The sequence below is a fragment of the Nocardia sp. NPDC052001 genome (assembly GCF_040680615.1).
Taxonomy (GTDB): Bacteria; Actinomycetota; Actinomycetes; order Mycobacteriales; family Mycobacteriaceae; genus Nocardia.
On record NZ_JBFAXC010000004.1, the window covers coordinates 401,591 to 457,655 of the forward strand.

At 65.7% G+C, this 56,065-nt stretch carries 57 protein-coding genes, 1 tRNA gene, 1 other RNA gene and 2 pseudogenes (2 of these 61 cut by a window edge); 23 read left to right on the forward strand and 38 right to left on the reverse strand.

Features of this window, described 5'->3' with window-relative positions:
- The 4 genes from AB0L82_RS21945 to AB0L82_RS21960 all read right to left on the reverse strand — a co-directional run.
- Positions 1 to 91 carry the start of a MarR family winged helix-turn-helix transcriptional regulator gene (locus AB0L82_RS21945; protein ID WP_364639075.1) on the reverse strand. 401 nt of this gene lie to the left of the window's left edge, so 91 of the gene's 492 nt are visible here — the first part of the coding sequence; its start codon is at positions 89 to 91; its stop codon lies off the left edge, out of view.
- Positions 92 to 189: 98 nt separating this feature from the next.
- Positions 190 to 876: a response regulator transcription factor gene (locus AB0L82_RS21950; protein ID WP_364639078.1), complete on the reverse strand. Its 687-nt coding sequence runs from the start codon at positions 874 to 876 to the stop codon at positions 190 to 192.
- Complete coding sequence (locus AB0L82_RS21955) at positions 873 to 2,120, reverse strand: sensor histidine kinase (protein WP_364639081.1); 1,248 nt, start codon at positions 2,118 to 2,120, stop codon at positions 873 to 875. Before AB0L82_RS21955 ends, AB0L82_RS21950 begins: the two co-directional genes overlap by 4 nt.
- A gap of 92 nt (positions 2,121 to 2,212) precedes the next feature.
- The gene (locus AB0L82_RS21960; protein ID WP_364639084.1) at positions 2,213 to 4,438 is read right to left on the reverse strand and encodes an MMPL family transporter; all 2,226 of its coding nucleotides are present in this window, start codon (positions 4,436 to 4,438) and stop codon (positions 2,213 to 2,215) included.
- Between the two features lie 150 nt (positions 4,439 to 4,588).
- Here AB0L82_RS21960 and AB0L82_RS21965 point away from each other — a divergent pair, with 150 nt between their 5' ends.
- Positions 4,589 to 4,801, forward strand: coding sequence for a DUF5302 domain-containing protein (locus AB0L82_RS21965; RefSeq protein ID WP_364639087.1), 213 nt, complete (start codon positions 4,589 to 4,591; stop codon positions 4,799 to 4,801).
- Positions 4,802 to 4,968: 167 nt separating this feature from the next.
- The gene (locus tag AB0L82_RS21970) at positions 4,969 to 5,658 is read left to right on the forward strand and encodes a DUF899 family protein (protein ID WP_364639090.1); all 690 of its coding nucleotides are present in this window, start codon (positions 4,969 to 4,971) and stop codon (positions 5,656 to 5,658) included.
- Here AB0L82_RS21970 and AB0L82_RS21975 read toward each other — a convergent pair.
- Positions 5,637 to 6,920: a glycosyltransferase 87 family protein gene (locus AB0L82_RS21975; protein ID WP_364639093.1), complete on the reverse strand. Its 1,284-nt coding sequence runs from the start codon at positions 6,918 to 6,920 to the stop codon at positions 5,637 to 5,639. The genes AB0L82_RS21970 and AB0L82_RS21975 overlap by 22 nt on opposite strands.
- Positions 6,921 to 7,022: 102 nt before the next feature.
- Positions 7,023 to 8,480: an alpha/beta fold hydrolase gene (locus AB0L82_RS21980; RefSeq protein ID WP_364639096.1), complete on the reverse strand. Its 1,458-nt coding sequence runs from the start codon at positions 8,478 to 8,480 to the stop codon at positions 7,023 to 7,025.
- Between the two features lie 264 nt (positions 8,481 to 8,744).
- Between AB0L82_RS21980 and AB0L82_RS21985 the strand changes: the two genes are divergently transcribed.
- A complete protein-coding gene (locus AB0L82_RS21985) occupies positions 8,745 to 9,680 on the forward strand; it encodes an undecaprenyl-diphosphate phosphatase (protein WP_364640410.1) in 936 nt (311 codons plus the stop codon).
- Positions 9,681 to 9,738: 58 nt separating this feature from the next.
- Here the strand turns inward: AB0L82_RS21985 and AB0L82_RS21990 are convergent, their stop codons facing one another.
- The 11 genes and pseudogenes from AB0L82_RS21990 to AB0L82_RS22040 form a co-directional block, all read right to left on the reverse strand.
- Positions 9,739 to 11,253, reverse strand: coding sequence for a glycosyltransferase family 39 protein (locus AB0L82_RS21990; protein ID WP_364639099.1), 1,515 nt, complete (start codon positions 11,251 to 11,253; stop codon positions 9,739 to 9,741).
- 557 nt (positions 11,254 to 11,810) lie between these two features.
- Positions 11,811 to 12,182: a transfer-messenger RNA gene (ssrA, locus tag AB0L82_RS21995) on the reverse strand.
- A gap of 128 nt (positions 12,183 to 12,310) precedes the next feature.
- The gene (smpB, locus tag AB0L82_RS22000; RefSeq protein WP_364639102.1) at positions 12,311 to 12,784 is read right to left on the reverse strand and encodes an SsrA-binding protein SmpB; all 474 of its coding nucleotides are present in this window, start codon (positions 12,782 to 12,784) and stop codon (positions 12,311 to 12,313) included.
- A 183-nt stretch (positions 12,785 to 12,967) separates the two neighbouring features.
- Positions 12,968 to 13,657: a slipin family protein gene (locus AB0L82_RS22005; RefSeq protein ID WP_364639105.1), complete on the reverse strand. Its 690-nt coding sequence runs from the start codon at positions 13,655 to 13,657 to the stop codon at positions 12,968 to 12,970.
- Positions 13,658 to 14,006: 349 nt separating this feature from the next.
- Positions 14,007 to 14,079 (reverse strand) — tRNA-Glu (locus AB0L82_RS22010).
- A gap of 479 nt (positions 14,080 to 14,558) precedes the next feature.
- Positions 14,559 to 16,376 (reverse strand): annotated as a pseudogene (recQ, locus tag AB0L82_RS22015) (DNA helicase RecQ); the annotation flags it as partial.
- A gap of 164 nt (positions 16,377 to 16,540) precedes the next feature.
- Positions 16,541 to 17,446, reverse strand: coding sequence for a permease-like cell division protein FtsX (gene ftsX / locus AB0L82_RS22020; RefSeq protein WP_364639107.1), 906 nt, complete (start codon positions 17,444 to 17,446; stop codon positions 16,541 to 16,543).
- Entirely contained in the window at positions 17,446 to 18,135 is a 690-nt protein-coding gene (gene ftsE / locus AB0L82_RS22025) for a cell division ATP-binding protein FtsE (protein ID WP_364639110.1), read from the reverse strand. The genes ftsX and ftsE overlap by 1 nt, the downstream gene beginning before the upstream one ends.
- 211 nt (positions 18,136 to 18,346) lie before the next feature.
- Complete coding sequence (locus tag AB0L82_RS22030; RefSeq protein WP_364639113.1) at positions 18,347 to 19,210, reverse strand: mechanosensitive ion channel family protein; 864 nt, start codon at positions 19,208 to 19,210, stop codon at positions 18,347 to 18,349.
- A gap of 126 nt (positions 19,211 to 19,336) precedes the next feature.
- Positions 19,337 to 20,458: a peptide chain release factor 2 gene (gene prfB, locus AB0L82_RS22035; RefSeq protein WP_364640413.1), complete on the reverse strand. Its 1,122-nt coding sequence runs from the start codon at positions 20,456 to 20,458 to the stop codon at positions 19,337 to 19,339.
- A 200-nt stretch (positions 20,459 to 20,658) separates the two neighbouring features.
- Positions 20,659 to 21,516, reverse strand: a complete 858-nt coding sequence (locus tag AB0L82_RS22040; RefSeq protein WP_364639116.1) for a helix-turn-helix transcriptional regulator — start codon at positions 21,514 to 21,516, stop codon at positions 20,659 to 20,661.
- A 144-nt stretch (positions 21,517 to 21,660) separates the two neighbouring features.
- Here AB0L82_RS22040 and AB0L82_RS22045 point away from each other — a divergent pair, with 144 nt between their 5' ends.
- Both AB0L82_RS22045 and hisN read left to right on the forward strand, forming a co-directional pair.
- A complete protein-coding gene (locus AB0L82_RS22045) occupies positions 21,661 to 22,257 on the forward strand; it encodes an NAD(P)H-dependent oxidoreductase (RefSeq protein ID WP_364639119.1) in 597 nt (198 codons plus the stop codon).
- A gap of 113 nt (positions 22,258 to 22,370) precedes the next feature.
- Positions 22,371 to 23,156, forward strand: coding sequence for a histidinol-phosphatase (gene hisN / locus AB0L82_RS22050; protein WP_364639122.1), 786 nt, complete (start codon positions 22,371 to 22,373; stop codon positions 23,154 to 23,156).
- 505 nt (positions 23,157 to 23,661) lie between these two features.
- Here the strand turns inward: hisN and AB0L82_RS22055 are convergent.
- Both AB0L82_RS22055 and AB0L82_RS22060 read right to left on the reverse strand, forming a co-directional pair.
- Positions 23,662 to 23,901 carry a hypothetical protein gene (locus AB0L82_RS22055; RefSeq protein WP_364639125.1) on the reverse strand — a complete coding sequence of 80 codons (240 nt, stop codon included), beginning with the start codon at positions 23,899 to 23,901 and terminating at the stop codon, positions 23,662 to 23,664.
- A gap of 106 nt (positions 23,902 to 24,007) precedes the next feature.
- Positions 24,008 to 24,352, reverse strand: coding sequence for a hypothetical protein (locus AB0L82_RS22060; protein WP_364639128.1), 345 nt, complete (start codon positions 24,350 to 24,352; stop codon positions 24,008 to 24,010).
- Positions 24,353 to 24,591: 239 nt separating this feature from the next.
- Here AB0L82_RS22060 and AB0L82_RS22065 point away from each other — a divergent pair, with 239 nt between their 5' ends.
- Positions 24,592 to 25,980, forward strand: a complete 1,389-nt coding sequence (locus tag AB0L82_RS22065; protein WP_364639131.1) for an acyl-CoA dehydrogenase family protein — start codon at positions 24,592 to 24,594, stop codon at positions 25,978 to 25,980.
- A gap of 27 nt (positions 25,981 to 26,007) precedes the next feature.
- A complete protein-coding gene (locus AB0L82_RS22070) occupies positions 26,008 to 27,249 on the forward strand; it encodes an acyl-CoA dehydrogenase family protein (protein ID WP_364639134.1) in 1,242 nt (413 codons plus the stop codon).
- A gap of 92 nt (positions 27,250 to 27,341) precedes the next feature.
- Here AB0L82_RS22070 and AB0L82_RS22075 read toward each other — a convergent pair whose 3' ends face one another.
- The 14 genes from AB0L82_RS22075 to AB0L82_RS22140 are packed head-to-tail and all read right to left on the reverse strand — an operon-like array spanning position 27,342 to position 35,039.
- A complete protein-coding gene (locus AB0L82_RS22075) occupies positions 27,342 to 28,595 on the reverse strand; it encodes a tyrosine-type recombinase/integrase (RefSeq protein ID WP_364639137.1) in 1,254 nt (417 codons plus the stop codon).
- A gap of 1 nt (position 28,596) precedes the next feature.
- Positions 28,597 to 28,785 carry a helix-turn-helix domain-containing protein gene (locus tag AB0L82_RS22080; RefSeq protein WP_364639140.1) on the reverse strand — a complete coding sequence of 63 codons (189 nt, stop codon included), beginning with the start codon at positions 28,783 to 28,785 and terminating at the stop codon, positions 28,597 to 28,599.
- Positions 28,772 to 30,607 (reverse strand): replication initiator, encoded by a 1,836-nt coding sequence (locus tag AB0L82_RS22085; RefSeq protein ID WP_364639143.1) that lies wholly within the window; start codon positions 30,605 to 30,607, stop codon positions 28,772 to 28,774. Before AB0L82_RS22085 ends, AB0L82_RS22080 begins: the two co-directional genes overlap by 14 nt.
- On the reverse strand, positions 30,607 to 30,843 hold the full coding sequence (locus AB0L82_RS22090) for a hypothetical protein (protein WP_364639146.1): 237 nt from the start codon (positions 30,841 to 30,843) through the stop codon (positions 30,607 to 30,609). The genes AB0L82_RS22085 and AB0L82_RS22090 overlap by 1 nt, the downstream gene beginning before the upstream one ends.
- Positions 30,840 to 31,022, reverse strand: a complete 183-nt coding sequence (locus tag AB0L82_RS22095; protein WP_364639149.1) for a hypothetical protein — start codon at positions 31,020 to 31,022, stop codon at positions 30,840 to 30,842. Before AB0L82_RS22095 ends, AB0L82_RS22090 begins: the two co-directional genes overlap by 4 nt.
- Positions 31,019 to 31,237, reverse strand: coding sequence for a hypothetical protein (locus AB0L82_RS22100; RefSeq protein WP_364639152.1), 219 nt, complete (start codon positions 31,235 to 31,237; stop codon positions 31,019 to 31,021). Before AB0L82_RS22100 ends, AB0L82_RS22095 begins: the two co-directional genes overlap by 4 nt.
- Positions 31,234 to 32,577, reverse strand: coding sequence for an FtsK/SpoIIIE domain-containing protein (locus AB0L82_RS22105; RefSeq protein ID WP_364639155.1), 1,344 nt, complete (start codon positions 32,575 to 32,577; stop codon positions 31,234 to 31,236). The genes AB0L82_RS22100 and AB0L82_RS22105 overlap by 4 nt, the downstream gene beginning before the upstream one ends.
- A gap of 34 nt (positions 32,578 to 32,611) precedes the next feature.
- Complete coding sequence (locus AB0L82_RS22110; RefSeq protein ID WP_364639158.1) at positions 32,612 to 33,232, reverse strand: DUF2637 domain-containing protein; 621 nt, start codon at positions 33,230 to 33,232, stop codon at positions 32,612 to 32,614.
- A 5-nt stretch (positions 33,233 to 33,237) separates the two neighbouring features.
- Positions 33,238 to 33,516: a hypothetical protein gene (locus tag AB0L82_RS22115; protein WP_364639161.1), complete on the reverse strand. Its 279-nt coding sequence runs from the start codon at positions 33,514 to 33,516 to the stop codon at positions 33,238 to 33,240.
- Between the two features lie 6 nt (positions 33,517 to 33,522).
- Positions 33,523 to 33,804, reverse strand: coding sequence for a hypothetical protein (locus AB0L82_RS22120; RefSeq protein WP_364639164.1), 282 nt, complete (start codon positions 33,802 to 33,804; stop codon positions 33,523 to 33,525).
- The gene (locus AB0L82_RS22125; protein WP_364639167.1) at positions 33,804 to 34,127 is read right to left on the reverse strand and encodes a WhiB family transcriptional regulator; all 324 of its coding nucleotides are present in this window, start codon (positions 34,125 to 34,127) and stop codon (positions 33,804 to 33,806) included. The genes AB0L82_RS22120 and AB0L82_RS22125 overlap by 1 nt, the downstream gene beginning before the upstream one ends.
- On the reverse strand, positions 34,124 to 34,309 hold the full coding sequence (locus tag AB0L82_RS22130) for a hypothetical protein (protein WP_364639170.1): 186 nt from the start codon (positions 34,307 to 34,309) through the stop codon (positions 34,124 to 34,126). Before AB0L82_RS22130 ends, AB0L82_RS22125 begins: the two co-directional genes overlap by 4 nt.
- A complete protein-coding gene (locus AB0L82_RS22135; protein ID WP_364639173.1) occupies positions 34,309 to 34,566 on the reverse strand; it encodes a hypothetical protein in 258 nt (85 codons plus the stop codon). The genes AB0L82_RS22130 and AB0L82_RS22135 overlap by 1 nt, the downstream gene beginning before the upstream one ends.
- A gap of 5 nt (positions 34,567 to 34,571) precedes the next feature.
- Positions 34,572 to 35,039 carry a hypothetical protein gene (locus AB0L82_RS22140; RefSeq protein WP_364639176.1) on the reverse strand — a complete coding sequence of 156 codons (468 nt, stop codon included), beginning with the start codon at positions 35,037 to 35,039 and terminating at the stop codon, positions 34,572 to 34,574.
- A 122-nt stretch (positions 35,040 to 35,161) separates the two neighbouring features.
- Here AB0L82_RS22140 and AB0L82_RS22145 point away from each other — a divergent pair.
- The 5 genes and pseudogenes from AB0L82_RS22145 to AB0L82_RS22165 all read left to right on the forward strand — a co-directional run.
- Positions 35,162 to 35,338 (forward strand): annotated as a pseudogene (locus AB0L82_RS22145) (GntR family transcriptional regulator); the annotation flags it as partial.
- 114 nt (positions 35,339 to 35,452) lie between these two features.
- Positions 35,453 to 35,947, forward strand: a complete 495-nt coding sequence (locus AB0L82_RS22150) for a UTRA domain-containing protein (protein WP_364640415.1) — start codon at positions 35,453 to 35,455, stop codon at positions 35,945 to 35,947.
- Positions 35,944 to 36,984 (forward strand): asparagine synthase-related protein, encoded by a 1,041-nt coding sequence (locus tag AB0L82_RS22155; RefSeq protein WP_364639179.1) that lies wholly within the window; start codon positions 35,944 to 35,946, stop codon positions 36,982 to 36,984. The genes AB0L82_RS22150 and AB0L82_RS22155 overlap by 4 nt, the downstream gene beginning before the upstream one ends.
- On the forward strand, positions 36,981 to 37,241 hold the full coding sequence (locus AB0L82_RS22160) for a hypothetical protein (RefSeq protein ID WP_364639182.1): 261 nt from the start codon (positions 36,981 to 36,983) through the stop codon (positions 37,239 to 37,241). The genes AB0L82_RS22155 and AB0L82_RS22160 overlap by 4 nt, the downstream gene beginning before the upstream one ends.
- Positions 37,238 to 38,005, forward strand: a complete 768-nt coding sequence (locus tag AB0L82_RS22165; protein ID WP_364639185.1) for a pyrimidine reductase family protein — start codon at positions 37,238 to 37,240, stop codon at positions 38,003 to 38,005. Before AB0L82_RS22160 ends, AB0L82_RS22165 begins: the two co-directional genes overlap by 4 nt.
- A gap of 55 nt (positions 38,006 to 38,060) precedes the next feature.
- Here AB0L82_RS22165 and AB0L82_RS22170 read toward each other — a convergent pair whose 3' ends face one another.
- Positions 38,061 to 38,564 (reverse strand): hypothetical protein, encoded by a 504-nt coding sequence (locus AB0L82_RS22170; protein ID WP_364639188.1) that lies wholly within the window; start codon positions 38,562 to 38,564, stop codon positions 38,061 to 38,063.
- A 260-nt stretch (positions 38,565 to 38,824) separates the two neighbouring features.
- Positions 38,825 to 39,088 carry a hypothetical protein gene (locus AB0L82_RS22175; RefSeq protein ID WP_364639191.1) on the reverse strand — a complete coding sequence of 88 codons (264 nt, stop codon included), beginning with the start codon at positions 39,086 to 39,088 and terminating at the stop codon, positions 38,825 to 38,827.
- Between the two features lie 490 nt (positions 39,089 to 39,578).
- Here AB0L82_RS22175 and ssb point away from each other — a divergent pair, with 490 nt between their 5' ends.
- Both ssb and AB0L82_RS22185 read left to right on the forward strand, forming a co-directional pair.
- Positions 39,579 to 39,989, forward strand: coding sequence for a single-stranded DNA-binding protein (ssb, locus tag AB0L82_RS22180; protein ID WP_364639194.1), 411 nt, complete (start codon positions 39,579 to 39,581; stop codon positions 39,987 to 39,989).
- Positions 39,990 to 40,327: 338 nt separating this feature from the next.
- Positions 40,328 to 40,696: a hypothetical protein gene (locus AB0L82_RS22185; RefSeq protein WP_364639197.1), complete on the forward strand. Its 369-nt coding sequence runs from the start codon at positions 40,328 to 40,330 to the stop codon at positions 40,694 to 40,696.
- 240 nt (positions 40,697 to 40,936) lie between these two features.
- On the opposite strand, the gene AB0L82_RS22190 is transcribed toward AB0L82_RS22185, so the two are convergent.
- Positions 40,937 to 42,175, reverse strand: a complete 1,239-nt coding sequence (locus AB0L82_RS22190) for a TMEM143 family protein (protein WP_364639200.1) — start codon at positions 42,173 to 42,175, stop codon at positions 40,937 to 40,939.
- A gap of 159 nt (positions 42,176 to 42,334) precedes the next feature.
- Positions 42,335 to 43,264, reverse strand: a complete 930-nt coding sequence (locus AB0L82_RS22195; protein ID WP_364639203.1) for a hypothetical protein — start codon at positions 43,262 to 43,264, stop codon at positions 42,335 to 42,337.
- Positions 43,265 to 43,518: 254 nt separating this feature from the next.
- On the opposite strand from AB0L82_RS22195, the gene AB0L82_RS22200 reads away from it, so the two are divergent.
- From AB0L82_RS22200 to AB0L82_RS22220, 5 genes are all read left to right on the forward strand, one after another.
- A complete protein-coding gene (locus tag AB0L82_RS22200) occupies positions 43,519 to 44,907 on the forward strand; it encodes an allophanate hydrolase (protein WP_364639206.1) in 1,389 nt (462 codons plus the stop codon).
- On the forward strand, positions 44,904 to 45,644 hold the full coding sequence (locus AB0L82_RS22205; protein ID WP_364639209.1) for a cysteine hydrolase: 741 nt from the start codon (positions 44,904 to 44,906) through the stop codon (positions 45,642 to 45,644). The genes AB0L82_RS22200 and AB0L82_RS22205 overlap by 4 nt, the downstream gene beginning before the upstream one ends.
- A gap of 12 nt (positions 45,645 to 45,656) precedes the next feature.
- On the forward strand, positions 45,657 to 47,252 hold the full coding sequence (locus tag AB0L82_RS22210) for a regulator (RefSeq protein ID WP_364639212.1): 1,596 nt from the start codon (positions 45,657 to 45,659) through the stop codon (positions 47,250 to 47,252).
- A 66-nt stretch (positions 47,253 to 47,318) separates the two neighbouring features.
- The gene (locus AB0L82_RS22215; RefSeq protein WP_364639215.1) at positions 47,319 to 48,863 is read left to right on the forward strand and encodes an AIM24 family protein; all 1,545 of its coding nucleotides are present in this window, start codon (positions 47,319 to 47,321) and stop codon (positions 48,861 to 48,863) included.
- A gap of 32 nt (positions 48,864 to 48,895) precedes the next feature.
- Positions 48,896 to 50,899: a molybdopterin oxidoreductase family protein gene (locus tag AB0L82_RS22220; protein WP_364639218.1), complete on the forward strand. Its 2,004-nt coding sequence runs from the start codon at positions 48,896 to 48,898 to the stop codon at positions 50,897 to 50,899.
- Here the strand turns inward: AB0L82_RS22220 and AB0L82_RS22225 are convergent.
- Entirely contained in the window at positions 50,896 to 51,351 is a 456-nt protein-coding gene (locus AB0L82_RS22225) for a T6SS immunity protein Tdi1 domain-containing protein (RefSeq protein ID WP_364639221.1), read from the reverse strand. The two genes, AB0L82_RS22220 and AB0L82_RS22225, sit on opposite strands and share 4 nt — an antisense overlap.
- A gap of 401 nt (positions 51,352 to 51,752) precedes the next feature.
- Between AB0L82_RS22225 and AB0L82_RS22230 the strand changes: the two genes are divergently transcribed.
- The 4 genes from AB0L82_RS22230 to AB0L82_RS22245 all read left to right on the forward strand — a co-directional run.
- The gene (locus AB0L82_RS22230) at positions 51,753 to 53,414 is read left to right on the forward strand and encodes an acyl-CoA synthetase (RefSeq protein WP_364639224.1); all 1,662 of its coding nucleotides are present in this window, start codon (positions 51,753 to 51,755) and stop codon (positions 53,412 to 53,414) included.
- Positions 53,415 to 53,601: 187 nt separating this feature from the next.
- Positions 53,602 to 55,263 carry an acyl-CoA synthetase gene (locus AB0L82_RS22235; protein WP_364639227.1) on the forward strand — a complete coding sequence of 554 codons (1,662 nt, stop codon included), beginning with the start codon at positions 53,602 to 53,604 and terminating at the stop codon, positions 55,261 to 55,263.
- 65 nt (positions 55,264 to 55,328) lie between these two features.
- Entirely contained in the window at positions 55,329 to 55,904 is a 576-nt protein-coding gene (locus AB0L82_RS22240; RefSeq protein ID WP_364639230.1) for a hypothetical protein, read from the forward strand.
- Between the two features lie 93 nt (positions 55,905 to 55,997).
- On the forward strand, positions 55,998 to 56,065 hold the beginning of the coding sequence (locus AB0L82_RS22245; protein WP_364639233.1) for a PepSY-associated TM helix domain-containing protein. Its footprint extends 1,405 nt past the window's final position; the window shows 68 of its 1,473 coding nt (coding positions 1-68); it begins with the start codon at positions 55,998 to 56,000; its stop codon lies beyond the right edge, outside the window.

The following is a 56,065-nucleotide window of genomic DNA, read 5'->3' on the forward strand; positions in this document are numbered from 1 at the left end:
TCGCCCGCATGAGGCGAACCAGCACGGAGCCGAGCTGATCGGCCGCATCGGGTTCGGTTGTGGCGCTTGGATCACGGGCGACGATCGCCATGATCGATCCTTCACGATTACGCTTATTACTTAGCTACTACAACTACTTGCAGTTGCCAACTATACACACGGCGAGCATCGGATTGAAGGCCCGGAAATTCAGCGATGACCGTCCGCGCGCGGCGGTTCGACGCGCACCAGCCCCGACTGGAACGCGATCACCACCAGCTGCGCGCGATTCTGCACACCGACCTTCGACATGGCGCGCTGCACATGGGTGCGCACGGTCAGCGGGCTGACGTACATCTTCTCGGCGATCTCCTCATTGGACAGCCCCTCCGCCACCATGGCCACCACCTCACGCTCGCGAGCGGTGAGCACTTCCAGGGATTCGGCGGCGCTGACCCGGCTTTCGGGCCGGGCCAGATAGCGCGCGATCAGCGAACGGGTCGCGGTGGGCGAGAGCAGGGCATCACCGGCCGCGACCGCGCGAATGGACCGCAGTAGTTCCTCCGGGCCCACATCCTTGCCGAGAAAGCCGCTGGCCCCGGCCCGCAGTGCCTGCGCCACATACTCATCCAGTTCGAATGTGGTCAGGATGAGCACCTTGGTCTCACGCAATTCCGGATCGGCGCAGATCTCCTGGGTCGCGGTCAAACCGTCGACACCGGGCATGCGAATATCCATCACCACCACGTCCGGGCGCACCGCCCGCGCCGAATCGACCGCCTCGCGGCCGTTTCCGGCGATGCCGACGACCTCCATGTCCTCGGCCGAATCGATCAGCAGCCGGAAGGTTCCGGCCAGCAGCGCTTGATCATCGGCCAGCAGTACCCGGATGGTCATGAATTGTCCTCGTGGTCAGGGGTTCTCGGAGGTTCGAGCGGAAGTTCGGTGGTGACTTCGAAACCGCCGTCCGGTCTGCGCCCGGCCCGCAGATGACCGCCGACCGAGACCGCCCGTTCGTTCATGCCGATCAGACCGTAACCCTGGCTATCCGAGTCCTGCTCCGAATCCCCTTCACCGCGAACGAGTTCGGTGCTCTCACCGCCACCGTCATCGGTGACGCTGATGGTCAGCAGGATCCGGGAGTAGACCAGCCGCACCGTCGCCGCCGCGGTGCCCGCGTGCTTGGTGACATTGGTGAGCGCCTCCTGAATGATCCGATACGCGGTCAGATCCGCGCCCGGGGACAGCGGACGCGGCACCCCGGTGATCGACAGCGACAGCGTCAGCCCGGTGCGCTCGAAAGAGGTGAGCAGCTCGGACAATTGGGCCAGGCCCGGTGTCGGCTCCAGCGGCGCGTCCGAATCATCCTCGCGCAGTAGGCCGACCGTGGCCTTCAGCTCGCGCAATGCCGCCGAGGTGGTGCCCGCCAGCTGATCCAGCATCTCCTGCGCCTGATCCGGCTGACTGCGCAAAAGGTATGCGGCCGTGGAGGCTTGGGCATGCGCCAGCGCCATATGGTGCGCGACGATATCGTGCAGCTCCCGCGCGATGCGCAAACGCTCCTCTCCGACGCGCTGGCGCGCTTCCTCCTCGCGGGTGCGCTCGGCCAGTTCCGCGCGCGCGTGCAGCGCCGCCAGATAGTTGCGGCGGCTGCGCGCGGCCTCGGCGAACGCGCCCGACACCAGCACCCCGGCGATCAGCGTGATGCGGCCCCCGGTCAGCACCGGATTGAACTGCTGGAACAGCGAGGCGATCAGCAGCGCACAGCCCGCCAGCACCGGTGCGAGCTTGGCTGTGCGCAGATCCTGCGACCAGTACCCGATCGAATACATCGCCACGAATGACGCGCTCGTAGTCAGCAGCGAGATCTCGAAGCCCAGCGCGCCGATGGCGATACCGCACGCGGTGGTGATCACCAGCACCGCGCGCGGGAACTCCCGGCGCAGCAGCAGCGCCAGCGAGGCCGCCGCGGAAATGCCGAATACCGCCAGCGATGCCGGGCGCACCACCACCGGTCCGTCGCCGGTGCCGTGATCGGCCAACCGGCTCGCATAGGTGGCCAGCGCGCACAGCAGGATCGCGGTGACCACATCCACGGCGCGGCTGTGCCGGCGCGGCCACTGCGACCATTCGGCGGTCATAGGTGTTCCTCCTCGTTGAGAACCCTAATCGGACAACCCCGAAGCGACCGATAGGCCGCCCACCCGGGACGGCCCATCGATGCGTTCGGCTATCAGGCGCGAGCGGATTCCAGCTCCCGCTCCGGTTCCGCGATCTCCTCGCGGTTCAGGCTCTCGCCCTCCACATCCACGTTCGGCAGGATCTTCGCCAGCCAATCCGGCAGCCACCAGGCCTTATCGCCGAGCAGCGCGAGCACGGCCGGGACCAGGGTCATGCGGACGATGAAGGCGTCGAAGAAGACCGCCGCGGCCAGGCCCAGACCCATCATCTTGATCATCGCCTCACCGCCGCCGATGAAGCCGGAGAACACCGCGATCATGATCGCCGCCGCGGCCACCACCACCCGGCCGCTGTGCCGGAAACCGGTGACGATGGCGTCCTTGGCGCTCTCACCGTGCGCGTACGCCTCCCGCATGCGGGTGACCAGGAAGACCTCGTAATCCATCGCGAGCCCGAACACCACGCCGATCAGGAAGATCGGCATCATGCTCATCACCGGCCCGGTCTGGTGCACGCCGATCAGTCCGGCCAGCCAGCCCCACTGGAATACCGCCACGATCACACCGAACGCCGCGCCCACCGAGAGCAGGAAGCCCAGCGCCGCCTTGATCGGCACCGCGATGGACCGGAACACCAGCATCAGCAGCAGGATGGCCAGGCCGACCACCACCGCCAGATACGGCAGCAGCGCGTCCGACATCTTCTGCGAGACATCGATATTCATCGCCGTCGCACCCGTGACCAGCACGGTCGCACCGGTCGCCGCCTTCAGCGCCGTCGCCTCACCGCGCAGCTGGTTCACCAGATCCTTGGTTTCGGTGGAGGACGGGCCACTGGCCGGAATCACATTGAGCATGGCCGCGTCACCGGCCTGGTTGAACATCGCGGGCGACACCTCGACCACGCCCTTGGTGGCGGTGAGGGTCTTGACCGCCTGATCCACCGCGCCCTTCGGATCGGCGACACCCTTGACATCGATCGCGATCATCAGCGGACCGTTGAAACCGGGACCGAATCCGGCGGCGAGCGCATCGTAGGCGCGGCGCTGCGTCGTCGAGGTCGGCTGCGCCTCATCACCCGGCATACCGAGCTCCAGACTCGTCATCGGCAGCGCCAGCACGCCCATGCCGACCAGGCCGATCAACAGCACCGCCACCGGGCGGCGCACCACGAATCGCGCCCAGCGCGTGGCCACTCCGGGCTTCTCATCCGGAATCTCCGTGGCGTTCAAGCCATTTCCGCTGGCCTGCCCCGCGATGGGCAGCACCCGCCGGAAAGCCTTGGGCATGACCGCGTTCTGGAAGAAGCCGAGCAGCGCCGGCAGCAGGGTCAGCGCGATGGTGACGGCGACGGCGACCGTGCCCGCCGCGGCCAGACCCATCTTGGTCAGCATCGGAATACCGACCACGGACAGTCCGGCCAGCGCGATGACGACCGTCAGGCCCGCGAAAACCACTGCGGAACCGGCGGTTCCGACCGCACGCCCCGCGGCTTCCTCGGCGCTGTAGCCCTCCGCGCGTTCGGTCCGGTACCGCGACACGATGAACAGCGCGTAGTCGATGCCGACCGCGAGTCCCAGCATCATCGCCAGTGTCGTTGTGGTGGTGGACATTCCGATGGTCACGATGGCGGCGATGCCGACACCGATGCCGATCAGCGCGGTCACCAGCGGCAACCCGGCGGCGGCGAACGCGCCGAAGGTGATCATCAGAACAATGGCGGCGATGGCGATACCGATGGCCTCGGTGGCCCCGCCCATCTCGGGTTTGGGTTGCAGCGCCGATCCGCCGATTTCGACGGTGACACCGGACGCCTTGCCCGCGTCGATCGCGCCGGTGAGCGCGTCATGACTGGCATCGGTGAGCTGATCGCTGGTCACGCCGTAGCTCACGGTCGCGTAGGCGGTGGTCCCGTTCTTGCTGACCGCACCGGTCTGGAACGGATCGAGCACGCCCTTCACCTGCGTGCCGCCCGCGACCTCGGACACGATCTTCTCGACCGCGGCCTTGTTCGCGTCCGAACCGATCTGCTGTCCGTCCGGTGCGACGAAGACGATCCGGGCTTCCGCCCCATCGGATTTCGTACCCGGGAAACGTTCCGCGAGCAGATCGAACGCCTGCTGCGACTCCGTCCCCGGAATAGAGAAGGTATCCGGCGGCGGAGTGGGCGCGCTGGCGGCCCCGGCCACCAGCGCCGCCATGATCCCCAGCCAGAGCACAACGACAAGCTTCCGCTTCTCGAACGCGAAGCGGCCCACCCGGTACAGGAATTTCGCCATGTGACAATGCTCTTGGTCGGCGTCTGTAGTCGGCATCGTGCACGTGAAGGCCGTTGCGCGTACTGCATCCGCAGTACGTCCGCCCCCGCCGTACGCGTTCCGCAGGTGCTGGAATGCCATCGAATGCCTCCGAGGTGGCAGGCTGTCCCCATGGCCGATGAACAAGAAGTACCGAACGGGAATCTCGAGGCCCCGGCCGACGAGACGCCCGCAGAGGCGACCAAGCGCAAGTTCCGGGAAGCGCTCGCACGCAAGAATGGCCACCATACGGAGGCCGGAGCCGCCCAGAGCAATGCCAAAGTCCGCGGCACCCACGCCCAGGCGGGCGGTAAGCGCACCTTCCGCCGCCGGGCGGGCGGCTAACCCCGGGGTGTCCGCATGAGCGGGACGGGCCCCGCATCGGTGATACCGGTGCGGGGCTCTTCTTCGCTTGGCACCGATTCTCTTCCCGCCGCACCGATGAATTCGATGCGCGAGCGCGGTCTACACCTACAGTCCGCACTCTGTGTACCGGTCAGGGAGGAAACCTGATGACCACTTCCGCACTGCCGCCCATCGTCGACGCCGCATCCTGGCGACGCGAACTCGACGCCCTGCGCGTCCGCGAGAAGGCCGCCACGCGTGAGCTCGACGCCATCGCCGCCCAGCGCAGGCGGCTACCGATGGTTGAAATGCCCGACTACACCCTCGAGGGTGAGGAGGGTCCGGTTCGGCTGGCCGAAATCTTCGGCGACGCACCGCAGTTGATCGTCTACAGCCATATGTGGTTCGAGGGCGAGGAGTGGCAATGCCCCGGCTGCACCGGATTCACCTCGCAGTACACCCGATTGGAGTTCCTGGAGAACTACGACGCGCGCTTCGTCATCGTCACCCAGGGACCCATCGACGAGGCACTGGCCTACAAGCGGCGCGTCGGCAACAAGATGACCTGGTACTCCACCGCGAACAGCTCCTTCGGCGCGGATGTGGGCGCGCCGCCCGGAGCCGGATTCGCGGTGAATGTGTTCCTGCGCGACGGGGATACGGTCTATCGCACCTGGCATACCGACGGGCGCGGCACCGAACAGCTCAGCCACACCTTCCCGCTCATCGACCTGCTCCCCTACGGGCGGCAGGAGGAATGGCAGGACTCGCCCGCGGGCTGGCCGCAATCCCCCACCTACAGCCGCTGGGGCAGCTCGAAGGATATCGCCGCCGCCTACGGCGAACCGGGAGCCTGAACCAATCCGTCCACCCGCGCCGGCGCGACCTGTGCGGCGGCGCGGCGGGCGGTGACCAGGTACAGGGCCACCAGCAGCACGCTCAACCAGACATAGGAATCACCGACGAAGTGCTGCCACGGGGTCCAATGGGTCTCCTTGCCGTCCCCGCCCGGCAGCCAATTCTGCGGACCGTAGACGTACACCGCGACCGTGAGCGCGGTGACCACGTACCAGCCCGCCGCCGCGCGCCAGGGCAGCCGAGTCGCGTATCCGATCATCGCGAGCACGGCGGGCGCGATCCACACCCAGTGGTGCGACCACGAGATCGGCGATACCAGCAGCGTGAAGACGGCATTGATGGCCAGCGCCAGCGGCGGCCGGTCCGCGGCCTGCCGCATGGCGGCCACCACCAGGGCCAGCACCAGCGCGCCCAGCACCAGCCACAGCAGGGTGAACAGCGGCTTGTGAATTCCGAAGCGCGCCAGCACCGCCTGAATCGACTGATTGGTGTGGAACGCGGATCCGCTCAGTCCGGACACATTGCCCATGCCGCCGAACCAGTACTCCGTCGACGACTTGGGCATGATCGGAAAGGTCAGCACGGTCGCGGCCGCACCCGTGATGGCGGCGGTCGCGGCGGCCTTGTAATCGCGGCGAATCAGGAAGTACAGCACGAAGGCCGCCGGAGTCAGCTTCACCGCGGCCGCGATGCCGACCAGCATGCCGCGCTTCCACTTCGGCTTCTCGGTCAGGCAGTCCGCCACCACCAGCGCCATCAGCAGCAGATTGACCTGCCCGAAATCGAGCGTCGAACGCACCGGCTCCAGCAGCAGCGCCAGCGGCGTGGCACAGGCGGTCGCGAACAGCGCCAGCTCCCGGCGGCCCTGCTCCGGCCACACCCGGCGCGCGACCAGATACAGCGATAGCGCCAGCGCGACCACCGAGGTCACGAAGAACGCGAACCGGGCCGCGTCCCACGGCAGCAGCGCGAAGGGCGACAGGATCACCGCCGCGAACGGCGGATAGATGAACGGCAGCCCGATCCCGATGGTGGTCTGCGGTAACTGCCCGTACAGATCACCGCCGTGCCGCAGCGTCTCGATCCCGATCCGGTACACCTGTAGATCGATGAACCCACCGGTGATCTTGGAGAACGGCCAGATCGGCCGGGTCAGGCACAGGTACGTGAAACCCGACAGCAACGCCGGAAGCAGCCACAGCACCCGCCCGAAACGGCGGTCCAGCGACTTCGGCACATCTACAGCGGTGGAACTACTCATCCGTACGAAGAATACCGAGGTCGACTGCGGCAATCGACCGGAGGCCGACCGGCACCGGAAAACTGTCCGGGAATGCCGGACGGCCCGGTGCCGGAATCGGGCTCAGTACGCGACCGTGAAGCGGAGGCCGATGAACGAATCCCGCTCGACCGCGTCCACGATGGCGGCCGCGTAATCGCCTACGCTGACGCGACTTTCACCATCGGCGTCCACGATCGGGGTATCGCGCGCCTCGGCCCGATAGCCCCCGGTGGCCTCGCCCGGGACCAGGTGCACCGGCGGCGGGCTGACATAGGACCAGCGCACCCCGGTCTCGGAACTCCGGAAGATCTCCAGCGCCTCGGACTGATCTCGCGCCGTCTCCAGATACTGGGCCGGGAAATCCGGGGAGTCCACGAACCGCTGCCCCGGCGCGTATTCCAGGCTGCCGCCGCCACCGAGGAACACCAGGCGATCGACACCGGCGAGCGGCAGCGCCGCCAGCAGCGCCGCCGCACCGCGCGGCACCAGGTGATCATCACCCTTGATGGCGACCACCACGGCATCGTGACCGGCGACGGCCTCCTTGATCGAGGCCGGATCGGTCACCTCCACCGCGCCCCGATCCAGCGCGGTGACCGCGATGCCGCGAGCGGTCGCCGCCCGGACGACCGCACTGCCCAGATTGCCGCGCGCGCCGATGACGGCGATCTTCAAGGGCTCCCGGCGCAGACCGTCGACGAAGTCCGCGATGAGCGGCGCGATCTCGGGCAGATTCTCCTCCAGCGCGAAATGCCCGGTGTCGAACAGGTGCACCGCGGCCTCGGGAAGATCGCGCAGGTACGCGGCCGCGCCCGCCTCCGGGAAGAAGGCGTCGTTGCGACCCCAGAGGATGAGCGCGGGCGGGCGATGCTCCCGCAGCCACCGCTGCCAGACCGGATAGAGGTCGAGATTGCTGTGATAGTTCAGCGCCAGCTCGATCTGCGCGTCCTTGCGGCCCGGGAGATCCAGGAAGTGCTGATCCAGGGTCCAGCCTTCCGGTGCGATGAGTTCGGTATCGGTGGTGCCGCCCTCGTACTGACTCCGCGTGACCGGCAGTTCCAGAATCTGCCGGACGTTCTCCTCCGCGCCCGCGACGCCGGGCATATTGGCGCTCATGCCCCGAGCCATATCGGACAGCCCGTCGTCATAGGCGTTCGCGTTCTGAATGATCAGTCCCGCAATCCATTCCGGATGCCGGGTGGCCAGCCGGAACCCCACCGGACCGCCGAAATCGAAGGCGTACAGCACGAATCGATTCAGCTCGAGCGCATCCACGAAGCCCTCGACGATATCGGCCAGCCGATCGAAGGAGTAGCCGAAACCCGCCGGAACCTCGGTATGCCCGGACCCCGGATAGTCCGGCGCGACCAGCCGGTATCGCCCGCCGAGCGCGTCCATCAACCGCCGGAATTGATGCGACGCCGACGGAAACCCGTGCAGCAGTAGCAATACCGGCGCATCCGCCGGACCCGCGTCCCGATAGAAGACCCGCACCCCGTCGACCTCGACGAACCTGTGCCTGATGTGCGGAATATTCACTGCCGACCTCTCTGAAACACCTTCACCTATCCGGTCTACGATCAACCGTTCGCCGGACATGATCAAGGACGGATCACCCAATGGTCGTTAACCGGTGGTTGACGATGACAAGGGTCTTGGTCGCGTAACCGCCCGCGCCGAGCCGATCAAGATCGGACATCTCGTACCAATCGGGCGAAAGCTGTTGATTCACAGCATATTCGGAGCTTCGACGGGGCGAACCGACTGCGGGATTTCGAGCGGCCCGTGCGAAACTCGTTCGCGATGCTCACCTACTTCGAAGCGGTTGTCATCGGCGCGGTGCAGGGAGTCACCGAACTCTTCCCGATCTCCAGCCTGGGGCACTCGGTCCTGTTGGCGGACTGGCTCGGCGGCGCCTGGCGCGAACTACCGCAGGACGACGAAAGCCCCTCGGACACACCGTATCTGGCGTTCGTGGTGGCATTGCATGTGGCGACGGCGGTGGTGCTGCTGTGGCACTACCGGCGCGACTGGCGCTCCATCACAACGGGTTTCGCCGTATCGCTGCGCACCGGGCGAATCGATACCGTGCCACAGCGGCTGGCCTGGCTCATCGTCGTCGGCAGCGTGCCGGTGGCCGTCCTCGGCCCGCTGCTACAGCACCCGCTGCATGAGCTGTTCTCCAGCCCCTTCGCGGCCGCGCTCTTCCTCACGCTCAACGGCGTGGCGCTGATCGTCGGCGAGGCACTGCGCAGGCGCAATGAACCCACGCTCGCGGAGTACGGGCGGCGCTTCGCCCGCCGGGAAACCCGCCGCTCGATGTTCACCACCGCCGAACTGCCACGCCTGCAAGCGGATCGGCCGCTGGCCGCCCTCACCACCGTCGACGCCCTCGGCATCGGAATGGTGCAGGCCGGGGCCCTGCTCACCGGATTCAGCCGCGCCGGGCTGGCCATGGTCGGCGGCCTGTGGCGCGGCCTGGAGCATGAGCACGCCGCCAAATTCGCCTTCATGCTCGCCACCCCCGCCATCCTGGGCGCGGGCCTGTACGACCTGCACGACCTGTCGGGCGCCTCCAGCTCCGATATCGGCCCGATCCTGCTGGGCGCCTTGGCCTCCGGCATCTCCTCCTGGCTCGCGGTGCGCTACCTCGAGCACCACTTCCGCACCCGGACCCTGCTCGTCTTCGCCCTCTACTGCCTGATCGCGGGCACCGTCTCGCTACTGCACTTCGGCTGACGCCGACGGTCGGACGACGAAGGCCCGGTCCTGATGAACCGGGCCTCGATGGGAGTCGTCAGTGCGTGGGGCGCGTGGTCCATCTCGGATCACGCCACTGGCCGAGATCGAAGTAGAGGGTGGTCATGGAGTCCCACATGGTCGACCAGGACTGCTTGGGGTCCTGGCATTTCCACACCGAGACCATGCGATCGATGCCGGGGATGCCCATCGGGTCGTCGAGCCGGGCCACGCGTTCGACCTTGCCGAAGCGGGAACGCAGGTCGGGTTCGGCGGTGTCCAGGCCGACATAGACCACCGTGGTGGCACTGTCCGGGGGCGGGCCGAAGAAGCCGAAACCGCGGCTGGGGCTGTAGGTGGCGGGCAGGTCGTACCGGCCGCCCAGCTCCTCGATGGCGCCCGCCTGCCAATAGCCTTGGGCCACAATGGCGGAGTTCGATTTCTGTTCCGGCGTCAGGGTGTCGTACCCGGTGTCGACGGCGGAAACGAGCTTGTCCCAATTGGTGGTACCCCATAGGCCCGAGCGGAAGCCCAGGTCGATGGCGTCGTAGGTCTGGGTGCGCCAGCTGGACGGCAGCGGCATCAGGGTCAGCGTGCCGATATAGGTCACCACCGTGACCGCGATGAGCGGGATCATCGCGAGGTTCATCCAGCGCTTGCGGTCGAATTCCCAGAAGGTGACCGCACCGAGGGCGAACATGGCGGGGAAGAAACCGGTCGGATAGTAGGGCCGCCCGTGCGTGATGATGACGAATACGGTCATGATCACCAGCGCGGCCGCGATGAAGCGATAGGGCCGCAGCGACTCCAGCTTCCACACGCCCCAGAATCCGGCCGCGATCATCAGGGTGCCCAGGAATCCGGCCAGGCCGAGCCACTGCGGCAGGAATCCGATGGGACCGTAGCCGGTGGCGTCCTGCTCCGCGCCGATGATCTTGCCCATGGCCAGCTGCGGCCAATTGTGCTGGGACTGCCAGTAGAGAATCGGAACCAGGGACAGCGCGAGAATGCCGGTCGCGATCCATAGCGCGGGGCGGCGCAGCGCCTCCCGCGGACCACACAGCAGCACCGCCAGGCCCAGGCACGCCCAGACGATCGGGATCATCCACTTCACCTGCATGTCCACCGCGGCGACCAGTCCCGCGATGACGATCAGCCGATCCTGCCGGGTCCGAACCCAGCGAATGAACAGCCAGGTGATCACGGCGGTGAGCGTGGCGTCGAAGGAGAAGGTACTCAGGGCGACCTGGGTCACCACCAGGTAGGACGTCGCATAGGTGCCCGCGGCGAGCATCTGGACCCGGCGATTGCCGCGGAGTTCGTAGGCGATCAATGCCGCCGCCACGATCGCGCCGACGCACATCAGCACGGCCGGGAATCGCAATGCGATCAGCGAACCGGGTGCCAGCACATCCGCTATCCGGGCGAAGAGCGGTACCACCACGCCCTGATCGGCGTAGGTGTAGTCGAGTCGCCGGCCGGAGGAAAGGAAATAGAGTTCGTCGCCGAAGAAGTCATAGCGGCCGGCCGTCACGGTCAGCGCTATCCCGGAGATCAATGCGATCAGGGCCACACCGCGGAAAGCGAACTGTGGATGAGGTGGATGAGTATGCCTATCCGAAATAACCTGTGGCTCGGCGCGAAGCGCAAAGACCGATGCCATGAACTGCCCCCAAGAGCTTTCCGACAGACGCGTTCGACGCCGCTACACGGTGGTGTCGCGCGCGATCTGTTCGCTGGTGAAACGATTCCTCCCCGGCAGCGAACTTGATGAGCGCGCACGCTCGGACCTGCTCGGATTGTGCAATTTTGTGAAATATTAGTTTGTATCACTGGAACCCGCAAATGGACCACAGGGGCTCGTGATAGCCGTTCGCTTTGACTTGATGTGACCCAGGTTACGAATTCCGGCATTTCCCGCCGAGGGCCGGGGATTCGGTCCGGAGAAACGGAAATACCTGTTACTCGCCGGTTTCCATTCACCCACAGTTCCTGAACAGTGACAATGCGTGCCACATGCCCCCGAAACTATTGGCATGCCAATTGTTTGAAAATATGTTATTTCACTAAGTGGCCGCCAAGTGGATTCCAACGACGAAGGCCCGGTCCGTGTGGACCGGGCCTTCGTGTCAGTGGAGCTGCCGGGAATCGAACCCGGGTCCTCCGCCGCATTTTCAGGGCTTCTCCGTGTGCAGTTCGCAACGTCTCTACTCGGATCTCTCAGTCATGCGAACAAGCCGAGATGACGATCCCAGTCGCTGTTGGATGTTCCGTTCGACTCCGCGACCGAGCCGAACGGTAAGCCCTCTAGCTGATGCCAGGGACCGGGTCGAGGGCGAACCCGGGCTGACAGACACGCTCTACTGCTTAGGCAGCGAGAGCGTAGTCGCGCTGATTGGAATCGGCGCTTATAGGGTTGCAGCGACGCTTATACAGTGGTCTCCTGCCTGCACTGACACGCTTCCCCTGAATCAACGTACGCAGTCGAAACCGTTCAGCCCCGTCTGTGTTCACCGATTCGAGTGAACTGCCCGGCTCACACCGGGCGATTCATATTAACACCACCCAAACAGCGGATCATCCCATTATCCGCGCGTCACGCGGGGTGTTCGCCGATGGCGAACCCGCGCTCAGCGCATGCCCTTGATCCGGCGGCCGATCTCACGGGTGACCTCGCGCTCGGCATCGCGCTTGGCCAGGTCCTGCCGCTTGTCGTAGTCCTGCTTACCGCGAGCCAGGGCCAGCTCGACCTTCACCTTGCCGTCCGAGAAGTACATGGACAGCGGCACCAGCGTGAGACTGGACTCCTTGGTCTTGCCGACCAGCTTGTCGATCTCGCGGCGGTGCAGCAGCAGCTTGCGCGTGCGCCGCGGCGCGTGATTGGTCCAGCTGCCGTGCGAGAACTCCGGCACGTGCAGACCGCGCAGCCAGACCTCACCGTCATCGATCGTCGCGTAGGCGTCCACCAAAGACGCCTTCCCCTCGCGCAGACTCTTCACCTCGGTGCCCACCAGCGCGATCCCGGCCTCATAGGTGTCGATGATCGCGTAGTTGTGCCGCGCCTTGCGGTTGCTGGCGATTACCTTGCGCCCCTTCTCCTTCATGCTCCCTCTATCGTCGCGTCGCCCGGCACGGAATATCTTCCGCACCGAGCTGTGTCCCGGGCGCCGATCCCGGCCCCGGTCGAACCGCTGTTGTCTATATCGCGACCCAGAGTAATGGCCGCGGCCGACCGATTATTCCGGAGCGCGTCCCCCACTCCGTGCCGGGACCGCGACCCGCGACCCCTACTCCGGGAGCCGCGACCCGATGCCCGCGTCGAGCACGATCTTCGCGCCCGGTGCGGTGGCGACCTGCAGGGTGCGCAGGCGCAACAGCGCCGGGTGCTCGTCGAGCAACTTGGCGGTATTGGCCAGCGAACGCAGGGCGGCCGCCTCGGCGCGGGCCCGCTCCAACTCGGCACGACCGCGTTCACGGGCCAGCACCGTCTCCAGTGCTGCCTTGCGTAGCTCGCCCGGCAGCATCAGATCCTTGGCCCGAAGTCCGGAGACCTTGATACCGAGATGCTCGACCGCCGCGGCCACGCGCTGCACGTCACCGTTGAGGAGCGCGCGATCGGCGACCAGTTCATCGAGCGTGTGCGCGGCGATCAGATCACGAACGGCTTCCTGGATCGCGCCGTAGAGCACGGGTTCGGCGTACTGCGCACCGGTGGTGAAGGCCACCGGATCGGTGACCACCCAGTCGGCGGCGTAGCTCACCCGCACCGAGAGGCCATCGCGAGTGAGCAGCTCCTGCCCGCCCACCTGCAGCAGGCGCGGGCGCATATCGACGCTGACCAATGAGCAGCGCTCGGCGTCGTACCGGTGCCGTCCCGGCTCCAGCACCCGCTCCAGCGTGCCGTCCCGGTACAGCAGCGTGCGCTGCCAATCCATCACGGTCGCATAGTTTTTCGTGAACAGCTTCAGCTTCGTCAAATCAATCTCCCTGCCGCGCCTGATGATTCGGTGACGACCGGATACGCCCTGCCCGGCGCGGCAGGCGGCGGGAGCCTCCCCCGTCCGAAGACGGAGAGCTCGCAAAGCCGCGTGACCGCGGAATCCAGGCAGGGCGCATCACACTAAGGAGTTGAACCTCGACAGGTCGAAGACCTGTGTCACCAGAAAGTTGACCGCAACCGATATGGGGAACGCGCTCCGGAGATTCCGGTGCGCCCCTGACTCGCGGCCGGATTCCAAGGTAGCCAGAACAGCCCGTTCCGCGCGACCGATTTATCGCGGGCTCCAGGAAATGCGAAAACCCCAGCCGATGGCTGGGGTTTCGTTGTAGTCCCGACGGGATTTGAACCCGCGCTACCGCCTTGAGAGGGCGGCGTCCTAGGCCGCTAGACGACGGGACCAAGGTCGCTCACGATCAACACCGGAAGAATCCGACGCCCACCGTGGCAGCTCCGAAAGCTTATCGTGCTCCCGCCCAGCAACCAAATCCGCTGCCAGCGGCCTCGGACACGGGTCCTCGGCCGTCGGCGAAATGATCGAGCTAGCCGAAGTCGGGCGGGAGTTCGTCGAAGTCGGGGGGCATATCGTCGGGCCAGGGGACGTCGTCGTAGGGCGAGGCGGGGCTTGCCGCGGTGGCGGCGCCGGGGCGGGACGAGGGCGGCGGGCTGGACCGAGGGGCGCTTCGCTGCGGTTTCGATCCGGGAGCGGGGTCGCGCGGTGCGTCCGGGGGTGACGCAGGGCGGGTGGTGGATCGGGTTGCGGGAGCGGCGGATTCGCGGGCTGGGGTGGTAGCCGGCGCGGGGAAGCGGCTCGCGGGGCGGGCCGGATTCGCGGGCGCGGGGGCGGCAGGAATGGAAGGCGCTTCGGCGGAGGCGCTTCCAGCTATTACCTCCAGCACGCCTTCGCCGTACTTAGCGCGCTTGTTCTCGCCGATGCCGGAGATGGTGCCGAGGTCGGCCAGGGTTGCCGGTTTGCGGGCTGCGATTTCGCGCAGGGTGGCGTCGTGGAAGACGACGTAGGCGGGCACGCCCTGTTCCTTGGCGGTCGCCCCGCGCCAGGTGCGGAGGCGTTCGAAGAGGTCGGCATCGCCGGGGGCGAGGTCGGCGGTGGCGCGGGAAGCCTTGGCGGACTTGGCGGTTCGCGTCGATTTGGTGCGTTCGGGTTCGCGGCGGAGTTTGACCTGGCGGCCCTCGAAGAGCACCTCGTTGGAGGATTCGGTGAGGGTCAGCACGCCGTAGTCGCCGTGCACCGCGAGCAGGCCCTGGGCCAGCAGCTGGCGGACCACACCGCGCCATTCGATATCGCGCAGATCCGCGCCGATGCCGAACACCTTGAGCTCATGGTGGGCGTGCTGCTCCACCTTGGGGTTTCGCTTGCCGATCAGGATGTCGACGATATGGCCCGCGCCGAAGCTCTGTCCGCGTTCGCGTTTGAGCCGCAGGATGGTGGAGAGCACCTTCTGCGCGGGCACCGTGCCATCCCATGATTCGGGGGCATTGAGGCAGGTATCGCAATTGCCGCACGGCTCCCCCGGCTGACCGAAGTAGGCGAGCAGCTGGGTGCGGCGGCATTCAACGGTCTCGCAGAGCGCCAGCATGGCGTCCAGATGCAGTTGCAGCTGCCGGCGATGCATGGCGTCGCCCTCGGAGGAGTCGATCATCTTGCGCTGCTGCACAACGTCACTGAGGCCGTAGACCATCCACGCGGTGGAGGCTTGGCCGTCGCGCCCGGCGCGGCCGGTCTCCTGGTAGTAGCCCTCCACCGATTTGGGCAGATCCAGGTGCGCGACGAAACGCACATCGGGTTTGTCGATGCCCATGCCGAAGGCGATGGTGGCGACCACGACCAGCCCGTCCTCGCGCAGGAACCGCGCCTGGTTGGTCGCGCGGGTGCGGTTGTCCAGACCGGCGTGGTACGGCACCGCCGTGACGCCATTGGCGGACAGGAACGCGGCCGTCTTCTCCACCGAATTGCGCGAGAGGCAGTAGACGATCCCCGCATCACCGGCGTGCTCGCCCTGAATGAACGCCAGCAGTTGCTGTTCCGGCCGGTTCTTACCTTCGATCCGATACTGGATATTGGGCCGGTCGAAGCTGGCCACGAAATGTTTCGCCTCGGTGAGATCGAGCCGTTCGGCGATCTCCTTGCGCGTGGCCGCGGTCGCCGTGGCGGTCAGCGCGATGCGCGGCACATCCGGCCAGCGCTGATGCAGCATGGACAGCGCCAGATAGTCGGGCCGGAAATCGTGGCCCCACTGCGAGACACAGTGCGCCTCGTCGATGGCGAACAGCGCGATCTTGCCGCGATCGAGCAGTTGCGCGGTGGATTCCAGCCGCAACCGCTCGGGCGCGAGGTAGAGCAGATCCAGCTCCCCCGCCACGAATGCCGCCTCGACCGCGCGCCGTTCATCCGGGAACTGGGTGGAATTGAGGAAGCCCGCGCGCACGCCGACGGCGTTCAGGGCGTCGACCTGATCCTGCATGAGCGCGATGAGCGGTGACACCACCACGCCCACGCCCGGCCGCACCAGCGCGGGAATCTGATAGCACAGCGATTTACCGCCGCCGGTGGGCATGAGCACCAGCGCATCCCCGCCGGAGATGACCTGCTCGACGATCGCGCGCTGCGGCCCGCGGAAACTGTCGTAGCCGAACGTCTTCTGCAGAACCTGGTGCGCCGCAGCGCTTCCCGCGTCCATGGGGGCTGCGTTGGCTGCGACGGTCTCGACCTCCGGTGCACTCACCCGCGCAATCCTACGGATCCGGCCCGACACCCGTTTCGCCTTCCGCACACGATGCGCAACTTCGCACCCCCACCCGCCCGGTTCACGAGGTATGCGAATTCGGGCGGGCGTGAGCGATCTCACTCCCGGACGTAGTATCGCAGTGCCGCGTAGGCCGCGAGGGCCGCGAATCCGATGCCGATCGGGGTGACGATCAGCGCGACGGTCGCGATGTCGTCACCGGTGATGCGCGGCAGCACTTGATCATTGAACAGACTGCCGAGCGCCCGGTTGATCACCAGCGGTTGTGCGATGAACAAGCCGCCGATGGCCAGCGCCGAGCCGATGGCCGCCGCGAAGACCGCTTCCAGCAGGAAGGGCAGCTGCGTGTACCAGCGCGTCGCGCCGACCAATCGCATGATGCCGACTTCGGTTTTCCGGGCCAGCGCCGCGACCTGCACCATATTGGCGATCAGCAGCAGCGCCGCCAGCGCCTGCAACGCCGCGAGCCCGAAGGCCGCATTGCGAAGTCCGACAAAGAAACTCACCAGCCGGTCGACGATGTCCATATCGTTGAGCACCGTCATGACACCGGGCCGTTTGGCGAAATCGTCATAGATGGACCGGTATTTGGTCACATCGTCGAGCTTCACCCGGAACGAGGCGGGCAGTCCGTCCTTGCTCACCTCATCGGCGAGTCCGGGCTGATCCTTGAAGGTGGTCTCCTTGACCTCCTTCACCGCGTCGGCGCTGTTGACGAACTGCACGCTCGCCACATCCGAATGCTTCTTCAGATCGGACATCAGCGTTTTGCACGGTTCCTGCGTGCAGTCCAGGTCGGTGCGGGAGACGTCATCGTCCAAATACAGCCGGATCTCGACCCTTTGGACGTAGTAGTCCTGAATCTTGTCCGCCATGCGCACCGCGAGCAGGCCGCCGCCCAGCATGGTGAGCGAGACAGCCGTGGTCAGGATCATGGCGATGGTCATGGTGATATTGCGGCGCAGGCCGGTGAAAACCTCACCGAAAAGGAATCCGAGGCGCATTACCGGCCCACCCCGTAGACGCCCATCTCCTCATCGCGGACCAATCGGCCGCGATCCAGCTCGACCACCCGCCGTCGCATGGCGTCGACGATGGTGTTGTCGTGGGTGGCCATCACCACCGTGGTGCCGGTGCGATTGATGCGCTCGAGCAAAGTCATGATGTCGGCGCTGGTTTCGGGATCGAGGTTGCCGGTGGGTTCGTCGGCGAGCAGTACCAGGGGCCGGTTCACGAAGGCGCGGGCCAGGGCCACGCGCTGCTGTTCACCGCCGGACAGCTCACTGGGCAGTCGATCGGCCTTGCCGGAAAGTCCGACCATATCGAGTGCTTCGGGGACCGCACGGTGGATGAAGGTGCGCGATTTGCCTATCACCTCCAGCGCGAAGGCGACATTCTGCTCGACGGATTTCTGTTGCAGCAGCCGGAAATCCTGGAACACACAGCCGATGCGCTGTCGCAGTTTGGGCACTTTGCGGGCCGGTAGCTTATCGACCCGGAAATCGGCGACCCAGACTTCTCCGGCGGTCGGCTTCTCATCTTTGAGCAGCAATCGCATGAAGGTCGACTTACCGGATCCCGATGGTCCGATCACGAAGACGAACTCACCTTTTCCGATGTCGACCGAGACGTTGTCCAGGGCGGGCCGCGTCGAGGTCTTATAGGACTTGGTGACGTTCGCCAGGGTTATCACGGGAGCCCAGTCTAGCGAGACGTGACCGTTACCCGGCCACGCCGCGCAGACACGCCGTTAGCGGGCGGATGGCTCAGTTGGGCCAGACATCGGGTTGCTGAGTACCGAGTTCACGAAGGCCGGATAGTCCGGCCCCGTGGTGGTTTCGGGTTTCACGAACAGGTAGAGAACGAACGTGGCGACCCAGACCGTGATGAGGATCGCCGTGGACTTACGTGTTTTCACTCAAACCCTCCCGGCGGAGCGCCGCGGCCACCCGCACCCGCAGCTCACGACCGACTTCGAACTGTTTGCCCGGCAGTGTCCGGGCCACCATCTTGATATTGACCTGATTGACCGTGAGATCTTCGACACCCATGACGCTGGGCTCGTCCAGCAGCAGGGTCTTCAATTTGCGATCGGCGAACGCTTTCGCACCCACCTCCCGCAGGATTTCATTGACCTTGTTGATATCGGAGGTAGCGGGTACGGGCACGTCGATGGCGGCACGCGCCCAATCCTTCGACAGGTTGGTCACTTTCACGATCTGGCCGTTCGGCACGATGATCACTTCACCGTCGACGCTGCGCAACGTCGTGACGCGCAACGTGACGTCCTCGACCGTACCCTCGGCCTCCACGCTCGAGCCAGTGACGGCGATGCGCACGACATCGCCGAAGCCGTACTGCCTTTCGGTGATCAGGAAGAATCCGGCGAGCAGATCCTGCACCACGCGCTGTGCGCCGAAACCCAGCGCGGCGCCGAGCACCGCGGCCGGGGCCACCAGACCGCCGAGTTGGAATCCCATGCGGCGCAAGACTTCCAGCGCCACCAGGAAATACACGATGGACAGTACGACCCAGGTGATGACCTGTGCCAGCGCGTGCCGGTGCTTGGCCGCCTCCGACCGCACCAGCGAATCGCTGCTGCGGAAGGAGGTGTCGATCTTGCGGGTGATCCGGTCGCGCACGTAGGTCGCCGCGCGCGAGAACAACATCGCACCGACGATGAGCAGCACGATCTCAAGACCGCTGGACCGGAGCCAATTACCTAGGTCGGCACCGGTATTCGCGGCGAGTATCGAACCTGTGCTCATTTTGCCTCCGCTTCGCTCCGGCGGTTCGCGGCCCTCGTGACCCCGCCCTTCCCTCCTACGCTCCTCCGCTTCGCTCCCCCGCTCCGTCAGTCCAGGGCGGGGCGGGCCGCGAATTTCAGGTGAGCTTTATGAGGAGGTCTGCTGCTCCCGCATGCGCCAGCGAATCCCACTTTCGATGAAACCGTCGATGTCACCGTCGAGTACGGCCGAGGGATTGTTGACCTCGTAGCTGGTCCGGAGATCCTTGACCATCTGATACGGGTGCAGAACGTAGGAGCGCATCTGGTTGCCCCAGGACGCGCCCTCATTGGTCTTGAGCGCGTCCATCTGGGCGCGCTCCTCCTGCCGCTTGCGCTCCAGCAGTTTGGCCTGCAGCACGCGCATGGCCGAAATCTTGTTCTGGAGTTGGGATTTCTCGTTCTGGCAGGTGACGACGATGCCGGTCGGAATGTGCGTCAGGCGCACCGCCGAGTCGGTGGTGTTGACCGACTGACCGCCGGGTCCGGAGGACCGGTACACATCGACGCGCACCTCGCCGTCCGGGATCTCGATGTGGTCGGTGGTCTCCACCACGGGCAGCACCTCGACCTCGGCGAACGAGGTCTGGCGACGGCCCTGGTTGTCGAAGGGACTGATGCGCACAAGACGGTGCGTACCCATTTCCACCGAAAGTGTGCCGTAGGCGTAGGGCGATTTCACGGCGAAGGTCGCCGACTTGATGCCCGCTTCTTCGGCATAGGAGGTGTCGTAGATCTCGACGCTGTACTTGTGCCGTTCGGCCCAGCGCACGTACATGCGCATGAGCATCTGCGCCCAGTCGGCGGCGTCCACGCCACCCGCGCCGGAGCGGATATTGACCAGCGCCTCGCGCTTGTCGTACTGGCCGGACAGCAGGGTGCGGACCTCGAGGGCCTCCACATCGCCGTGCAGGGTCGCCCGCTCGGCGTCGGCGTCGGCGAGGGCGGAGGCGCGCGCGTCGCCCTCCTCGTCCTCGGCGAGCTCGTACAGCACCGGCAGGTCCTCGAGCCGCTGACGCAGCTCCTGGACCCGGCGCAGTTCGCTCTGGGCGTGGGAGAGTTCGCTGGTCACGGCCTGCGCGTGGTCCTGGTCGTTCCAGAGTTCGGGATCCGCGGCCTGCTGTTCCAGTTCGTCGATCCGCCGAACCAGTTCTTCGATGTCGAGCACCGACTCGATGGTCTTCAGAGTCGAGTCGAGTTCGGCCAGGTCAGCGGAGACGTCAGGATGCACGGTGTTCAAGGCTACCGCCCCTTTCAAGGTCGATAAACAAAGGGAGACCCGCCGCGTGCGGCGCGGCCGGGTGGGGCGGTCGATACCGCCGGAGAAGTTCGGGCGCGCGGCGGTGCGCGGACACGCGTACGCCCACCGCGCCACGGTCAAGTGGGTGCGGCGGATTCAGCGATCCGCGAAGGCGTTCCGGGTGCGGCTCTTCAACCGGCGACGGCGCGCAGGCTGCCGGGCTTGCGGCCGATGAGGGTGTCCAGCGCGGTGGCGGTGGATTCGTCCGCGGGGAGGTAGATCATGACGTACTGATCGTCATCGGCCGACAGGTGCAGGGTTTCGTAGGCCAGGCGGAGCATTCCGGCTTCGGGGTGCAGCAGGCGGCCGACGCCGTTGTGGTCGGGCAAACCGGGGATGGTGTCCATGCGCCGGGTGAAATCCTCACCGGCGGTAACGGTGAGTTCGTCCATGAGGACGGCCAATTGCGGATCGGCGCGCCCCGGACCCTGTTTGAGGGAGGCGACGCATTTGTCGGCCTTGTGTTCCCAATCCGGATAGGCGGTGCGGGCGCGCGGATCGGTGAGGACGAACCGGGCGTAGCTGTCGAGGTCGCCGCCGTCCAGCAGGCCGAGCGGGGCCATCAGACTGCGATAGCCCTCGGTGTAGGCGAGTATTTCGCTGAGGCGGTTCATCACGACGGCGGGCGCGGGCTCGAGTTGATCGAGGATGGCCCGAATGGCCGGGCGCACCTGCCGATTGGGTCCGGCTCCGCCGCTGCAGCTGAAGCCGGGATCGGCTCCTTTGCCCAGTTGATGCAGGTGCACGCGCTGGGTCCGGGTCATGCGCAGCGCGTCGGCGAAGGCGGAGAGCACCGCGGCGGACGGATGCCGATCGCGGCCCTGTTCCAGTCTGGTCAGATATTCGACGCTGACTCCGGCGAGGGTGGCGAGTTCGGAGCGGCGCAGCCCGGGCGTGCGGCGGCGCGGCCCGGCGGGCAGGCCCACGTCGGTGGGCGTGACCGCCTCCCTGCGCGTGCGCAGGAACAGCCCGAGCTCGTTGTCACTCACTCTTCGAACGTACCAACTCGGGCGGTGCCGAGAGTAGCCCCGGCACTACCACTCTCGGCACGGTCTCCCTGTCCGGCCGCCCGAATCGGAGAGTTGTCCGCAGCGGCCGATCGGGCCGCCCGGGACATATCGAAGGAGTCCGACATGAGCAGCACAGCTCCCCGCCTCGCGGTGATCATCGGCAGCACCCGCGAGGGGCGGTTCGGGCCGGTGCCGGCGGCCTGGTTCGCGAAACAGGCTCGGCGGCACGGGGCTTTCGAGGTCGATGTCATCGATCTGGCGGATTATCCACTGCCGCATGAGCTTCCGGCGGTGTCGCCGATGATCGAGCCGAATCCGCCGCGTCCGGCGGGCACCGCGGAGTTGACCGAGCGCCTCGATGCCGCCGATGCGGTGGTGATCGTGACGCCCGATATCAACGCCAGCTATCCGGCCTCGCTGAAGACGGCCATCGACTGGCATTTCACGCAGTGGCAGCGCAAGGCGATCGGCTTCGTCGGCTACGGCGGCAGCAGCGGCGGGTTGATGGCGATCAACCATCTGCGGCATGTGTTCACCGAACTCAACGCGCACACGGTGCGGGAGTACCTGATCTTCCCGAGGTTCTTCCTGCTCTTCGGCCCGGACGGGGAGCTGCTCGATCCGGCGGCCCCGGAGGCGGCAGCGGCGGTCATGCTCGACCAATTGCGCTGGTGGTCAAGCGCTTTGGCCAATGCCCGCGAACTCAGCGCTTCGGCCTGAGCCGGGGGAATCATGGTGCGGCGCGGGTGGCGGCCGCTCTACCGCAGCGCGGTGAATGCGAGAAGTTTGCGGCCGACGCGCGACGGTAACCCGGGGGCGCTAGCGTGTTGTGAGTGACCACCTACTCCAGTGATCTCGAACTCGCCCTGCGGCTGGCCGACGCGGCCGACGCCATTACCCGTGACCGGTTCGGCGCCCTCGATCTGAAGATCGATTCCAAGCCGGATCTGACCCCGGTATCGGATGCGGACCTGGCCGTGGAGCGCATGGTGCGCGAGGCGCTGGGGTCCGAGCGGCCCGCTGACCTGGTGCTCGGCGAGGAATTCGGTGGGAATGCCGAGTTCTCCGGTCGCCAGTGGGTGATCGATCCGATCGACGGCACCAAGAATTTCGTGCGCGGCGTGCCGGTGTGGGCCTCGCTCATCTCACTGCTCGAGGACGGCGTGCCGGTGGTGGGCGTGGTGAGCGCTCCGGCGCTGTCGCGGCGCTGGTGGGCGGCGGCGGGTGCGGGCGCGTGGACGAGTTTCGAGAAGTCCGAGCCCAAGGCCATCTCGGTCTCGGCGGTGGCCGAACTGGGCGCGGCCAGCCTGGCGATCTCCTCGCTGTCGGGTTGGCGGGCGATCGGGCGGCGGGCCAAGTTGATCGCGCTCACCGATGAGGTGTGGCGGACCCGCGGCTACGGCGATTTCTACGGTTACACGCTGCTGGCGGAGGGTGCGGTGGATATCGTCACCGAACCCGAACTGTCGCTGTGGGATATGGCAGCTCTCGACATTCTGATTCGTGAGGCGGGTGGCACGTTCACCTCGCTCGACGGTAATCCCGGACCGCACGGCGGCAGTGCCGTGGCGACGAATTCCCATCTGCAGGACCAGGTCCTGGCCGCGCTCGCCGCCTGATACCCCCGAACACACGAACGCCCCCGCCTGCAGTGCGGGGGCGTTCACGTTCGTTCGGTCGAGATCTAGGCGGAACCGCCGCCGCCACCGCCGGGTGTGCCGATGAGCACCCCCACGAGGCCGCTGAGCAGACTGGTAACCACAGAGACGAGTCCTGACAACATAACCAATCCTCCTTTCGTCTCGTCGAAAAACGTAGTGAGGCTTGACAGTTGGCGTGATGGAAACGAAATAACCGCATCGAGTTCCCGCTTATACAATACTCGCCACGCAGCGAATCATGCTGCACGCAAGCAGTTTTGACGGGTTTATCGCGAAATACCTTGGGTAAACCTATTATCCACGCTTATCGATGCGGATCACGTGTCGTATCAACAAATTCGGAGCCGCAGCCCACACGGATAGGTTCCGACCTCAGGCGTTGGGCGCGCCGCCGCCCGGCGATTGCGCCGCGGCGGACGGCAGTGAAACGCACACGGCCTTCGGCGGGTGGACCCCACCACCACTACGCGCTGAGCACCACCGACACCGCGGCGAGTATCGCCGGAATGCGCAGCAGTATCGGTGAATTGGAGTCGATCGAGGAGATCCCCCGCGCGATCAGCGGCACCAGTGGTGGTTGATCGGCGTATCCCCAGTCCGGCCGCCGTCCCGCGGCCAGGTAGGACATCTCGTCGCGGTGATATCCGTACCGATCCGCGAAGCCGAGCAGAATCGCCGCGAAAATGCCCGCCACCCAGTACATTCGGCCAGCGTGTCAAACGGCGATGAACTCCGGATGGATTTCGCGCACCCGTTTCCCATGCGAACCCGACGCGGGGCTGCGGTCCCGACGCCGGGAGGTGGTGCGGTCAGGCCGCGGAGGAAGTGCCGCCGGTGGGGGCGGCCGAACCGGTGGTGGACGGACCCGCGACGGGGCTGTAGCCCGAGCCGGAATTGCCGGAGCCGGTGTTGATCTGGCCCGAGCCGGTGCCCGCGGCGCTGGAGCCGCCGTTTCCGATCTGGACCGAACCGAATCCGGCGGCGGAGCCGCTGCCGCCGTTCCCGCCATTGCCATTGCCGGAGCCGGTATCGATGCCGCCTTCGGTGACGGTGCCGATGTCCTGCAGCGGAATGCCCTCGGCGGATGCGTTCGGGGCGGCGGCGATGAACAGTGCGATGGCTATCGCGCCGGTGGTACCTACCAGCGTTTTCATTTAGGGAGACCTCCATATGGGGTGCAAGGGTGCGCCGACACCGTAGCCCACTCGTAGACCTTTTGAATGACGTTTGTTTCACTATTCGCCATGGCGCATTGGAGACTTCGGAAACCACCGCGCTGACCAGCCGATTCGACAACGCTCGACGTCAGTTCTTACTCTGAAGTAAGATAGTCTTACTCTGGAGTAAGATTGCTGGGCAGGATCACCCTCCACACTCAAGAAAACTGGTGATTATGAGCACTCGAGACACCGCAAAGACGCGACGTCCGGATACTTCCGCCGTAGGCCTCAACCCGGTCAAGCGCGACTGGATGGGCGCTGCGATGCGGGTCATGACGACCATCACGGGGTCCGAACTCGCGGAGAAGTACAACCTGCGCAAGCCCATCGAACGGCTGACGTACGAGGGCACCAAGACCGGTTTCCGCAGCCTCGGCGCCGCGACCCGCGTCTTCGAGAAGGTTTCCGGTGGCGGCGCTCCGAAGCGGCTGCCCGCCAACGAGTCCAAGAAGAAGGACTACTTCGACCTGACCCCGACCGACGATCAGCAGATGATCGTCGAGACGGTCCGTGAGTTCGCCGCCGAGATCCTGCGCCCGGCCGCCTATGACGCCGACAATGCCGCCAAGGCCCCGCGCGATCTGCTCGAGCGCGCGTCCGAGCTCGGCATCACGCTGATCAATGTGCCCGAGGAGTTCGAGGGCGCTGCCGCCGAGCGTGGCGCGGTCACCAACGCCCTGGTCGCCGAGGCGCTCGCGCACGGTGATATGGGTCTGGCGCTGCCGCTGCTCGCGCCGAGCGGTGTGGCCGTCGCGCTGTCCCAGTGGGGCACCGACGCACAGCAGAAGACCTACCTGGGTTCGTTCGCCGGTGAGAATGTGCCGCAGGCGTCGGTCGTCATCTCCGAGCCGCAGGCGCTGTTCGATCCGTTCGCGCTGAAGACCAAGGCCACCCGCTCGCCCAGCGGTTACCGTCTGAACGGTGTGAAGAGCCTGGTTCCGGCCGCGGGTGATGCCGAATTGTTCATCGTGGCAGCCGAACTCGACGGTCGTCCGGCTTTCTTCATCGTGGAGTCGGACACGCAGGGTGTGGTCGTGGAGGCCGATCCCTCGATGGGTCTGCGCGCCGCGGGCCTGGGTCGCCTGATTCTCGACAATGTCGCCGTGTCCACCAGCGCGCTGCTGGGTGATGCCGAAACCGCCCAGCGCTCCGAGGATTACGCGGATGCCGTGCGCCTGTCCCGCCTCGGCTGGGCATCGCTGGCGGTCGGTACCGGTCAGGCCGTGCTGGACTACGTGATTCCGTATGTGAAGGAGCGCGAGGCGTTCGGTGAGCCGATCGCGCATCGCCAGGCGGTGGCCTTCATGGTCGCCAATATGGCCATCGAGCTGGACGGCCTGCGCCTCGTGACCCTGCGGGGTGCGTCACGCGCGGAGCAGGGCCTGTCGTTCGCTCGCGAGGCCGCGCTGGCCAAGAAGCTGGCGACCGAGAAGGGCATGCAGATCGGCCTGGACGGCGTGCAGTTGCTCGGCGGTCACGGTTTCACCAAGGAGCATCCGGTGGAGCGCTGGTACCGCGATCTTCGTGCCATCGGCGTTGCCGAGGGCGTCGTCCTTCTCTGACCCGACTTCTCAACGGAGAGACAACTCATGATCAATCTCGAACTCCCCAAGAAGCTGCGGGCCAGCGCCAACCAGGCCCACCAGGTTGCCGCCGAGATCTTCCGCCCGGCTTCGCGCAAGTACGACCTCGCCGAGCACGATTACCCGACCGAGCTCGACACCATGGCCGCCATGATCGAGGGCCTGTCCGATTCGGGCACGCAGGACATCTCCGGTGCCACCGGCGGCCGTAAGGCCAAGGGTGAGGGTGCGGCCGAGCCGGATGTGCACGCCACCGAGCTGCTCGGAAACACCAACGGCGGCAATATGTCCGCGCTGTTGAACGCCCTGGAGACCTGCTGGGGCGATGCGGGCCTGATGCTGTCCATCCCCTACCAGGGTCTGGGCAATGCCGCGATCGCCGCGGTCGCGACCGATGAGCAGCTGCAGCGTTTCGGCAAGGTGTGGGCCGCCATGGCCATCACCGAACCGTCCTTCGGCTCGGACTCGGCCGCGGTCTCGACCACCGCCACCCTCGACGGTGACGAGTGGGTCCTGAACGGCACCAAGATCTTCGTCACCGCCGGTTCGCGCGCCACCCACATCGTGGTGTGGGCCTCGGTCGACAAGTCGCTGGGCCGCGCCGCCATCAAGTCCTTCGTGGTTCCGCGTGATGCCAAGGGCCTCACCGTGTCCCGCCTCGAGCACAAGCTCGGCATCAAGGCCTCGGATACCGCGGAGATCCGTTTCGAGGATTGCCGCATCCCGAAGGACAACATCCTCGGCAGCCCGGAAGTCAACGTGGAGAAGGGTTTCGCGGGCGTCATGCAGACGTTCGACAACACCCGCCCCCTCGTGGCCGCCATGGCCGTAGGCGTGGGCCGCGCCGCCCTCGAAGAGCTCCGCAAGGTCCTCTCCGACGCCGGCATCGAAATCGACTACGACAAGCCCGCCAACAACCAGCACGCCGCCGCCGCCGAATTCCTCCGCATGGAAGCCGATTGGGAGTCCGCCTACCTCCTGTCGCTGCGCGCCGCCTGGATGGCCGACAACAAGAAGCCGAACTCCTTGGAAGCCTCCATGTCCAAGGCCAAGGCCGGCCGCATGGGCACCGATGTAACCCTCAAGGCCGTCGAACTCGCGGGCGCGACGGGCTACTCCCAGCGCACCCTCCTGGAAAAGTGGGGCCGCGACTCGAAGATCCTCGACATCTTCGAAGGCACCCAGCAGATCCAGCAGCTCATCGTCGCCCGCCGCATCCTGAACCTGGGTAGCGACAAGCTGAAGTAAGTTCTGGCACAACGAAAAACCGGCGCAAGCAGACCACCCTGCTTGCGCCGGTTTTTTCCTTCCCCAGCTCGCATCTCGATCGTTTCCATCGCTCAGGCCGTCTCCAGGCCGTCACCGGGCATCCGCCATGCCGAGGCCGCCGCTTCCACAGCCAGCCGTGCCCGCTCGTGGCTGTCATCGAGCAGATGGACATAGGTCCTCAAAGTGAAGCCCGGGTCCGCGTGACCGAGGTAGTCCGCTAGCTCCTTGATCGAGACCCCGCGCGCCAGCAACGTCGAGGCGTACAGATGCCGGAGTGCGTGCATACCGTCGATCCGCTTGCGGTATTCAAGGCCGCCTTTGGCGAACGCCGGGAACCACGCGACCTTGCCGAACAAGTCGCCACTCATCGCACCGCCCTTCGGATTGGTGATCAGCAGCGGTACCGTCACCGGCTCACCATCCGCACTCCCCCACGGCAGCGTCACCGGTATGGACGGGAACTCCTCGACATAGCAGTCGATATCGGCCAGAGTCGCCCGGGACAGCGGCACGAATCGCGTCTTGCGCCCCTTGGGAAGCGCGAACATCAACACGCCATCGACCACCCGAACCTGCCGCTGAACGTGCACCACCATGCCGTCGCGATCGATGTCCAACGACGGGGAGAAGCCGAGGATCTCGCTCTGCCGATACCCCAGCCCGGCACCGATCGGCGCACAGATCCGGAACCGAGCGTTCAACGCGCCGCGGATCTGGCTGACCCGCTCGTCCTTCCAGATCACGATCTTCGGACTCTTCTTCACCGGCCGCCGCACCGACTTCGCCTTGCACGGGTTCTCCCGAATCAGCTTGTCGTCCACCGCCGAATCCAGAACGCCCGCAACGATATCGAACAGCACCGCCTTGTAGTTCTCGGCATACTTGCGCTCATCCAGCTGATCGACCCAATCCCGGATCTTCGCCGCGCCGATGCGTCCCACTCGGAGATCGCCGAAGGTGGGATAGATCCTCGACTCCAAGCGCTTGCGGAGCGCCGAACGGGTAGCCGGATCCGGCGATTGCGCCTTAACCCAGCTCTCCCCCTGTTGCCGAAAGGTCTTGTGCGCCGCCCGCGGATCGATGTACTTGCCTTCGAGCTTGTCCGATTCGACCTCGATCAGAAAGTCGTCGGCGCGCCGCTTCTGCTTGTCCGGGAACGACTTCGAGCGCTCGGAACCGTCCGGATCGATATACCGGACCCGATAGCGCAAACCCTTCCCGTGAAGCTCAGTCGGCTCCATCACCGGCTTGCCGCGGGCGTTCAGCAGGATCCGATCGGCCCCATCGCGCTTGGGGCGAAACCATCGATCCTCCACATGCCCCATCTCAGGCCGCCTCAAAATCGGTTGCAGCCCAAGCCTTTACCTTCGCGGGGTGATAGCGCAGTCGTCGACCGATCAGCGTCACCGGCGGACCTTCGCCGAGCCACTTCCACTGATACAGCGTCTTCGGCGAGATCCCGAGGAAGTAGGCGACCTCCTCCACTGTCCACAGCCGGTTGTCAGGCAGATCCATCGCCACCACCACCCTCCGGTCGCGCAATCTGTGGATCTGCCGAGACTTGTTGCGGCTCAGCCATTTCCGAGAGGGCGATCTTGGCCGTAAGGTATTCGGTCTGCCATGCCGAGCGCTGGGCGACGGTAGACAGGATCAGTTGCGCGCGCGTCGGCACCTCCGGATCACCAGGTTCGACCGGCCGAACCACCCAATTCTTGGCCCGCTCGGCCTTGGCGATGCCGACCGCGGCCAGCAGTTGCCGAACGAATTCGATGCGATCGGCCTTGTGATCAGGCAAGGTCTTGTTCGACCAGCGGCGAGAAACCAGCACCCGGCGGCCCCGCAAGCCGAGGGTGTCTCGCCGATGGGCTTTGCCCTTGCAGCGCCCGGCCTGAGTCTTGGCCTTGGCGCCGCGCGGGACAATGCCGTAACGCAGCCACACCGCACAATTCGGTGAGCATGGGGTGCGCTGGAGTTCGGCGTGCAGGCGTTCGTAGTGGCGGCGGGTGCGCTCGTTCGGTGGTTCGAGGACTTCGGCGATGGACTTGGTCAGGTACTTGGTCAGGTAGCGGATCAGCCGATTGGCGTCCTTGCTGTCTCCACTCACACCCCGGGTCTTGCCAGGGCGCACGGGTGCGGCTTCGCCATCGGGGTCGGTGTCGACCTCGTGGTCGCCGATGTCCTTGCGATCGACCTGCACGCCCCAGCGGATCACGTGCGCGGGTTCTAGGTCATCAACCTGATCCATCAGCGCCAGCGCGTCATCGAAGCCCGGCAGCACGAACCCCTGATCGGGGTCCACGAAGGTCTCAGCGGTGGTGTCCCACACCGGCATCCGATCCCCGGTGTACTGCTCCTCATCGAAGTGCGGCCACCACACCGTGGCGTACGAGGCGGCGAAAATCTGATCCGTTAGCGTGTGCGGGTCGGTACCGCGCACGGTCAGGTGCGCGTGCGGAACGCCCCGGCGTTGGGGTTCGACAGCGGCGAAGTACTGCACGTCCCGCCCGGCCGCACGCCGCCAGTTCTGCATGGTCCGGTCGAACAGCTGAGGGAAGAACATCGCGTCCCGGGCCGCACGCCGGTAGTCGTAGGTCTTGGGGTTCACCGGCGAACCATCACCGCAGGGCTTGCCGTTCTTGTCGGTCGCGCCGTCACGGTGGCAGGGCCCGTACGAGGGCAACGTCAGGGTGACGAACATCGAGGGCTGGTACTTGTCCGCGTACCGGCGCCCCACGGTGACCTTTTCGACCTTGCGGCGCGGCAGGTTCGGAACATCCTGACGCCGCGTGGTCGATCGGGACCGCCGAGGTTTGGCGGTTGCATCCAATCCCGGTGTCCGGCCGCGCATGCCCGAGGCCCGCAGCTGAGCGTCGACCTCGCGCACGAGGGCACGGGTTGCTTCGGCGAGTTCGTCATCACCCGCATCTCGCGCGGTGCGGTACTCCGCGGCCAGATCCGCCCGGCGGGTCAGCAAATCGATTTGCTGTTCACTCGGATCATGTACGGCGGCATCGGGTTCGGTGGTCATGTGCCAGCCCTCGCGGCATTGCGTGATTCGCAGGGCTCGGGCCTTGGCCGCGCAGCTGGGGCAGTCCGATGCGCGGGTCGATTTGCACGCTCCGCCAACGTATTTGGACTCACCGGTATCAGGATCGAAGGTCCGCATCGGGATCGGGTGTTTGCAGACCCCGAACTTGTCGGCGGCGGCTTCGGCGATATCGACCATGTTCGGCAGCGCCCGCCGCGCCGCAGCGGTCAGGGGTGCCGCGCCGGAATCGGCCGGCGGCGTATTCACGAAATCGGCCGGCGGGGTCGGGGTGGATTCGGCGACGTTCATCAGGCCACGTCCTTCCGCGTAGGCAGATGACGGGGCAGGGTGCGCCGATGCTTGTCCGGCAGCACCACGGAGTCACGGGAGGTGAGTTCGGCGTACACGCAGCCCTCACGGTCGGTGTCGCGGTAGATGTGGGTGTCGACCTCGACCCGGAGTTCGGTCGAGCCGACCAGCGCGGCAAGCACATGAGCGATGTCGCCGAGGTTGCCGGACAGCCGTATCTGTACCGGGTTGCTCATGACCACCCCTTCCTGGTCGGCACCGCGATATCGACGTACACGCGCACCCCGAGTCCCTGCCCGGGGTAGGGCCGCTCGTCAACGACGATGTGGAATGCCTTGGACGCCAGCAGTTCCGCGAGCACCATGGTGATGTCACCGAGCTGGCCGGAGAGGCGAAGGCGTACGTGCCCGTTCATGCGATTGCTCCGATCTCGAACGGCAGTTCCAGCTGAGTCGCGATCACGCGGTCTTCGATCCAGGTCCGCCACGGCTCGTCACCGGCCGTGCGGTACACCACCTGTCCGCGGTGCAGCAGGTCTCGCCGATGGGACGCCAGCCACCACGGGCGGATCCGCCCGTCGACCAGCACCGCCCAGCGGATATCGGGGGCATCCCACGGCGCGGTAGTCATGCCGCCACCGCCGGATCCGCGAAGCCGCCATCACCGGGGATCTCCTCACCCAAGTCATCGGGGTCGAAGTCGCTGTAATCCTGTGTGGGGCCGGTGATCTCATCAGCGGGTGAGTAGGCGTCCACGATGGCGTCGGCATCGTCGTCGCTGACGTAGTAGGCGCGGGCTCGCACGAATTCGCGGGTGCCGTCCTCGCCGACGTAGGCCACACCCGGTGTGGTGTCCGGGATTTCGTGGCAGCGCGCACCGCGGTCCTTCGCGCCCTGGCCGTGGATCATCGAGTTCTGCGTCGGCTCATCGAGCTTGAGCCCGATCCGGACCGGGAACAGTTGCCGGTTGGGCATGGTCTCCTTGGACGGGTCCTGCAAGGCCACCATGACGCTGAAGCCGACCGCGCGGCCCTGGGTCAGGATCAACCCCAGCAGCCGCATCGCTTCCTGCATTTCCTCCCGAGTCGCGAACGCCGACAGCGCGGCGTACTCATCGATCACGATCAGGATCAGCGGGTCCTCGACACTGGGCACGAACTTGCGCACCCGCGCCTCACGCAGCCGGGCAGCACGGTCCTGCATGTCCTTCTCCGCAGTCTTGAGCATGCCAATGATGCCTTCGGCGGTCCATTGGAAGTCGACCCACAGACGGTGTTCACCGCGCCCGAATTCCATGCCACCCTTGGGATCTCCCATCAACACATCGACCAGCCCGGCCTTGATGGCAGGGCCGAGTCCGGCGATGATCGACCACAGCACCGAGCCCTTGCCCGAGCCCATCGCGCCCGCGATCAGGATGTGCCGGTACAACACCTGCACACGCCAGGTGTCGCCGTCTTCGCGGATCCCGACCGGGACCGCCTCCAGGTCCACCTCGTTGTGAACCAAGTCCGGCAGCGTTGCCGGTTCGGCGAGAGTGTCATGCACTCGCACCTGGAGACGAACCCAACTCGCGGCAGGCGAGCTCACGGTCACCTGCCGCACCCCCAGATAGGTAGCCATCTGGCTGCGGATGTTGTCGTTGTTCCAGTCCTCGAAACACTGCCCACCGAGCATCCACAGATCCACCGTCAACCCGTGCCGGGCGTAATCCCAGCCCTGCACACCCGGGAACCCCACCAAGGGCGAGCCGAGCTTGAGCGTGGTCAACATCTGCTCAGTCAGCGCGGGGTCAGCGAGGACCTGCACCGCGGGGCGCAGGATCGCCGGAGCCTGGGCGACGATCTGCGCGACCGGGAACTCTTCGGCTGGTGCGGGTGTGCCGTGCCAGGGACCGGGCGTGATCCACGCGCCGACGCCGAGAGCCCCCGCGATCGGGACCGCGGTCTGGATGAGTGAGGAGATGAGCATGTGAAACCCCCTGAGGTGGAACGGGACTGACGGGTCAGGACATCGCGACCGGAAGAACCGGCAGCACGGCGGGAACAGGCAACGGGCGCGGTGGCGGCGCTACTGCGACTTGCACCGACACCATCGGCGAATCAGGGATCGGATCAAGGCGGCGCGGTTCAGCCAGGATCGAATCCGGAACGACTGGCGGTTCGGACACCGAGGCGGCTTCGGGCACCGTCTCGGTTGCAGGCTGCGGAACTTGTTGTCCCGCACGGAGAATCAGGATCAAGCCGTGGATATCGACCAGTAGGGCTATCGGTGCGACCGCGGCGACCATCGCGCATGCCCACACCGGCAGCCGCTCAGGGCCGATGACCGCGTGCACGGTGTTGCCGACGATGCTGACCACGGTGCCGATGCTCAAGACCCAGGTGAACCATTGGCGCACAGCGGGATCGGCGGCCAACAAGGCCAGCATGGCGGCGGTGCCGGTGGTGGCGTCGATGATCACCGGGAACAACCAGGCGTCACCGGCCGGGATGCCAGCGCGTTCTGCGAGTTCGCGCAGGGTGACGAAGGAGAGCCGGAACGCTGCCAGGCCGACGCCGATGATGGTGGCCACGGCCAGCCCACGAACTGTGAGCATGACCGTGGAGGAATTTATCGCGGACATTCGATTCACGCACCCTCGTACCCGAATTCCAGGCCGCGGATCGGCAGTGTCACTGCCAAGTCCCGGACCCGCTCAGGGCCGCAATCGCGCAGGGAACGAGCGGCCTGCGCCATTTCTTTCAGGTCCGCGGCGTCTACACCGAGCACCGGATTTTCTTCAGCCCATCTGCTCAGTGCCCGAAATTGGCTGACCAGCCAGTACAACTCGCCATCGATCCGGCTCAGCCGATTCAGCGTGCAGGCGGCGATATCGGCCTTGTGCTGCGCGGGTGTTCGCTCGTCCATAACCGCTCACCACTTCTCGAAATCGCAGAACGGCGGGCAGGAGTTCTCGGTTGCCGACGGGGCGGGCATGGTCATGGACCAGGACGGTGGTGCGTCGCAGAACATGATGCAGCTGGGTGCGATCGAGGTTGCGGGAGCCGAGACCAGCGACGCCGACGGCGCGATGTCGCGTACGTCGTCGGAGTGCTCACCGCAGGCCACCAACATCAGCAGACCCAGGACGATCCCGACCGGGGACAGCAGACCCAGGACCACGGTGGTCCGGTGCAGGGTCGCGGACTCGTTCATCACGCCGCCTCCTGTTCTGATTCGAACCAGGCACGCCCGGTTGCGGCGACCTGTTCCAGCTGGGCGCGGCAGCGCGCTTTGACCGGTTTGGTGGCTCCCAGCGAAGGCAGCCACACCGAAGCCACCACGCAGTCCGTGAGGTCTTCGCGCAGCGCCCAGGCCGCGCACATGGCCAGCACCGGGCACTCCAGGCATACGCGCTGGGCAGCCTGGGCTTGATCGAGGGAATCGGGGAAGAACAAGTCCGTCTCCACGCCACGGCACCGGCAATCCGGTTCGCGGCGCGGGTCGGACCCGTTGGCGGCGAAGACAATCCGGTTCATGGCCGACTCCCGTCCGGAGGGTCGAACAGATCCAGCTGTCCCTCGCACGTCCAGGTGCGCAGGATCGCTTCCGGGCTGGTCATCCGTTCACGGCGGCCCCGGTTGGGCTTGGGCGCACGCTCGGGCATGTCGTCGGCCTTGCGGGTCTTGCGGGCGCGTACGCGCTGTTCCGAGGTGGTCATCACGCCACCAACTTCGGGCCGGTGCCGAGCGAGTTCTTCTGCGCCACAGCATGTTCGACCAGGACGACGGCGAGGGCCTCCATCAGGGCGCGCGCGTCCTCGATGTCCAGGATCAGCGAGCTGGAGCTGAACCGGACCGACGCCATCGCGGGAACATCGATCCCGTACCGGTTGTCGGACCCGTAGTAGTGCGTGACCGCGGGTGCGTAGGTGACCTGCTCGAACGCCTCATCGTGGCTGCGGGCGTAAATGCTCACCGACATCACGCGACCGCCTTGTCACCACGAGCCGGGCGCGAGGCCGGAGCGTCCACCGGCGGCTGCTTGCTGCCGGAGTTGTCGCCCTTGATGCCCGTCGCGCGGTAGGACCAGCCGATCGACTTGAACTCGCCGTTGCCGACCAGCTTGGGCTTGACCTGCAAGCCCTCCAGCACGATCGGGGTGTAACCGGGCGCGAACGGCTGAGCTGAGGGAACCGGCCGCACGTCCGCGATGAACAGCACGTCGAACATCGCGTTCCTCGCGCCGTTGATCGAAGAGTCCGAGACCGTTGCCGTCCACAGCCGCTTACCGGTGCCGTTGCCTTCGTCGTCCAGGTCGACCTTCTGCCGCTTGGGCGCGTTGCGGTCCCGGCTGAACTCCGTCACCGGCTCGACCGTGCCGACCAGCACCAGCCCCTCCGGGAACGTCATGTCGTGATCCGGCGTGAGCCACATGTTCTTGAGAGCCATCCCAACTCCTTTGTGTGATATCAAGGACCCGGTTTGTTTAGCAACAAACGGTGATGTCACTATTGTTGAGCAACAAACGACGTCGAGTCAAGGGTTTGTTCACAAACAAAAATGGAGTTGGTATGCCACCACCTGCGATCTGGCGAGATATAGCCGATGACCTGCGGCGACGTGTCGAATCTGGCGAATGGGAGCCCGGTCAACGCATCCCATCGGCCCGTGAGCTGATGGCGCAGTATCGGACCACCTCGCAGAACGCAGTCGTTCGCGCTACCTCGACCCTGACGAGCGAGGGCGTCCTCTGGTCAGATCCAAATGCCCCGCGGAAGGGAGTTCGGGTCAGCGAACGCACACAGCTGATTCGACGAGGCACCCGTCGATACGATCGCAACCCAAAGGGTCTGGCTCCCAACATGGATGAAGCCACCGCGGGCGGCTGGCACGATGTGGTGAAGGCGGAGCGCTGGCGCGAGGAAGCCTCGGATGACATCGCGGCGCGCCTCAACATCAGCCCCGGCGACCTGGTCACAGTCGGTCAGTACGTCTGGCTCACCGACGATGGACAGCCGTATCAAATGGGTACCCAGTACGAACCCCTGGCGATCACTGGCGGAACAGCGATCGAGGAGCCGGTCGACGGCTCTCGCGGCAACCCGGGAGTGATCGCGCGCTTCGATTCGATTGGCATTCATGTCGATCGAGTCGAGGAGCAGACGGGGGCGAGAATGCCGACACCTGATGAGGTTCGAATCCTTCAGATGGGCTCGAAGGTTCCCATCATTGGCATCACCCGCACACATTGGGCAGGCAACATGGCGGTCGAAACCGCCGATATCTCGATCCGCAGCGATCGAATGGTTATCGTCACAACGCATTCCGTGCCGCTCAGCGAAGGAGCTTCAGAATGACCGGGGATCAACACCTCAGCCTGTCGGCTCAGACCGGCACAGCGATGGAATTCGTCGCGGACACGCGGGACATTGCTTCCCCCAACGCCGACCTTCGCAAGCTGACCGATCCCGATGCCGCGGCTTCGCTCATCAGTGGTGAAACGCTGTCGCGTGTAGGTGCCGTCTTGGAGGCGCACCCTGGCAATCCAGTCGTCATGCTGTCCGGCGGTGTTGATTCGATCTTCGTTGCCGCCGCAGCCGTAAAGCTGGGAGCCAAGCCCCACGCAATCACGGTGCTGACCGAAGGCGGCACGGATCGAGCGAACGCCATCGAGGCCGCGGAGGTCCTTGGCCTAACCCACGATGTCGTCGAACTAGACGAGCAAGCTGTCGTGAACCTGGCACGTGAATCGGTAATCCGCTTGGGTGTACCCGAACTATGGGAAGTCTCGTATGCGATACCGCTGCTCGCGACCCTGCCCATCTTGGGTCAGATCGGAAATGTTGGGCCGATCCTCACCGGCAGCGGAGCCGATGCCATTCTTGCGGGTGGTCGAGTGCTGGACTACCGCATTGGAACTCCGGAGGCGACCGCAGAGCTCGATCGACTGATCCGCAAAGAGACGGCGAACAACTTCGTTTACGACCGCCTCGTGCCGGACTTCTACCCACGTGTTATGGGCGAGTACGCCGACAAGTTCATCCATGTATTCCAGACTGCCCGCTTCTGGGAAATTTCCGAGACCTTCGCTCCCCCAGCACTTTTCGGATACCACGGCGACAAAATGGTCGACAAACTATGTTTGCGAATCGCATGCGAAGCACTTCTACCGGAAGCGGCCCAATCGATCGCGTGGGCCAAGAAATCTGCTATCCAGCGATCAGCGGGCATCATGGACACGCTTGCTACTGCTACACGCAGATTCGCAGCGTCTCTGCCTGGTGCACGGGCGTACTCCGACCCGATGGCCGAACCATTCGAAGCAGTTGCAACTCGCTTGTTCTTGGCCCACCTGGACGAAACTGACTATAAGCAGAAGCGGAGTGAAGCATGACAGACATCGATCCCGTGACCGAGTTCGTTGCCGACTACACCCACACGGCCAGCGACGATTGGCAAGAGGAGAAGTCCACCTGGCGACAAAATGCCGTGGACACCTGGTTGGAAGCAGCACGGCAGCGTGGAATCGAGGCTTCCATCCGGGAGCTACTGGATTCCAACCATGAAGTGGCCGTGGTCGAAGTCGACGGTCTCCAGTACACCCTGGCGAACCTTGGTCGCCGTATGGAAGTTCAGGCGGAGCGCCGGTGACGGACATCCCTCGTATCGTCAGCGCCTCAGAGATCACCGACGATCAACTAGTCGAGCTCTATGACTTCCCGCCCAACAGTGGGTCATGGCTGCGCGCCAATTTTGTTGTGAGCGTTGATGGTGCGATTGCCACCAACGGTTCCTCAAGTGGGCTCACGAACCCGCTCGATCAACGGGTGCTCAAACTGCTTCGCGATCTGTCCGACGTTGTACTTGTAGGCGCGTCAACGATCCGCATCGAGGACTACATCGGGATCAAAATCTCCGAAGCTGGTCATGCCCGTCGGCTGTCTCGCGGCCTCGCACCGGTTCCGCCGATCGCGGTTGTCAGCGGCCGCGCGGACATCGATCCTGAGTCGCGTCTACTCACCCGAACGACAGTTCCGCCCATCATTCTCACAACCATGAGCGCACCGACGGCGGCAAAGCGGAATCTCGAAGCCGCAGGTGCCCAAGTGATTGAGCTAGGTAGCACCCACATCGAGACGCACGCCATCGTTGAGACCCTGGCGGAGCTCGGATTGCAGCGGATCGTCTGTGAAGGTGGGCCAAAACTGACCGGCCAACTTGTCGCCGACCACGCACTTGACGAACTTTGTGTAACCACTGCGCCAATCCTGCTCAGCGGCAACGCAAACCGAGTGACACATTCCGAGCGGCACGCCCAGATGAAGATGCGTTGCAGCCACATCATTTTCGACTCGGACGGCACCCAGTTGGCCCGTTGGGTTCGCCGAACCGAGGCCGCAGCAGTCACCGACTAGCAGTGCACTGATGACACGTCGGAACGATATCGCCTGTGCCGGTAGGTCTTTGAACTCACCGTCCAGGCAACATCGGGTAGCGGCGTCGGGGCGAACGAGTAATACCCAGATCCTTCCGCGCTGCTTCGTGAAGTCCATTCAGTGCGCCGACGACATCATCGCCGCCTAGATTCTGGCCAGCAGGAGTTGCGGGGTCCAGGGCAAGCCGCCTCGTCTCAAGGACTTGCCGGTTGACCTCCTTGCCCGCCTCCGTGACATCGGGATCCCCCAGCAGCACAACACGTTCGAAGATTCGGGACCTGACATCGTCGGCAGCCTCCAATTCTGCTCGCAACCCTGCCAGTTCCCTCCCGTCATCTCGAGCCTCCATATACCTGCCCGCCGCGCGAAGCATGTCTTTCACTGCCGACGCGTATTCGGCGTAGGTCTCCAGCTTGCCCTCGTCCCAGCGAGTCGCAAGAAGCCTCTTGAACTGTGCTCGTTCAACCACCGAAGATCCTAAGTACGTCGCGAATGACCCGAGAAGAACTCCGATCATTGGAACAAGCTGGTCGATCATGAACTGAAGGTACACAGGATCATTCGCACCCCGACACCGAACGCAGCAGTGCTGATTACCTCATCCCGCACGACGATGATCACTGCCGCTGAGGATCGAGTGTTGCCGAATTTGCCCCTACAGGATCAAGGGCGGCGCTGCGCGCCGCCGCCACGCTGCGCCACCCTGCGGGCGGGCTCCGCACGCTCCGCCCGCCCGGAGCGTCGGCGCGTCGACAACCCACACCACCGCTGTATTGATCCAAGCAATAGGCGAATTCGTCAGCCGCCCACGGCAGCCGGGCACGATGCCCAGACCCGGCGACACCGGTCACGGCCATGCTGCCCGGTCCACAACGACGCCTCGTCATCATTCCGGCCGAAGACGCGAATGCCCCTGCGCCGCATGCTCTTCCCGCGCTGGCCTTCGAGCTCGGCACCGATGCCGCCGACGCTCAGCCCCAGTCCGGCCTTCGGCTTACCCACCTCATCGAGGTAGCGCCCGGCCAGCATCCAGCACCCGGCCACCACGCCCACATCACCCATGAAGAGGCACCTTCCGACCGTCCCTGCCTGATCTCCCCAACAGCCGCCACGGATCGCGGTCTCGCCCGCACCGCCCCCTGCGCCACGATCCCAATCGAAGCCGCGGCCGCCGCCGACAACGATGCAGCCGCCGCCCATTTCACCACCCGAGCTCACGCAAGGACCGCGGCCGACATCGAAACATCCAGTGCCACTGGCGCGCAGGCCACTAGCCATGCCAGCAGCCACCCGTGCGCGGACCCCGGAAACCGGTCTCTCGATGTCCGGCGGGGCGCAAGCCACCATGGCAGCACCCACACACTCCCGCCAAGACCAAGCCATGGTCACCACGAATTCATCTCCCAATTGAGCTGTCGCACAATCCTTTTCAGGGAGATGAACCCGCGCCGAGCCTTGACAGGACCGCGCAGGCACCGCCCCAGTGTCCGGCGTCCCACCAGCCACCGAGAGCCCGGCCACTTCCGGGCTCCACCCCCAGGAGGCCACCGTCATGTCCAGCAACCTGCACGTCAGCATCACCGGCCGCCTCGCCGCCGACCCCGTCCCCCGCGCGACCCCCGGCGGCAAAATGGTCACCAACTTCACCATCATCACCAACGACCGCCGCTTCGACCGCGACCGCAACGAATGGGTCGACGCGAACAAGACCGCCATCCGCGTCAGCTGCTGGGAAGACCTGGCCGAAACAGCCGGAAACTGCCTCTACAAGGGCGATCTGGTCACGGTCACCGGACACCGGCTCCTGGCCAACCCCTACCTCGACAAGGAGGGCAACCCCAAGGCCGGACTGGAACTGACCGCCGACACCATCAGCGCCGAGCTCAAAGGCCAGCACGTGAAGATCACCCGACTCCAGCGCACCCCCGCCTCCGCCCAGAACGGCACCGAACCCCCGTTCTGAACCAGCCAGCACGACCGGGCCCGGCACCACCGGGTCCGGTCCCCGCACCCACCTACCGCGAACAACTGCCGAATTCGCCTATTACTTAGATTGAAGCCCCACCCGCACAACCGCTCCCGCGGAACACATAGAAGCTCCCCTGCTTCCTCAACGGCCCGATTATCTCGCTCCAGGAGCACGAGTCAAGGACCACCTGCCGGTGGCCGCTGCGCGGTGCCTTCGGCATCCTTGACACGCACTCCCTCCGCCGAGGAAGGCCAGTATGAGGAAGCAGGGAGAAGAACAGTCGGCAGGTGCGCCTACCCACGCTATGACCTCAGTACCCATACGATGCCGATATGGGCACTGCGATCGTCGCGGGAATCTTCTCACTGATAGGCGGCGGTATTGGCTCCATCGTTGGGCCTCTCATAGGCTGGAACGTCACCAAATGGGGCGATGACCGTAAACACCAACGACAGCTAATCGACACATGGCGCACCGGAATCAGCGAGTTGGCTCCCGACTCCAATATCGCGCTTCTCAGCTGGTACCCAAGCCTGCAAGGTTACCTTCCTGATGACCTAACCAAGGCCCTCGAATCGGGATACGGTCCCAGAACCTACCGGGTACCGCCCGAAACAGACCGCAATCCGTTTGCACCCAGACTAATAACGATAGTCAATCAGCTGGAACACGATTGGGGTCTGTCAGGCCGCAAGAAGTAGGACCAGTCCACAGGCCGTCGACAGGCCGTGAGGGTACCCGAACAGCACAGAACTGGACAGAATCGCAAAGAAGCTCTCAGCCCGGTCAGCGCAGCATTCTCGAATATCCGTGGAGGTCAGTGAAATTGGCCTCGAGATCCTCGACATCTTCGAAGGCACCCAGCAGATCCAGCAGCTGATCGTGGCTCGCCGCATCCTGAACCTGGGTAGCGACAAGCTGAAGTAAGTTCTGGCGCAGCGTTAGCCGGTGTGGTCCTGGGTTGGGGCCGCACCGGTTTTTCGTTTTCCGGAGGTGGGTGGGCGGAAGATGTTGTCCCAGTGGGCGTCCAGGTGGGTGATGGCTGCGGGGAGGGGGATGGCGGTGTAGGTGCCGGGGTGGGGTTCGGTGAGGAGGTTCAGGGATTGGAGGGCTTGGATGCCTGCTCGGGCTTCGAAGTCGAAAGTGGTGTTCCAGCGGGAGTGGAACCAGGACTCGATTTGCGTGTCGAGGTCGGCGGGGGTCAGGGGGTGGGGGGTGGTGTTGAGGAAGTGGTAGGTGAGGAGCATTTGTTTGAGGTCGGCGTCTTCGGCGGCGTCCAGCAGGTGGTGAAAGACGCCCGCTCCGTTGTCGAGGTTGCGGAAGTAAAGGTGTTCGGAGAGGGTTTTGAGGAGTTTGATCTTGCGGTTCTTGAACTTGGAGAATTGGCGGAAGAGGTAGCCGCCGAAGGCTCCCGTACCGGCGGCCAGGCTGATGAGGGCGGTTTGATCGAGGCGCACGGACTCCTGGCGCAGACCGGCCCAAAAGGCCAGCAGCAGTAGGACCGGGGCGAGAGCGGCGATCAGTTTGGTTGCTATGACGATGATTCCGGAGATCATCGCGGGGACGCCGATCAGGAGTTTGTCCAGGGGGCGCATGCCGACTCGGGCGTCGGGGTACAGCATTTCGAGATCGTTGCGCGGGACATCGCGGAACAGCTTCAGCACCACCTCGCCACCCAGGCGCGGTATGTAGACGAGAACCTTGGAATAGCAGGTGAATTCGACGGCGCGACGGCGTAATCCGAACAGCCACTTCACCTGTTCGGTGCGCTCGGCGACACCGCGGCGGAAGAACAGCGCGGCGTCGAGATCCTGATCGTCGACCGCCAGCCGCACCTTGACCAGGGAATGCTCGGCGAAGGCCCGGCGGATCTCCGCGGTGTCGATACGGGTGAAGTCGGCCGCCTCGGCGAGCTCGACCAGTTCACGCTCCAGGATCTGCTGGGCCACAATGTAATCCGTGGTGGTCGCGGAATGCACCGCGCGCTCGTCCGCCGCCGGATCCAGCACCTGATACGCGTCCAGGAGCCCATCGCCGCGCACGTGATAGCGATGGTGCACCAGCGCGGCGAGTAGGCGGGCGAACTCCAGGAAGGATTCCCGTTCCTTCGCGGGTACCTCCTCCGCACAGAGCGCGATCACCGCGCTCTTGCGGAACGGCAGGAAATGTTCGGCCTCCATCGATGCTCCTTCCGACGGGCGGACCCGTCGGAGTTCACCTTAGGTGCCGGCCCCGGGTCGCCGAAGCAGGGTGCGCAGGGCTCCCGGCAGCGGCTTGGGGTCGCGCTGGGCGGGAGCGCGCAATGCCCACGAGGTCAGCGTCAATGCCTCCGCTCAGCGCTAATCCTCCTGATCAGAGGGCCAGTCCCGCACTCGACCGCAGATCCGTATCTCACGGGTGATCAACCCCGGGTGGGAGAAGGAAAAGGGCTCGAATTTCGTACCGCGGGTGGAGAAGTAGTCGAACAGGGCCGGGCCGAATCCGAGATCGGCCGCCACTCGATCAGCCAGGAATTCACCGCGCCAGTTCAACCACATCGTCGGGAAGGGTTGCAGTACACAGACCATGGCCAGCGTGGCGGCGCTGTGCAGCCCGATGGCCGGGACCATGGCGGCGGTGAGGGCGGCGAGGAAGACCCCGTACAGCGCCGCCATCAGGGCCGTCGGGACGATCTCCCATCGCGTCCGCACGGACATCACGGCGATGAGTACCTTTGAAGGTAGGCCGAATACGTCGGACAGCGGTGTGGCGACCAGGTTTTGGATGCTGGCGAAGATCCATCCGCCGATCAGCTGGTGACCGAGCTCATGTGCGACGACCGCCCGCAGATGATGGGGCGGCAGTTCCCGTGCTGCCGAAATATGAACCGCGACAAGGCGACGCGGCAGCGCCATGCCCGCGGCTTCGGGAGCCCAGGTGCGCAGCACGATCCGCAGCCAGGTGTCCGATCGTCCCGCGGCCTTGGTGACGTCGAGCATGGCCCCGACCAGAGCCGTGAAGGGTTCGGTGCGCTCCGGTCCGTACGGCACCATATCGGGCCATTGCCGGTGACGGCGGATCATGGTGATCTCATCCGGCGCGGCCCAGAACTTGAGCATGGCTCGGAGCCAGAACAGCACCCGGATCACCACGACCGCGAGCATCGCCCACCACCCGGCCCAGACCGCCAGTCCGTACAGCATCACCGCGGTCGCCGCGGCCCACGGTGCAGTAGCCAGTAGTTGCGCCGGTGGCAGCAGCCGGGCTTCGACGCGGTCGCGACCACTCAACCGGTATGTGGCTGCGGCCCCTGATGATTCGAGAGACATACCGCATCAGCTCTCCGTGCGGGCGAGGCGTGATCTTCGTACGCGTTCGTTGTCAGTTCACGATACGAATCCCACCGCGCGGTCACGTAGCCCCCAATTCGAGTGGGCCGGAGCCCGGGGTGGGGTCAGCCGAGCGGAACCATCGGCCGACGGCGCTAACACAGCCGATACATTCGGAGGCTTTCCGCTTCACACGCGGTGCCGACAATCGACGAATGTCGCACCCTGGACCCACCGTCGCGGAGATTCTGGCATCGCACGAAAGTGGTAGCGGGTCACCGATACACACGGCCGCGCGGGTGGCCGATGCCATCGCCGCGCGCGGGGATGACGGCACCTGGATCACCCCGGTACCGCGGGAACAGCTGCTCGCCGCCGCAGCGGAGATCGAACAGCGGCCGGGCGCGCGGACACTGCCGCTGTACGGGGTACCGTTCGGGGTCAAGGACAGTATCGATGTGGCGGGCTGGCCCTCCACGCTCGCCTGCCCCGATTTCGCCTACACCGCAACGGAAACCGCGCCCGCTGTACAGCGACTCCTGGACGCCGGGGCCCTCTTCGTCGGCAAGACCAATCTGGATCAGTTCGCGACCGGCCTGAACGGCACCCGGACGCCGTATCCGATTCCCCGCAGCGTCTTCGGCGGCGATCTCATCTCGGGCGGCTCCAGCTCGGGTTCGGCGCGGGCGGTGGCGCTGGGCGAGGTGCCGTTCTGCGTCGCCACCGATACCGCCGGATCGGGCCGAGTTCCGGCCGCGCTCAACGGCATTGTGGGCTGGAAGCCCTCACGCGGGCTGATCAGCACGGTCGGCCTGGTTCCGGCCTGCAAATCGCTGGACTGCCTGACCCTGATGGCCACCCAGATCGAGGATCTGGACCGCGTCTTCGAAGTGATCGCGGGTGTCGATCCGGCCGATCCGTGGAGCCGCGAGCGCGGGGAACGCTTCGACGGCAGGCGAATTCGGGTGGGACTGCCAGCCGAGGATGAACTCGAATTCTTCGGCGACGAGGTGTTCCGGCACGCGCACCTGGGGATGCGGGATCGCCTCGCCCGCCTCGGATTCGATTGCACGGCAACCACACTGCGTCCATTCCTGGACGCGGGCGAACTGCTGTACCAAGGACCGTGGGTGGCCGAACGGCTGGTGGAGTTCGAGACCTTCCTCGCCGAACACCCCGATTCCATCCTGCCGGTGATCCGCGAAATCCTCACCGGTGGTTTCCGATTCAACGCCGTGGACGTCTTCCGCGCCCAGCAGCGCCTCCAGGAACTCAAAGCCGCGGTGTCCCGCATGTGGGCCGATTTCGATGTCATGGTGGTGCCCACCATCGGCACCACCTTCACGGTGCCACAGGTGCTGGCCGATCCGATCGCCGCCAATACCGTCCTGGGTCACTACACCCATTTCGGAAACCTGCTGGATCTCACCGCGATCGCCGTGCCCGTGGGCATGACCGCGGACGGCCGCCCGCTCTCGGCCATGGTCTTCGGACCCGCGCTGGCCGATGACACGGTGCTCGCGGCGGCCGCCCGCATCCTCGACGAGCCGCGCCCGCTGGTGGCGCATTCGGAAGTCCGGCTCGCAGAGAGAGAACGAAGATGACGGCAGTTCAACACATTTCGGCGCAGCCGACCGAATACTCCTTCGAGCCGAGCGCGGTGGCGCTGCTCGTCATCGATATGCAGCGCGACTTCCTGCTACCCGGCGGGTTCGGCGAGAGCCTGGGCAATGACGTGGCCCTGCTGCGCACCGTCATCGAACCGCTCGCCGCGTTGATCGCCGCCGCACGCGCGGCCGGAATCCCCGTTATCCACACCCGGGAGGGACATCTTCCCGACCTGTCCGACTGTCCGCCCGCGAAGTTGTCGCGGGGCAACCCTTCTCAGCGCATCGGCGATCCGGGCGCGTTCGGCCGCATTCTGGTGCGCGGCGAATACGGCCACGACATCGTCGACGAACTCGCACCGCTCGCGGGCGAGGTGGTGATCGACAAACCCGGCAAGGGCGCGTTCTACGCCACCGAACTCTCGGATGTATTGGCGGCCAAGGGCATCAGCTCGCTGCTGGTCACCGGCGTCACCACCGAGGTGTGCGTGCACACCACCGTGCGCGAGGCCAATGATCGCGGCTTCGAATGCCTCGTCGTATCCGACTGCGTCGGTTCGTATTTCCCGGAATTCCAGCGAGTCGGGCTGGAGATGATCGCCGCGCAGGGCGGCATCTTCGGCTGGGTGGCCGATTCGGCCGCCGTCATCGGCGCTCTCGACGCCGCCACCGCTTCATCGCACGCCACCGCTTCATCGCACGCCACCGCTTCATCGCACGCCACAGCTCAGTGAACAGGAACCACCATGTCCGTCGATACCAAGCTTCCTGACGAAACCGGTTCCGCCGCACCACTTTCGCTGCCCTGGTGGACGCGAGGCGATACCAATGCCTTCTTCGGATTGTCCTTCAATATTCTCGTCAACGTCCTGACCCTGACCACGCTTTCCATTGCGGTGGTGAAGATTCCGAGCGGCGATGTGCTCGGCACCGTACTGCCCGCGCTCGGTGTGGCGCTGGTACTGGGCAATCTGTACTACATGGTGCTGGCGCGAAGGCTCGCCCGCCGCGAGGACCGCGATACCGTGACGGCGCTGCCGTACGGGCCGAGCGTGCCGCATATGTTCATCGTGGTCTTCGTGGTCATGCTGCCCATCTATCTGAAGACCAATGACCCGATGAAAGCCTGGTCGGCCGGTCTGGCCTGGGCGTTCATGATCGGCGTCATCGTCATGATCGGGGCGTTCGTCGGACCGTTCATTCGCAAGATCACCCCGCGCGCGGCCATGCTGGGCACCCTCGCGGGCATTTCGATCACCTTCATCGCCATGCGGCCCGCCGCGCAGATGTGGGAGGCGGCCTGGATCGGACTGCCGGTGCTCGCGATCATCCTGATCGGGTTCTTCACCGATGTGAAGCTGCCGGGCAATGTGCCGATCGGCCTGGTGGCGCTGCTCGTCGGTACGGCCATCGGCTGGATCGGCGGCTATATGTCGGTGCCCGATGTGTCGGCCGCCGCGCACGATATCGCGCTGGGGCTGCCGGATCTGCGATTGCATCTGCTCTTCGACGGACTGGGCAATCTCGCACCGCTGCTCGCGACGGCAATCCCCTTGGGCGTCTACAACTTCACCGAAGCCATGAGCAATGTGGAGAGCGCGGCGGCGGCGGGCGACAACTACAACCTGCGCAGTGTGCTGCTGGCCGACGGTTTCGGCGCGATCATCGGCTCCGGGTTCGGATCGCCGTTCCCGCCCGCCGTGTACATCGGGCATCCCGGCTGGAAGGACGCGGGCGGCCGCACCGGATACTCGCTCGCCAGCGGTGCGATCATCGGATTGATGTGCTTCCTCGGCCTATTCGGGGTGCTGGCCACGATTCTGCCGATTCCCGCGATCGTGCCGATCCTGCTGTACATCGGCCTGCTGATCGGTGCGCAGGCCTTCCAGGCGGTGCCGCGCCTGCACGCGGTGGCCGTGGTCGCGGCGCTGCTGCCCAATCTCGCGGAATGGGGTGTGGGGCAGATCGACAATGCGCTCAGCGCCGCCGGAACCACCGCGGACAAGGTCGGCGCGGCCGCGCTGGGACAGGCGGGCGTGGTCTACGACGGGTTGAAGACGCTCGGCTCCGGTGCGGTGCTCGCCGGTCTGGTGCTCGGCACCATGGTGACGTTCATCCTCGAAAAGCGTTTCCGCGCAGCGGCGGTCGCCTCGGTGGTGGGCGCGGGGCTGGCCTTCATCGGGCTCATCCATGCCAGTGAGGTCGGCTGGGCGGCCGCGCCGAAGGTGGCACTGGGCTACCTGTTCTTCGGGGTGGTCTGCCTGGCCTGCGCGTTCCTGCCCAAGCCCGCTCCGGAGCCCGCATCCGACACGCTCGACACGGGCGAGGCGGAATCCACGTAGCGCGAAGGGGCGGGTGCGGGGCACACTCGGTGCTGTGAAGCTGATGCCAGTTGGGGGTGGGCTGTCGTGAGCACGCTTGCCCGAGGAGAGAACCGCCCCGCGCCCGGAGAACGATTGACGGTCACCGTCGCCGGTTCGGCCGCACTCGATGTCTCGGCGCTGCTGCTGGGCACGGACGGAAAAGTGCGGTCCGACGCCGATTTCGTCTTCTTCAACCAGCCCGCGGGCCCCGGGGTCACCTATCGGCACGGGGCCGGGCGCGGTGACATGGTCGATGTGCGGACCGGCGCGGTGCCCGCGAATGTGGACAAGGTGGTGGTCACCGCCAGCCTGGACGGCAGCGGGCCCGCCACCTTCGCCGGGGTGGGCACGCTCACCGCGACCATCGGCTCCGATTCAGGGTCCTTGACCTTCCCCATGTCCGGACTCAGCACCGAGACCGCCGTGGTGTGCGTGGAGATCTACCGGCGCGGCGGAGCGTGGAAAGTGCGAGCCGTCGGACAGGGCTACGACAACGGCCTCGCCGGTATCGCCGAAGCGTTCGGCGTGAATATCGACGATGAGCCCGCGCCCGCGGCACCGAGCGCACAGGCTGTCGCCACGCCGCCGGGCCAATACCCCACCGCGCCTTCCTCGAGCGCGCCCCCTCCCCCGCCGGGCCAGTACGCACCGCCGCCCGCACCGCCCGGCCAATACGGGCCTCCGCCTGGACAATTCGCTCCTCCGGGGCAACCAGCACCGGGGCAGTACAGCCCGCCCGCACCCCCGCCGGGCACATATCCCCCGCCCGCACCCGCTGCCCCGCAACCTCATTCACCGTCGCCGGCTTACTCCGCGCCGGCCGCACCCGCCTTTTCCCAAGGAGCCCAGCCCATGCAGAGCGAACTGTTCGATCCCCGTCATGCCGAGGTCAATGGCATCGGCATTCAGAAGCAGGGCGGGAAGATGATCAAGGTCGCCGTCAATGGGGAGGTGATGGCGCGGGCCGGGTCGATGGTGGCCTACCAGGGCGATCTGCAATTCAAGGCGCTCGGCTCCGGTGGTATCGGCCGCGCGATCCAGCAGCGGCTGACCGGTGAGGGCGTCCCGCTCATGAAGGTCACCGGTCGCGGGGACCTGTTCCTGGCCAATGGCGCGGCCGATGTGCACACCGTCGATCTGGACGGCACCGACGGCCTCACCATCAACGGCGCGAATGTGCTCGCCTTCGATCCGACGCTGACCTACAACATCAAAATGGTCCAGGGCGCAGCGGGTTTCGCCAGTAACGCGGGTCTGTTCAACTGCGTCTTCACCGGCCGCGGCCGCATCGCCATCACCACGCACGGCTCCCCCGTGGTCCTCAATGTCGACCAGCCCACCTACGCCGACCCCCAAGCCGCCGTCGCCTGGTCCTCCAGCCTGCAAACCGGCATCAAACGCAATGACTCCATGGGTTTCAGCCGCCTCATCGGCCGCAGCACCGGCGAGGGCATGACCCTGTCCTTCTCCGGCCGCGGCTTCGTCATCGTGCAACCCTCCGAACTCCCCCCGGGCGGCCTCATCGGCGGCACCGGCGGCGGCCAGGAGGCCGGCCAGAGCGGCGGCCTGCTGGGCGGCATCCTCGGCTGATCACCCGGGAGCATCCCGCCTAGAATCATGGGATGAAGGTGCTCGGTGCTTGCCCGCTGGATTGCCCGGACGGCTGCTCCTGGGTGGTGGACGTCGAGGATGGCGTCGCGGTCGGGTTGCGGGGGAACAAGGCGCATCCGGTCACCAGGGGTGCGCTGTGTGTGAAGGTGAACCGGTATCTGGAGCAGTTGAAGTCCGATGAGCGGATCACCTTTCCGATGCGGCGGGTCGGGCGCAAGGGTGAGGGGCGGTTCGAGCGGATCACCTGGGACGAGGCGCTCGATGAGATCGCCACGCGGCTGCACGGCGTTGTCGCCGAGCACGGCGGGGAGGCGATCTGGCCGTTCCACGGGACCGGGAGCCTCGGGTATATCCAAGGGCTGGAAGGGTTTTCGGGGCGGCGGTTCTTCAATGTGCTGGGCGCTTCGCTGCATGATCCGACGATCTGCTCGGTGGCGGGGACGCTGGGGGTGAAGTACACGCTGGGGACTTCGGGCGGAATGGATCCGGAGGATTTCGTCCATTCGAAGTTGATTCTGCTGTGGGGCACCAATCCGCTGAGCTCGGGACATCACGGCTGGAAGTTCATTCAGGACAGCGGGGCGTACACCGTCGCCATCGATCCGGTGCGGTCGCGCACGGCCGAACGCTGCGATGAGCATCTCGCTCCGCTGCCCGGCACCGATGCGGCGCTGGCGCTGGGACTCATGCACGTGATCGTGTCGATGGGCGCGCAGGATGACGCGTTCATCGCCGAGCACACCGTGGGCTGGGATGAATTCCGTACGCGCATAGCCGAATTCACACCGGACCGGGTCGCGGAGATCACCGGCCTGCCGGTCGAGCGGATCGTGGCGCTGGGTGAGCGCATCGCCCGCACCCGTCCCACCGCCATTCGCGCCTCACAGGGCATGCAGCGGCACGCGGGCGGCGGTATGGCGCTGCGAGCGCTGGCCTGCCTGCCGGGCGTCACCGGCGACTGGGCGATTCCCGGTGGCGGACTGCACTATTCGACGAGCGGGCACTTCGACCTGAACACCGCCGGTCTGGTGCGCTTCGATCTGCTGCCGCATCCGGTGCGCACGCTGTCCATGACCCGGCTCGGCGAAGGACTGCTGGAAACCGAGGGGCCGCCGGTCAAGGCGCTCTTCGTGATCGCCGCGAATCCGGTCGGGTCCAATCCCGATCAGCGGGGCGTGCGACGGGGACTGGCCCGCGAGGATCTGTTCACCGTTGTGCTGGAACACTTTCCGACCGATACCGTGGACTACGCCGATATCGTGCTGCCCGCCACCATGCAGCCCGAACATCTCGATGTGCTGGCCGCGTACGGCAATCTGTATCTGGTGTGGAATGAACCGGCGGTGCCGCCGCCCGGTGAATGCCGCTCCACCACCGAGACTTTCCGGCAGTTGGCGCGGCGAATGGGTCTCACCGAGCCCGCGCTGTACGACTCGGACGAGGAGCTGGCCGCACAGCTGTTGAAGGGCCATGACCTGGATCGCCTGCGCCGGGAGGGCTTCCTGAAGGTGTCACCGCGCCCGGTCCCCGTCGACAAGGTGCGGTTCGTCTCGGACCGCGCCGCGATGGCGGGCCACGACCCGCTACCGGCGTATATCCCGCCCGCCGATCCCGGTGACGGGCTGGTGCTGATCTCGGCGGCCTCGCACTACTTCCTGAACACCACCTTCGGGAACAATCCCGAATTGCGCCGCCGCGCGGGCGATCCGATGGTGACCCTGCATCCCGACGATGCCGCCGCCCGCGGTATCGCGGACGGCGATCGCATCACCGTGGCCAATGATCGCGGTTCGTTCGAGGCGATCGCCGAGGTCTCCGATCGGGTGCGCCCCGGCGTGGCCGCCACCCCGAAGGGCCGCTGGGCCAAGCATTCCGGCGGTTCGACCGTGAATGCCACCGTCGCCGAACGTGATTCGGATTTCGGCGGCGGCGCGGTATTCCACGACAACCGGGTCCGGATCACACCCCGGGTGGCCGCGGCGCGACTGGACGCGGTCGCCGCCGGGATCGACTAGGAGAACTGGATATTCACCGGGGCGCCGGGCGGAATCTTCCGGACCTGATCGTGAATCTGCCCGAGAATGTGCAGGCTGACCACCATATCGGTGACATCGACATTCTCGGCCTCCAGCTCGCCGCCGAGCACCAGCGGATGCGAGAAGTCGTAGACCTCGTCCGCCCCCGGCACCAGCCCGCGTGCGCGGAGTTCGGCCGCGAGTTCGGCGAGCAGGTATTTCTCCTGCCCCGCAGCGGTATTCAGCTCGGCTTCGAGATCATCGAGGGTGTCCCATTCGCGGGTGAGCTCACCTTCGACGGTATCGAGCCACCACACGCCGTCATCCCCGCCCAAGAACACGTCACCGAAGACCGAGGTGAACAGCGGCGTCTTGTCCCCGAGCCCGATCCACGCCCACGAACTCAGCGCGTCGCCGAACTGTTCGGGGGTGAATGATTTGATCAGTTCCACACCGGCACACTACATCTCGCTGCCGGCCGGGAGCCGGGCGATCCAGCCGTACCCGATGCGAGAGCCGAGGGGGCGATCGCCCGCCTCGGCCCGATCACCGATCCCACGAACTAGGCCGCGCTACCGCTCGACTGCGACATGAGCGTGGTGAAAATATTGGCGATGACTTCGAGCAGTTCCATCGGGTACCTCATCAACTGGAAAGTGGGACACCGAAGCCTCATCGACCCCGGTGTACGCCGGGTGTCGGGGGCATGAACACCCGAAGCCATTCTGCACACCTGCGGCAAATGTCTGTTGTGACCGAATTTGTGTAACGCTCATCACAGCTCGCTGTTACCGTGGCGGAACCCGCCGCATGCGAGGCGGTGGGCCGCACATTCTTTCGGAGGTGGGTCGACATGACCTCGGTTCTGCATTCGGCGCAACAGCGACTGGCACATACCGCCGAGATCATAAAGGGCCTGAAAACGCTGCGGGACAAGGGCATTACCGATCCGCGCAATCCGGTGGAGACGCTGCGCACCGCCCGGGAATCGCAGGTGTTCGGCCCGCCCGCCACCGCCGTCCGCCATGCCGCGCGCGTCTGGCCCGAGCTCATCGGGCTCGCCGACGAACGCGGTGAACTCACCTACCGCGAGATGGATGAGCGCTCGAACGCGGTGGCGCGTGGCCTGCAACGCCTCGGCGTCACCCCGGGCACCGTGATCGGCCTGCTCGCCCGCGATCATCGCGGTCTGCTGCTGGCCATGGTCGCGGCGGGCAAGCTCGGCGCACGGGTCGCGCTGATGAACACCGGTTTCGCCAAACCGCAGTTCGCGCAGGTCTGCGAGCGGGAGAACGTCAAGGTCGTCATTCACGACAGCGAATTCCTGGGACTGCTCGACGCCTTACCCGCCGAACTGCCGCGCGTATTCAGCTGGGTCGACGAGGGCGTCGAACTGCCCGCGGGCGCCATCACGCTCGACACCCTGATCGACGCCAATGCCAAAGCCCCGCTGCCGAATCCGAAGAAGCCGGGCGGGGTCGTCATCCTCACCAGCGGCACCACCGGACTGCCCAAGGGCGCGCCCCGCGACAAGACATCGCCGCTGGCCACCGTGCAGGTGATCGATCGCATCGACTTCCCGTCCCAGGGCACCATGGTCATCGTCTCGCCGATCTTCCACAGCACCGGACTGGCCACCTGGCTGGTCGGCACCGGACTCGGCAACAAGGTGGTGGTGGCGCGCCGCTTCGACGCCGAGCGCACCTTACGTCTGATCGCCGAGCACAAAGCGGAGATGCTGGTGGCGGTGCCGACCATGCTGCATCGAATGGTGGAGCTGGACAAGGATATTCGCGATCGGTACGACACCTCGTCGCTGCAGGCGATCGTGATCGCGGGTTCGGCGCTGTCCCCGGAACTCTCGGTGCGCACCGCCGAGGTGTTCGGCCCCGTGCTCTACAACCTGTACGGCTCCACCGAATGCGCGGTGGCGACGGTGGCGCGACCGGAGGATCTGGCCATCGCGCCGGGCACCGCGGGCCGCTCCCCGACCACCTGCGAGGTGGTGCTGTTCGACGCGGACGGGAAGCGCATTCGCGCCAAGAATGTCACCGGCCGCATCTTCATCCGCTCGGGCGCGCCGTTCAAGGGCTACACCGACGGACGGCACAAGCAGATCATCGACGGCTATATGTCCAGCGGCGATGTCGGCCATTTCGATGATCGCGGACTGCTTTTCGTGGACGGCCGCGATGACGACATGATCGTCTCCGGCGGTGAGAACGTCTTCCCGCAGGAGGTGGAGAACCTGCTGCTGGAGCGCCCCGATGTCTTCGACGCGGCGGTGGTCGGCGTGGACGATGTGGAATTCGGCAAACGCCTGCGCGCGTTCGTCGTGCTCGAACCCGATGCGGCCGCGCCCGATCCGGCGGAGATCAAGGCGTACATCAAGAACAATCTGGCCCGCTACAAGGTGCCCCGGGACGTGTTCTTCCTGGATGATCTGCCGCGCAATGCCACCGGCAAACTGCTGCGCCGGGTGCTCGTGGAATACGAGGAGCCCGCGAAATCCTGAGCCGCTTTCGGATCCCCGCGGGTGTCGTCCCCGCCACCACCTGGGCGGTTTATACGCTACTTCGGGTACCAGAGACCTCGGCCACACCCGTCCCACCAGCGCTTGCTAGGGTTAGCGGTGCACTGGATCTCGAGGTTGCGGTCCGAGCGCCGACTCGTCCGGCGGGGGATCGCGGAAGGTTGTACCTATGTCTCTTGCCCTTCCGTCGGCAGGCACGGTTTTTCGCAAGGCCGGTGATACGGCGCTGAGTGTCAACGCCATGGTGCGCGGGGGTCTGTTCAATCCGCTGCGCCCGGACCAGGCGGTGCGATCGGCGCTCAATGTGCTCAAGTTCGGGCCGTTCGCGGGCGCGGTCGTACACGCCGCCAACACCAATCCGAAGTCGGCGGCCATTGTCGACGAGCGCGGCGAGATGACCTTCGAGCAGCTGGACAAGCAGTCCTCGGCGTTCGCGCGCGGCCTCGCCGCCCAGGGTCTGGGCCCGGGCGATGTGATCGGCGTGCTGGCGCGCGATCATCGCGGCATGGTGCTGGCCCTGGTTGCCGCGGGCAAGCTCGGTGTGCGCGCGGTGCTGATGAACACCGGTTTCGCCAAACCGCAGTTCGCGGATGTGGCGACGCGCGAGAAGGTCAAGGCGGTGCTGCACGACAGCGAGTTCTTCGATCTGATGGGCGCGATTCCGGCGGAGATCCCGCGCATCCTGACCTGGGTCGACGAGAAGGACAATGCCGATCCGTCGATTCCGACCATCGAATCGGTGGCGGCCGGGCAGTCCACCGCACCGCTGTCCCCGCCGGATAAGCCGGGCGGCATGGTCATTCTGACCAGCGGCACCACCGGCACCCCGAAGGGCGCGCCCCGCGATAAGGTCAGCCCCTTCATCACCGCGCAGTTCCTGGATCGAATCCCGTTGCCGCGCAACAGCACCGTGGTGATGGCCGCGCCGATCTTCCACGCCACCGGACTGTCCCAGTTCACCATCTCCATCGCACTGGGCAATCGAGTCGTATTCCAGCAGCGGCGCTTCGACCCCGAGACCACCCTGGCGAACATCCAGAAGTACCGGGCGCAGGGCCTGACCGTGGTGCCGACCATGCTGCAGCGCATCCTCGACCTGCCCGCGGAGACCCTGGCCAAGTACCAGCCGAGCGAGACCCTGCGCGTGCTCTTCGCCGCCGGTTCGGCCATCCCGCCGGACGTGGTCACCCGCACCCTGGACTACTTCGGCGATTCGCTCTACAACGTGTACGGCTCCACCGAATGCGCCGTCATGACCGTGGCCACTCCGAGTGAACTGCGCAAGGCGCCGACCACCGCGGGCAAGGCGCCGGTGGGCATTCGCATCGCGCTGTACGACGAGAACCGCAAGCGCATCACCGCACCGAACGTGACCGGCACGATCTTCATCGAGAACGGGCACTCGTTCAAGCAGTACACGGACGGGCGCACCAAGGAGTACGTCGACGGGCTCATGTCCAGCGGCGATGTCGGCCACTTCGATACCGACGGACTGCTTTTCATCGACGGGCGCGATGACGACATGATCGTCTCCGGCGGCGAGAACGTCTTCCCGCAGGAGGTGGAGAACCTGCTCTCCAACCGTCCCGATGTGCTCGAGGCGGCCGTGGTCGGTGTCGAGGACCGCGACTTCGGTAAGCGGCTGCGCGCCATCGTGGTGCCGGGTCCGGACTCCAAGCGCGATGTCCAGGAGATCAAGGACTACGTCAAGGAGAATCTGGCGCGCTACAAGGTGCCGCGCGAGGTCATCTTCCTCGATGAGCTGCCGCGCAATGCCACCGGCAAGCTGCTGCGCAAGCCGCTGATCGAAATGGCAGTTCCCGCCGAGTAATTCCGGATGGAAGCGAGAATCCCGGGCCGCGAAAAGGGTCCGGAATTCTCAGCTATTATCAGCGCGTGAGTTTCGAGTCCGGCCGGTCGACGGCGCATAACAGCGGTGATGCCGCTGTATTGCGCGGTGGATCGGCCGGACTGCTCTCCGGAGCGTTCGCGGTCGCCGCGCACGGCTGGATATCCGGGGCCGCACCGCTGGAGTCCGGGGCGCTGACGCTGCTGGTGGCCGCCTCGGCGGCGGTCGGGGCGCTGGTGGCCGGAATCGGCGCGCTGCGCACCACCTGGCTCGGGCTCGTGATCGCGCTCATCGGCGGGCAGTTGCTCGGGCACTTCAGCATGATGTGGGGTTCGCCGGGCAGCAGCGCGCACCACCATCATCACGCGTCGATGTGGAGTCCGGCCATGCTGGCCGCGCATATCGTGGCGGCCTGCGTGGCCGCCGTGGTGATCCTGGGCGCGGAGGGCGCGTATCGCATCGCCGGCACGGTGCTGGCTTGGGCGCTGCCCGTTGCCGTTTCACTGCCGGTGCTGACCGGACCACCTCAGCTTCCGATCGCGCATCGCGATCGAGTCGTGCTGCGCGTGCTCGCGGCCGACGCCTTCCGGACCCGCGGTCCGCCCATTCTCGGTCGAGTCTGATTTCTCCTCCCACCCGGCACGAACCTCGGTGTTCGTGTGCCGTCGCCGTATTCGGCGTACCCGGGTTCTCCTCGAACATCAGAAAGACCGCCGGTGACTATTACCGAGAGCGGTGCCGTAGAGACGGCACCGCCTATTCAACCTGCCCAGAATTCGGAATC

Bases quoted from the DNA above. Each gene is read 5' to 3' on its own strand.
- ssb (WP_364639194.1), top strand. From the start codon at position 39,579: ATGTCCAGCAACCTGCACGTCAGCATCACCGGCCGCCTCGCCGCCGAC.
- AB0L82_RS21985 (WP_364640410.1), top strand. From the start codon at position 8,745: ATGCTCACCTACTTCGAAGCGGTTGTCATCGGCGCGGTGCAGGGAGTC.
- AB0L82_RS22105 (WP_364639155.1), bottom strand. From the start codon at position 32,577: ATGCTCATCTCCTCACTCATCCAGACCGCGGTCCCGATCGCGGGGGCT.
- AB0L82_RS22045 (WP_364639119.1), top strand. From the start codon at position 21,661: ATGAGCAGCACAGCTCCCCGCCTCGCGGTGATCATCGGCAGCACCCGC.
- AB0L82_RS21965 (WP_364639087.1), top strand. From the start codon at position 4,589: ATGGCCGATGAACAAGAAGTACCGAACGGGAATCTCGAGGCCCCGGCC.
- AB0L82_RS21950 (WP_364639078.1), bottom strand. From the start codon at position 876: ATGACCATCCGGGTACTGCTGGCCGATGATCAAGCGCTGCTGGCCGGA.
- AB0L82_RS22230 (WP_364639224.1), top strand. From the start codon at position 51,753: ATGACCTCGGTTCTGCATTCGGCGCAACAGCGACTGGCACATACCGCC.
- AB0L82_RS22070 (WP_364639134.1), top strand. From the start codon at position 26,008: ATGATCAATCTCGAACTCCCCAAGAAGCTGCGGGCCAGCGCCAACCAG.
- AB0L82_RS22150 (WP_364640415.1), top strand. From the start codon at position 35,453: ATGGATGAAGCCACCGCGGGCGGCTGGCACGATGTGGTGAAGGCGGAG.
- AB0L82_RS22185 (WP_364639197.1), top strand. From the start codon at position 40,328: ATGGGCACTGCGATCGTCGCGGGAATCTTCTCACTGATAGGCGGCGGT.
- AB0L82_RS21975 (WP_364639093.1), bottom strand. From the start codon at position 6,920: ATGAGTAGTTCCACCGCTGTAGATGTGCCGAAGTCGCTGGACCGCCGT.
- AB0L82_RS22080 (WP_364639140.1), bottom strand. From the start codon at position 28,785: ATGGATCTGCCTGACAACCGGCTGTGGACAGTGGAGGAGGTCGCCTAC.
- AB0L82_RS22115 (WP_364639161.1), bottom strand. From the start codon at position 33,516: ATGGACGAGCGAACACCCGCGCAGCACAAGGCCGATATCGCCGCCTGC.
- AB0L82_RS22065 (WP_364639131.1), top strand. From the start codon at position 24,592: ATGAGCACTCGAGACACCGCAAAGACGCGACGTCCGGATACTTCCGCC.
- AB0L82_RS22205 (WP_364639209.1), top strand. From the start codon at position 44,904: ATGACGGCAGTTCAACACATTTCGGCGCAGCCGACCGAATACTCCTTC.
- AB0L82_RS22090 (WP_364639146.1), bottom strand. From the start codon at position 30,843: ATGAGCAACCCGGTACAGATACGGCTGTCCGGCAACCTCGGCGACATC.
- AB0L82_RS22200 (WP_364639206.1), top strand. From the start codon at position 43,519: ATGTCGCACCCTGGACCCACCGTCGCGGAGATTCTGGCATCGCACGAA.
- AB0L82_RS22160 (WP_364639182.1), top strand. From the start codon at position 36,981: ATGACAGACATCGATCCCGTGACCGAGTTCGTTGCCGACTACACCCAC.
- AB0L82_RS22155 (WP_364639179.1), top strand. From the start codon at position 35,944: ATGACCGGGGATCAACACCTCAGCCTGTCGGCTCAGACCGGCACAGCG.
- AB0L82_RS21960 (WP_364639084.1), bottom strand. From the start codon at position 4,438: ATGGCGAAATTCCTGTACCGGGTGGGCCGCTTCGCGTTCGAGAAGCGG.
- AB0L82_RS22175 (WP_364639191.1), bottom strand. From the start codon at position 39,088: ATGGGTGATGTGGGCGTGGTGGCCGGGTGCTGGATGCTGGCCGGGCGC.
- AB0L82_RS22210 (WP_364639212.1), top strand. From the start codon at position 45,657: ATGTCCGTCGATACCAAGCTTCCTGACGAAACCGGTTCCGCCGCACCA.
- AB0L82_RS22030 (WP_364639113.1), bottom strand. From the start codon at position 19,210: ATGAGCACAGGTTCGATACTCGCCGCGAATACCGGTGCCGACCTAGGT.
- AB0L82_RS21955 (WP_364639081.1), bottom strand. From the start codon at position 2,120: ATGACCGCCGAATGGTCGCAGTGGCCGCGCCGGCACAGCCGCGCCGTG.
- AB0L82_RS22170 (WP_364639188.1), bottom strand. From the start codon at position 38,564: ATGATCGACCAGCTTGTTCCAATGATCGGAGTTCTTCTCGGGTCATTC.
- AB0L82_RS21970 (WP_364639090.1), top strand. From the start codon at position 4,969: ATGACCACTTCCGCACTGCCGCCCATCGTCGACGCCGCATCCTGGCGA.
- AB0L82_RS22085 (WP_364639143.1), bottom strand. From the start codon at position 30,607: ATGAACGTCGCCGAATCCACCCCGACCCCGCCGGCCGATTTCGTGAAT.
- AB0L82_RS22120 (WP_364639164.1), bottom strand. From the start codon at position 33,804: ATGAACGAGTCCGCGACCCTGCACCGGACCACCGTGGTCCTGGGTCTG.
- ftsX (WP_364639107.1), bottom strand. From the start codon at position 17,446: ATGCGCCTCGGATTCCTTTTCGGTGAGGTTTTCACCGGCCTGCGCCGC.
- AB0L82_RS22100 (WP_364639152.1), bottom strand. From the start codon at position 31,237: ATGACTACCGCGCCGTGGGATGCCCCCGATATCCGCTGGGCGGTGCTG.
- AB0L82_RS22235 (WP_364639227.1), top strand. From the start codon at position 53,602: ATGTCTCTTGCCCTTCCGTCGGCAGGCACGGTTTTTCGCAAGGCCGGT.
- AB0L82_RS22190 (WP_364639200.1), bottom strand. From the start codon at position 42,175: ATGGAGGCCGAACATTTCCTGCCGTTCCGCAAGAGCGCGGTGATCGCG.
- AB0L82_RS22075 (WP_364639137.1), bottom strand. From the start codon at position 28,595: ATGGGGCATGTGGAGGATCGATGGTTTCGCCCCAAGCGCGATGGGGCC.
- AB0L82_RS22060 (WP_364639128.1), bottom strand. From the start codon at position 24,352: ATGAAAACGCTGGTAGGTACCACCGGCGCGATAGCCATCGCACTGTTC.
- smpB (WP_364639102.1), bottom strand. From the start codon at position 12,784: ATGAAGGAGAAGGGGCGCAAGGTAATCGCCAGCAACCGCAAGGCGCGG.
- AB0L82_RS22140 (WP_364639176.1), bottom strand. From the start codon at position 35,039: ATGGCTCTCAAGAACATGTGGCTCACGCCGGATCACGACATGACGTTC.
- AB0L82_RS22125 (WP_364639167.1), bottom strand. From the start codon at position 34,127: ATGAACCGGATTGTCTTCGCCGCCAACGGGTCCGACCCGCGCCGCGAA.
- AB0L82_RS22055 (WP_364639125.1), bottom strand. From the start codon at position 23,901: ATGTACTGGGTGGCGGGCATTTTCGCGGCGATTCTGCTCGGCTTCGCG.
- AB0L82_RS22130 (WP_364639170.1), bottom strand. From the start codon at position 34,309: ATGACCACCTCGGAACAGCGCGTACGCGCCCGCAAGACCCGCAAGGCC.
- AB0L82_RS22095 (WP_364639149.1), bottom strand. From the start codon at position 31,022: ATGAACGGGCACGTACGCCTTCGCCTCTCCGGCCAGCTCGGTGACATC.
- AB0L82_RS22220 (WP_364639218.1), top strand. From the start codon at position 48,896: ATGAAGGTGCTCGGTGCTTGCCCGCTGGATTGCCCGGACGGCTGCTCC.
- AB0L82_RS22110 (WP_364639158.1), bottom strand. From the start codon at position 33,232: ATGTCCGCGATAAATTCCTCCACGGTCATGCTCACAGTTCGTGGGCTG.